The 54,135-nt window shown below is 63.6% G+C and carries 60 protein-coding genes, 1 tRNA gene and 2 pseudogenes (1 of these 63 cut by a window edge); 34 read left to right on the forward strand and 29 right to left on the reverse strand.

Translation table 11 applies throughout. From position 1 onward, the window contains the following. Positions 1-285 precede the first annotated feature (285 nt). Together NKI31_RS21730 and NKI31_RS21735 are read left to right on the forward strand one after the other, a co-directional pair. A complete protein-coding gene (locus NKI31_RS21730) occupies positions 286-654 on the forward strand; it encodes a hypothetical protein (RefSeq protein ID WP_352652511.1) in 369 nt (122 codons plus the stop codon). A gap of 95 nt (positions 655-749) precedes the next feature. After that, positions 750-1,121 (forward strand): endonuclease domain-containing protein, encoded by a 372-nt coding sequence (locus NKI31_RS21735; protein WP_352652512.1) that lies wholly within the window; start codon positions 750-752, stop codon positions 1,119-1,121. 110 nt (positions 1,122-1,231) lie between these two features. On the opposite strand, the gene NKI31_RS21740 is transcribed toward NKI31_RS21735, so the two are convergent. Beyond that, positions 1,232-1,552: a hypothetical protein gene (locus tag NKI31_RS21740; protein ID WP_031209595.1), complete on the reverse strand. Its 321-nt coding sequence runs from the start codon at positions 1,550-1,552 to the stop codon at positions 1,232-1,234. 164 nt (positions 1,553-1,716) lie between these two features. Between NKI31_RS21740 and mbfA the strand changes: the two genes are divergently transcribed. Continuing rightward, positions 1,717-2,700: an iron exporter MbfA gene (gene mbfA / locus NKI31_RS21745; protein WP_023681248.1), complete on the forward strand. Its 984-nt coding sequence runs from the start codon at positions 1,717-1,719 to the stop codon at positions 2,698-2,700. Positions 2,701-2,860: 160 nt separating this feature from the next. On the opposite strand, the gene NKI31_RS21750 is transcribed toward mbfA, so the two are convergent. The 3 genes from NKI31_RS21750 to NKI31_RS21760 form a co-directional block, all read right to left on the reverse strand. Further along, positions 2,861-3,205: an antibiotic biosynthesis monooxygenase family protein gene (locus tag NKI31_RS21750; RefSeq protein WP_023673249.1), complete on the reverse strand. Its 345-nt coding sequence runs from the start codon at positions 3,203-3,205 to the stop codon at positions 2,861-2,863. Then, positions 3,202-3,558 carry an NIPSNAP family protein gene (locus NKI31_RS21755; protein ID WP_023673248.1) on the reverse strand — a complete coding sequence of 119 codons (357 nt, stop codon included), beginning with the start codon at positions 3,556-3,558 and terminating at the stop codon, positions 3,202-3,204. Before NKI31_RS21755 ends, NKI31_RS21750 begins: the two co-directional genes overlap by 4 nt. Before the next feature lie 85 nt (positions 3,559-3,643). Beyond that, positions 3,644-3,847 (reverse strand): DUF1127 domain-containing protein, encoded by a 204-nt coding sequence (locus tag NKI31_RS21760; RefSeq protein ID WP_023687540.1) that lies wholly within the window; start codon positions 3,845-3,847, stop codon positions 3,644-3,646. A 69-nt stretch (positions 3,848-3,916) separates the two neighbouring features. On the opposite strand from NKI31_RS21760, the gene NKI31_RS21765 reads away from it, so the two are divergent. Then, positions 3,917-4,591, forward strand: coding sequence for an ArsR/SmtB family transcription factor (locus NKI31_RS21765; protein WP_023687541.1), 675 nt, complete (start codon positions 3,917-3,919; stop codon positions 4,589-4,591). 219 nt (positions 4,592-4,810) lie between these two features. On the opposite strand, the gene ligD is transcribed toward NKI31_RS21765, so the two are convergent. Next, positions 4,811-7,321, reverse strand: coding sequence for a DNA ligase D (gene ligD, locus NKI31_RS21770; protein WP_023825848.1), 2,511 nt, complete (start codon positions 7,319-7,321; stop codon positions 4,811-4,813). An 11-nt stretch (positions 7,322-7,332) separates the two neighbouring features. After that, the gene (ku, locus tag NKI31_RS21775) at positions 7,333-8,199 is read right to left on the reverse strand and encodes a non-homologous end joining protein Ku (RefSeq protein ID WP_023681243.1); all 867 of its coding nucleotides are present in this window, start codon (positions 8,197-8,199) and stop codon (positions 7,333-7,335) included. A gap of 345 nt (positions 8,200-8,544) precedes the next feature. Between ku and NKI31_RS21780 the strand changes: the two genes are divergently transcribed. The 3 genes and pseudogenes from NKI31_RS21780 to NKI31_RS21790 all read left to right on the forward strand — a co-directional run. After that, a complete protein-coding gene (locus NKI31_RS21780; protein WP_196813601.1) occupies positions 8,545-8,694 on the forward strand; it encodes a hypothetical protein in 150 nt (49 codons plus the stop codon). 179 nt (positions 8,695-8,873) lie between these two features. Then, complete coding sequence (locus tag NKI31_RS21785; RefSeq protein WP_352652513.1) at positions 8,874-9,299, forward strand: thiol-disulfide oxidoreductase DCC family protein; 426 nt, start codon at positions 8,874-8,876, stop codon at positions 9,297-9,299. A 61-nt stretch (positions 9,300-9,360) separates the two neighbouring features. Then, a pseudogene (locus NKI31_RS21790) lies at positions 9,361-9,555 on the forward strand (saccharopine dehydrogenase); the annotation flags it as partial. 22 nt (positions 9,556-9,577) lie between these two features. Here NKI31_RS21790 and NKI31_RS21795 read toward each other — a convergent pair. Further along, positions 9,578-10,039 carry a RidA family protein gene (locus NKI31_RS21795; RefSeq protein ID WP_023687546.1) on the reverse strand — a complete coding sequence of 154 codons (462 nt, stop codon included), beginning with the start codon at positions 10,037-10,039 and terminating at the stop codon, positions 9,578-9,580. A gap of 235 nt (positions 10,040-10,274) precedes the next feature. Here NKI31_RS21795 and NKI31_RS21800 point away from each other — a divergent pair, with 235 nt between their 5' ends. Together NKI31_RS21800 and NKI31_RS21805 are read left to right on the forward strand one after the other, a co-directional pair. Beyond that, on the forward strand, positions 10,275-10,643 hold the full coding sequence (locus tag NKI31_RS21800; protein ID WP_023681239.1) for a YciI family protein: 369 nt from the start codon (positions 10,275-10,277) through the stop codon (positions 10,641-10,643). A 7-nt stretch (positions 10,644-10,650) separates the two neighbouring features. Then, on the forward strand, positions 10,651-11,895 hold the full coding sequence (locus NKI31_RS21805; RefSeq protein ID WP_352652514.1) for an RNA polymerase sigma factor: 1,245 nt from the start codon (positions 10,651-10,653) through the stop codon (positions 11,893-11,895). Between the two features lie 9 nt (positions 11,896-11,904). Here the strand turns inward: NKI31_RS21805 and NKI31_RS21810 are convergent, their stop codons facing one another. The 3 genes from NKI31_RS21810 to NKI31_RS21820 form a co-directional block, all read right to left on the reverse strand. After that, positions 11,905-12,531 carry a glutathione S-transferase family protein gene (locus NKI31_RS21810; RefSeq protein WP_352652515.1) on the reverse strand — a complete coding sequence of 209 codons (627 nt, stop codon included), beginning with the start codon at positions 12,529-12,531 and terminating at the stop codon, positions 11,905-11,907. 200 nt (positions 12,532-12,731) lie between these two features. Beyond that, a complete protein-coding gene (gene cysK, locus NKI31_RS21815) occupies positions 12,732-13,706 on the reverse strand; it encodes a cysteine synthase A (protein WP_023692952.1) in 975 nt (324 codons plus the stop codon). Positions 13,707-13,885: 179 nt separating this feature from the next. Further along, positions 13,886-14,503 carry a LysE family translocator gene (locus NKI31_RS21820; RefSeq protein ID WP_352652516.1) on the reverse strand — a complete coding sequence of 206 codons (618 nt, stop codon included), beginning with the start codon at positions 14,501-14,503 and terminating at the stop codon, positions 13,886-13,888. Between the two features lie 178 nt (positions 14,504-14,681). Here NKI31_RS21820 and NKI31_RS21825 point away from each other — a divergent pair, with 178 nt between their 5' ends. Then, the gene (locus NKI31_RS21825; protein ID WP_352652517.1) at positions 14,682-15,587 is read left to right on the forward strand and encodes a hypothetical protein; all 906 of its coding nucleotides are present in this window, start codon (positions 14,682-14,684) and stop codon (positions 15,585-15,587) included. Positions 15,588-15,611: 24 nt separating this feature from the next. Here the strand turns inward: NKI31_RS21825 and NKI31_RS21830 are convergent, their stop codons facing one another. The 3 genes from NKI31_RS21830 to hrcA all read right to left on the reverse strand — a co-directional run bounded on the left by NKI31_RS21830 (position 15,612) and on the right by hrcA (position 18,393). Continuing rightward, complete coding sequence (locus NKI31_RS21830; protein ID WP_352652518.1) at positions 15,612-16,961, reverse strand: PQQ-dependent sugar dehydrogenase; 1,350 nt, start codon at positions 16,959-16,961, stop codon at positions 15,612-15,614. Positions 16,962-17,070: 109 nt separating this feature from the next. Then, positions 17,071-17,271 carry a hypothetical protein gene (locus NKI31_RS21835; protein ID WP_023672050.1) on the reverse strand — a complete coding sequence of 67 codons (201 nt, stop codon included), beginning with the start codon at positions 17,269-17,271 and terminating at the stop codon, positions 17,071-17,073. Positions 17,272-17,307: 36 nt separating this feature from the next. Then, positions 17,308-18,393 carry a heat-inducible transcriptional repressor HrcA gene (hrcA, locus tag NKI31_RS21840; RefSeq protein ID WP_023681233.1) on the reverse strand — a complete coding sequence of 362 codons (1,086 nt, stop codon included), beginning with the start codon at positions 18,391-18,393 and terminating at the stop codon, positions 17,308-17,310. Between the two features lie 172 nt (positions 18,394-18,565). On the opposite strand from hrcA, the gene rph reads away from it, so the two are divergent. The 4 genes from rph to hemW all read left to right on the forward strand — a co-directional run bounded on the left by rph (position 18,566) and on the right by hemW (position 21,687). Then, positions 18,566-19,282, forward strand: a complete 717-nt coding sequence (gene rph, locus NKI31_RS21845) for a ribonuclease PH (RefSeq protein ID WP_352652519.1) — start codon at positions 18,566-18,568, stop codon at positions 19,280-19,282. A gap of 190 nt (positions 19,283-19,472) precedes the next feature. Further along, positions 19,473-19,883: a VOC family protein gene (locus NKI31_RS21850; protein WP_023824065.1), complete on the forward strand. Its 411-nt coding sequence runs from the start codon at positions 19,473-19,475 to the stop codon at positions 19,881-19,883. After that, positions 19,883-20,530 carry an RdgB/HAM1 family non-canonical purine NTP pyrophosphatase gene (gene rdgB / locus NKI31_RS21855; protein ID WP_023692946.1) on the forward strand — a complete coding sequence of 216 codons (648 nt, stop codon included), beginning with the start codon at positions 19,883-19,885 and terminating at the stop codon, positions 20,528-20,530. The genes NKI31_RS21850 and rdgB overlap by 1 nt, the downstream gene beginning before the upstream one ends. Beyond that, positions 20,530-21,687, forward strand: a complete 1,158-nt coding sequence (gene hemW, locus NKI31_RS21860) for a radical SAM family heme chaperone HemW (protein WP_023710342.1) — start codon at positions 20,530-20,532, stop codon at positions 21,685-21,687. Before rdgB ends, hemW begins: the two co-directional genes overlap by 1 nt. A 24-nt stretch (positions 21,688-21,711) precedes the next feature. On the opposite strand, the gene NKI31_RS21865 is transcribed toward hemW, so the two are convergent. Continuing rightward, positions 21,712-21,900 (reverse strand): hypothetical protein, encoded by a 189-nt coding sequence (locus NKI31_RS21865; RefSeq protein WP_023672058.1) that lies wholly within the window; start codon positions 21,898-21,900, stop codon positions 21,712-21,714. Between the two features lie 7 nt (positions 21,901-21,907). Further along, positions 21,908-22,093 carry a hypothetical protein gene (locus NKI31_RS21870; protein ID WP_023687558.1) on the reverse strand — a complete coding sequence of 62 codons (186 nt, stop codon included), beginning with the start codon at positions 22,091-22,093 and terminating at the stop codon, positions 21,908-21,910. A 173-nt stretch (positions 22,094-22,266) separates the two neighbouring features. On the opposite strand from NKI31_RS21870, the gene rsmI reads away from it, so the two are divergent. Next, positions 22,267-23,175: a 16S rRNA (cytidine(1402)-2'-O)-methyltransferase gene (rsmI, locus tag NKI31_RS21875; RefSeq protein WP_352652520.1), complete on the forward strand. Its 909-nt coding sequence runs from the start codon at positions 22,267-22,269 to the stop codon at positions 23,173-23,175. Then, complete coding sequence (locus NKI31_RS21880) at positions 23,168-23,545, forward strand: YraN family protein (RefSeq protein ID WP_023745884.1); 378 nt, start codon at positions 23,168-23,170, stop codon at positions 23,543-23,545. Before rsmI ends, NKI31_RS21880 begins: the two co-directional genes overlap by 8 nt. A gap of 175 nt (positions 23,546-23,720) precedes the next feature. Here the strand turns inward: NKI31_RS21880 and NKI31_RS21885 are convergent, their stop codons facing one another. Further along, entirely contained in the window at positions 23,721-24,527 is an 807-nt protein-coding gene (locus tag NKI31_RS21885) for an undecaprenyl-diphosphate phosphatase (RefSeq protein ID WP_023745885.1), read from the reverse strand. Between the two features lie 169 nt (positions 24,528-24,696). Between NKI31_RS21885 and NKI31_RS21890 the strand changes: the two genes are divergently transcribed. The 9 genes from NKI31_RS21890 (at position 24,697) to NKI31_RS21930 (ending at position 33,738) form a co-directional block, all read left to right on the forward strand. Beyond that, on the forward strand, positions 24,697-25,389 hold the full coding sequence (locus NKI31_RS21890) for a glutathione S-transferase family protein (RefSeq protein ID WP_023672063.1): 693 nt from the start codon (positions 24,697-24,699) through the stop codon (positions 25,387-25,389). Beyond that, positions 25,370-26,524 (forward strand): tRNA epoxyqueuosine(34) reductase QueG, encoded by a 1,155-nt coding sequence (queG, locus tag NKI31_RS21895; protein WP_023710341.1) that lies wholly within the window; start codon positions 25,370-25,372, stop codon positions 26,522-26,524. The genes NKI31_RS21890 and queG overlap by 20 nt, the downstream gene beginning before the upstream one ends. Beyond that, positions 26,521-27,450: an SDR family oxidoreductase gene (locus NKI31_RS21900; RefSeq protein WP_023710340.1), complete on the forward strand. Its 930-nt coding sequence runs from the start codon at positions 26,521-26,523 to the stop codon at positions 27,448-27,450. The genes queG and NKI31_RS21900 overlap by 4 nt, the downstream gene beginning before the upstream one ends. A 46-nt stretch (positions 27,451-27,496) precedes the next feature. Continuing rightward, positions 27,497-28,579 carry a penicillin-insensitive murein endopeptidase gene (gene mepA, locus NKI31_RS21905; protein ID WP_502899173.1) on the forward strand — a complete coding sequence of 361 codons (1,083 nt, stop codon included), beginning with the start codon at positions 27,497-27,499 and terminating at the stop codon, positions 28,577-28,579. A gap of 151 nt (positions 28,580-28,730) precedes the next feature. Next, complete coding sequence (locus tag NKI31_RS21910; protein WP_023710339.1) at positions 28,731-29,750, forward strand: glucokinase; 1,020 nt, start codon at positions 28,731-28,733, stop codon at positions 29,748-29,750. 278 nt (positions 29,751-30,028) lie between these two features. Continuing rightward, positions 30,029-31,888, forward strand: a complete 1,860-nt coding sequence (locus NKI31_RS21915) for an ABC transporter ATP-binding protein (protein WP_023681221.1) — start codon at positions 30,029-30,031, stop codon at positions 31,886-31,888. After that, positions 31,885-32,706, forward strand: coding sequence for a 4-hydroxy-tetrahydrodipicolinate reductase (gene dapB / locus NKI31_RS21920; protein WP_023747442.1), 822 nt, complete (start codon positions 31,885-31,887; stop codon positions 32,704-32,706). Before NKI31_RS21915 ends, dapB begins: the two co-directional genes overlap by 4 nt. A 27-nt stretch (positions 32,707-32,733) precedes the next feature. Next, the gene (locus NKI31_RS21925; protein ID WP_023672068.1) at positions 32,734-33,354 is read left to right on the forward strand and encodes a 2,3-bisphosphoglycerate-dependent phosphoglycerate mutase; all 621 of its coding nucleotides are present in this window, start codon (positions 32,734-32,736) and stop codon (positions 33,352-33,354) included. Between the two features lie 299 nt (positions 33,355-33,653). After that, positions 33,654-33,738 (forward strand) — tRNA-Leu (locus NKI31_RS21930). A gap of 101 nt (positions 33,739-33,839) precedes the next feature. On the opposite strand, the gene NKI31_RS21935 is transcribed toward NKI31_RS21930, so the two are convergent. From NKI31_RS21935 to NKI31_RS21945, 3 genes are all read right to left on the reverse strand, one after another. Then, positions 33,840-34,184, reverse strand: a complete 345-nt coding sequence (locus NKI31_RS21935; protein WP_023672069.1) for a low affinity iron permease family protein — start codon at positions 34,182-34,184, stop codon at positions 33,840-33,842. Positions 34,185-34,384: 200 nt separating this feature from the next. After that, the gene (locus tag NKI31_RS21940) at positions 34,385-34,693 is read right to left on the reverse strand and encodes a DUF1236 domain-containing protein (RefSeq protein ID WP_352652522.1); all 309 of its coding nucleotides are present in this window, start codon (positions 34,691-34,693) and stop codon (positions 34,385-34,387) included. Positions 34,694-34,741: 48 nt separating this feature from the next. After that, on the reverse strand, positions 34,742-34,972 hold the full coding sequence (locus tag NKI31_RS21945; RefSeq protein ID WP_033001362.1) for a hypothetical protein: 231 nt from the start codon (positions 34,970-34,972) through the stop codon (positions 34,742-34,744). Between the two features lie 206 nt (positions 34,973-35,178). Between NKI31_RS21945 and NKI31_RS21950 the strand changes: the two genes are divergently transcribed. Beyond that, on the forward strand, positions 35,179-35,478 hold the full coding sequence (locus NKI31_RS21950) for a DUF1236 domain-containing protein (RefSeq protein WP_023681215.1): 300 nt from the start codon (positions 35,179-35,181) through the stop codon (positions 35,476-35,478). A gap of 47 nt (positions 35,479-35,525) precedes the next feature. On the opposite strand, the gene NKI31_RS21955 is transcribed toward NKI31_RS21950, so the two are convergent. Further along, positions 35,526-36,260: a hypothetical protein gene (locus NKI31_RS21955; RefSeq protein ID WP_196814851.1), complete on the reverse strand. Its 735-nt coding sequence runs from the start codon at positions 36,258-36,260 to the stop codon at positions 35,526-35,528. Positions 36,261-36,645: 385 nt separating this feature from the next. Between NKI31_RS21955 and NKI31_RS21960 the strand changes: the two genes are divergently transcribed. From NKI31_RS21960 to NKI31_RS21970, 3 genes are all read left to right on the forward strand, one after another. Next, complete coding sequence (locus tag NKI31_RS21960) at positions 36,646-39,837, forward strand: amino acid permease (protein ID WP_352652523.1); 3,192 nt, start codon at positions 36,646-36,648, stop codon at positions 39,835-39,837. Between the two features lie 234 nt (positions 39,838-40,071). After that, positions 40,072-41,739 (forward strand): FAD-dependent oxidoreductase, encoded by a 1,668-nt coding sequence (locus NKI31_RS21965; RefSeq protein ID WP_352652524.1) that lies wholly within the window; start codon positions 40,072-40,074, stop codon positions 41,737-41,739. Next, positions 41,739-42,044, forward strand: a complete 306-nt coding sequence (locus NKI31_RS21970) for a UBP-type zinc finger domain-containing protein (RefSeq protein ID WP_352652525.1) — start codon at positions 41,739-41,741, stop codon at positions 42,042-42,044. Before NKI31_RS21965 ends, NKI31_RS21970 begins: the two co-directional genes overlap by 1 nt. A 29-nt stretch (positions 42,045-42,073) precedes the next feature. On the opposite strand, the gene NKI31_RS21975 is transcribed toward NKI31_RS21970, so the two are convergent. From NKI31_RS21975 to NKI31_RS22010, 8 genes are all read right to left on the reverse strand, one after another. Then, positions 42,074-42,247 (reverse strand): hypothetical protein, encoded by a 174-nt coding sequence (locus NKI31_RS21975; RefSeq protein ID WP_352652526.1) that lies wholly within the window; start codon positions 42,245-42,247, stop codon positions 42,074-42,076. Between the two features lie 93 nt (positions 42,248-42,340). Beyond that, the gene (locus tag NKI31_RS21980) at positions 42,341-42,751 is read right to left on the reverse strand and encodes a HigA family addiction module antitoxin (protein WP_352652527.1); all 411 of its coding nucleotides are present in this window, start codon (positions 42,749-42,751) and stop codon (positions 42,341-42,343) included. Further along, the gene (locus NKI31_RS21985) at positions 42,720-43,001 is read right to left on the reverse strand and encodes a hypothetical protein (protein ID WP_352652528.1); all 282 of its coding nucleotides are present in this window, start codon (positions 42,999-43,001) and stop codon (positions 42,720-42,722) included. Before NKI31_RS21985 ends, NKI31_RS21980 begins: the two co-directional genes overlap by 32 nt. Positions 43,002-43,898: 897 nt before the next feature. Continuing rightward, positions 43,899-45,080 (reverse strand): trans-sulfuration enzyme family protein, encoded by a 1,182-nt coding sequence (locus NKI31_RS21990; protein ID WP_023706950.1) that lies wholly within the window; start codon positions 45,078-45,080, stop codon positions 43,899-43,901. Beyond that, positions 45,077-46,510, reverse strand: a complete 1,434-nt coding sequence (locus tag NKI31_RS21995; RefSeq protein ID WP_023710333.1) for a pyridoxal-phosphate dependent enzyme — start codon at positions 46,508-46,510, stop codon at positions 45,077-45,079. The genes NKI31_RS21990 and NKI31_RS21995 overlap by 4 nt, the downstream gene beginning before the upstream one ends. Before the next feature lie 227 nt (positions 46,511-46,737). Beyond that, positions 46,738-48,105: an FAD/NAD(P)-binding protein gene (locus NKI31_RS22000; RefSeq protein WP_352544568.1), complete on the reverse strand. Its 1,368-nt coding sequence runs from the start codon at positions 48,103-48,105 to the stop codon at positions 46,738-46,740. A gap of 16 nt (positions 48,106-48,121) precedes the next feature. Further along, complete coding sequence (locus tag NKI31_RS22005) at positions 48,122-48,598, reverse strand: RrF2 family transcriptional regulator (protein ID WP_023672084.1); 477 nt, start codon at positions 48,596-48,598, stop codon at positions 48,122-48,124. 415 nt (positions 48,599-49,013) lie between these two features. Further along, on the reverse strand, positions 49,014-49,175 hold the full coding sequence (locus NKI31_RS22010) for a hypothetical protein (RefSeq protein ID WP_023681206.1): 162 nt from the start codon (positions 49,173-49,175) through the stop codon (positions 49,014-49,016). 231 nt (positions 49,176-49,406) lie between these two features. Between NKI31_RS22010 and tauA the strand changes: the two are divergent. From tauA to NKI31_RS22030, 4 genes and pseudogenes are all read left to right on the forward strand, one after another. Then, positions 49,407-50,420 (forward strand): annotated as a pseudogene (gene tauA, locus NKI31_RS22015) (taurine ABC transporter substrate-binding protein). Between the two features lie 152 nt (positions 50,421-50,572). Beyond that, positions 50,573-51,364, forward strand: coding sequence for a taurine ABC transporter ATP-binding protein (locus tag NKI31_RS22020; RefSeq protein ID WP_352652529.1), 792 nt, complete (start codon positions 50,573-50,575; stop codon positions 51,362-51,364). Then, positions 51,361-52,221 carry an ABC transporter permease subunit gene (locus NKI31_RS22025; RefSeq protein WP_023702434.1) on the forward strand — a complete coding sequence of 287 codons (861 nt, stop codon included), beginning with the start codon at positions 51,361-51,363 and terminating at the stop codon, positions 52,219-52,221. The genes NKI31_RS22020 and NKI31_RS22025 overlap by 4 nt, the downstream gene beginning before the upstream one ends. An 80-nt stretch (positions 52,222-52,301) precedes the next feature. Continuing rightward, on the forward strand, positions 52,302-52,484 hold the full coding sequence (locus NKI31_RS22030; protein ID WP_023672089.1) for a hypothetical protein: 183 nt from the start codon (positions 52,302-52,304) through the stop codon (positions 52,482-52,484). Positions 52,485-52,620: 136 nt separating this feature from the next. Here the strand turns inward: NKI31_RS22030 and NKI31_RS22035 are convergent, their stop codons facing one another. Beyond that, positions 52,621-52,908, reverse strand: coding sequence for a GIY-YIG nuclease family protein (locus NKI31_RS22035; RefSeq protein ID WP_023710330.1), 288 nt, complete (start codon positions 52,906-52,908; stop codon positions 52,621-52,623). 286 nt (positions 52,909-53,194) lie between these two features. Between NKI31_RS22035 and NKI31_RS22040 the strand changes: the two genes are divergently transcribed. Next, positions 53,195-54,135, forward strand: the 5' portion of a protein-coding gene (locus tag NKI31_RS22040) for a sulfonate ABC transporter substrate-binding protein (protein ID WP_023710329.1). Its footprint extends 13 nt past the window's final position; only the first 941 of its 954 coding nucleotides appear in the window; its start codon is at positions 53,195-53,197; its stop codon lies beyond the right edge, outside the window.

Here is a 54,135-nt window from a genome sequence, read left to right on the forward strand (position 1 = left end):
TCGTGGGGGAGATGTCCGGCAGGACAGAGGGGGGCGCGAAGGATCGCCAGCGTATGGATCAGCAAGCCTAAAATTGAAATGGCGCGGCTGCAGGAATGAGAGGTCGGCGGGACAGCGCCCCCCTCTGCCTTGCCAGGCATCTCCCCCACGAGGGGGGAGATCAGCAGCTCCACCAACCTCTCCCAATCCCCCCAAAATCAGTCACGCCCCGCCCTTCAATGTCAGCCGCCATCATGCGATGCTGATTCCCTCGGCCGGGGGGCCGATTTGCCTCGGGGGAACACCATGTCTTTCACTTGTCTGCGCCGCGTCGTCGCGCTCTCGCTGGCCGCGCTGTTTGCGCCGGCCGCGCACGCCGCCGACATCACCTTCGCCGTCAAGAACAGCCATCCCAACGCCATGCGCCTCGAGCTCTACAGCCAGGACCGCGACTATGTCTGGCCGGGCAATGACAAGGATTTTTATCTCGACGATGGCGAGACCAAACAGATCCCGGTCTCGTGCGACGAAGGCGAGTCCATCTGCTACGGCGCCTGGGTCGACGGCGACGAGGGAACCTATTGGGGCGTCGGCCCCAACAACAAGGAAAGATGCGAGGATTGCTGCTACACCTGCAATGGCGGCGAGACGGAGGAAATTGAACTGACGCCGTAGGAAGTACAACCAATCTCCCCCCAAGTGGGGGAGATGTCCGGCAGGACAGAGGGGGGCGCCATAGAGCGCAAGCCTCCGCACCACCGAGCATCGTAATGCCGCACACGCCTCTACCGCCTCGACATCGCGCAAACGCCAGATCGATGCGCAAAGTCCTGACCCCAGCCGAACTCAAGCTCTGGAACGAACTTCGTGCCCACCGGCTGATGGGGCTTGGCTTCCGGCGACAATTTCCGATTGCCGCCTACATCGTCGATTTCGCTTGCCCGGAGAAGAAGCTGGTCATCGAAGTCGATGGCTCCCAGCATGCGGACGCCGGCGCGGCTCCCGGTGATGAAACGCGGACATCGCACCTCGAACAAGATGGCTGGACCGTCCTGCGGTTCTGGAATGACGACGTCATCCGCGACGTCGACAATGTCTGCCAGCATATTGTGATTGCGGCTGGGCTTGGAGGCGCATCCTGAACCGTGCCGGTGCTGGGCTTTAGGCAGGGAAAGGTCGGCGGGACAGCCCTGGCCTGCCGGCCATCTCCCCCACGAGGGGGGAGATGGGGTTCCGCCTTGGCTTTCGCCAATTATCCCAGCAACGCCCTTTGACGCTTCGGGCCGCCCGCCTTGCGCCAGGAATTGAACCGGTGCGTCGCGGCGGCAAACGAGATCTTCATCTGCTGGGCGACCGAGTAGCGCGACTTGCCTTCGTCGAACAGGCGGTAGCAGCATTCGACGCCCTCCTCGGTCAGTTTGCCGTCGGGCGCCTTGTTGTGCGGATTGGCGGGGTCGAATTTTTCGACCTGCTGTTCGACCAGGCCTTTCAGCCGTTGCAAATCGGCCTCGATGCTGGCGATCAGATCGAGGATGGGTTTCGGATCGAAGTGGTCGTGCGGCTTTGCCGTCATCTTGCTCATGCCTTTCGCTTGCGTATCGCGACCGATATAGGCGAACATTTGCTGATAATGAAGGGCGCGTTGCAATCCGGCGCTTCAACATTTCTTGACTGGTGATTGACCGCGGAGACTGCAGCGCCTAGTTTAGAATTGTTCTAAACTGGGGTGAATTTCTCATGCTTTCCCGTGTCTTCGGTTTCGGCCGCCGTCCTTTCGAAACGCTGTCGGAACAGGAGATCCTGGCCCTGGCAATTTCATCCGAAGAGGATGACGGGCGCATCTACCGCGCCTATGCCGACGGGCTGGCGGACAGTTTTCCGCAATCGGCGAAAGTGTTCGAGGCGATGGCGGAGGAGGAGGACGGCCATCGCGATTCCCTGATCGAGCTCTACCGCAAGCGTTTCGGCGAGCGCATTCCGTTGCTGCGCCGCGAGCACGTGAAAGGCTATTACGAGCGCAAGCCCGACTGGCTGGTGCGGCCGCTCGGCATCGAGCATGTGCGGCGCCAAGCCGAAGAGATGGAGCGGCAGGCCTATCGCTTCTATGTCGAGGCGGCCAAGCGCACCGGCGATGCCTCGACCCGGAAACTGCTCGGCGACCTGGCCGCGGCCGAGCAAAGCCATGAGAATTCGGCGCATCGGCTGGAGCAGAAACTTGTGCCGGGCGAGGTGAAGGACGAGGAAGCCAGCGCCGAGCAACGCCAGTTCATCCTGACCTATGTGCAGCCCGGGCTTGCCGGGCTGATGGACGGCTCGGTGTCGACGCTGGCGCCGATCTTTGCCGCAGCGTTTGCCACGCACGACACCTGGCAGACGCTGCTGGTCGGCCTCGCCGCCTCGATCGGCGCCGGCATCTCGATGGGCTTTACGGAGGTCGCTTCCGACGATGGCAAGCTGTCGGGGCGTGGCTCGCCGATCAAGCGCGGCCTCACCGTCGGCATCATGACGACGCTGGGTGGTCTCGGTCACGCGCTGCCTTACATCATCCCGCATTTCTGGACGGCGACGGCGGTGGCGGCCGTCGTGGTGTTCTTCGAATTGTGGGCGATCGCCTTCGTGCAGAACCGCTACATGCAAACCCCGTTCCTGCGCGCGGCGTTTCAGGTGGTGCTGGGCGGGGCGCTGGTGTTTGCGGCCGGGGTGCTGATCGGGAATGCATGAGCGCCAAGCGCCCCCTCACCCAGCCTCCGCTTCGCTCGGCTGACCTCTCCCCGAGGGGAGAGGAGGTTTTCGACGCCTGCGCCAGTCTCTTCTCCCCAGCGGCGAGAAGGTGGCCGCGAAGCGGCCGGATGAGGGGGCCTGGCGCGACGCCGATACCTAGTCACCCATTCACCGCCCGGCTGTCGGCCGGCGCTTCATCCCTCTCCGTCAGCCCATAGTCCCGCAGCACATGCGCAATGCGCAGCCGGTAGCCGGCAAAGATTCCGCCACGGCCGGCCTTTTGCGCCTGCCGGTGCTCTTCCGTGTTGCGCCAGGCTTTCACCGCTTCCTCGTCGCGCCAGAAGGACAGCGACAGCACGCGGTTCGGGTCGACCAAGCTCTGAAACCGCTCGATCGAGATGAAACCGTCTATGCCGTCGAGCAGCGGCCTGAGTTCCGCGGCGATACCGAGATAGGCATCGCGCTTTCCCTCAGCCGGTTGCACCTCGAAGATGACAGCGATCATATCTCCTCCTTGACCGCGGTCTGGAACAGCTGCCGCGGTCCATGCGGCCCCGACACCAGCTTCAGGAAGATGCGGTCCTCTTTCAAGATGAACTTTTCGCGGCGGGCGAATTCGTAATTGGCCTTGCCCGCCGGATCTGCGGCGAGACGGGCGCGATATGCTTCGTAGGCGGCGAGGCTGTCGATGTTGTAGGCGGCGTAGGCGGTGGTGGCCGAGCCCTCATGCGGGGCGTAGTAGCCGATCAGATCGGCGCCGCAGCGCGGGATCGCCTGGCCCCAGGCCTTGGCATATTGCTCGAAGGCCGGCTTGCCGAACGGGTCGATCTCATAGCGGATGAAGCAAGTGATGGTCATCGTGATCTCCTTGGGTTTCGCGTGGATAGTTCGAGCGGCGTCGAAACGTTGTGCCGCAGGGTCTGCTAAGCAAAAGCGCTGGCTGTCAGGCCTGCCAGAAGGATTTTGCGCATTCGCGGCGCACATCCTCACGGGTCAGGCCGAGATCGCGCAGCAGATGGTCGTCGATCTCCGCGAGGCCGAGCCGCTGCAGGTGGCGGTCGTACCAGCGGGCGAGCAGCCGCCGTTGCAGCCAGGTGACGAATGGAAAAGGCCGGCGGCTGGCGAGTGGGGCGGAAGCGGTTGGCATCGGCGTTCTCCTTGATCCCGCCCGACAATAATGCTTATCTGACGAGAATGCTTCGATGGAGACCTAACTATGCGTGAAGGACCCGACATTGCCCGCATCGCCAGCCTGGTCGGCGATCCGGCGCGGGCAAACATGCTGAATGCGCTGATGGGCGGCACGGCTTTGACGGCCAGCGAACTGGCGCTGGAGGCCGGCGTGTCGCTGCCCACCGCGTCCTCGCATCTGTCGAAACTGATGGAGGGCGGGCTTTTAACTTTGGCCAGCCAGGGACGGCATCGCTATTACGGCCTCGCAGGGCCGCAGGTGGCCGGCATGATCGAGGCGATCACCGGGGTGGCCGAAGCGGTCGGCCCCAAGCGGGTGCGGCCCGGCCCGCGCGACGGCGCCATGCGCGTCGCCCGTGTCTGCTACGACCACCTCGCCGGCGAACATGCGGTGGCGATGCTCGACCGCCTCGTCGCGCGCGGCATCCTGTTGCGCGACGACAATGAGATGAGGCTGGGGCCAGCAGCAGCCTCGCATTTTTCGGCCATCGGCATCGACGTCGGCGCCAAGCCGCGCCGGCCGGTCTGCCGCGCCTGCCTCGACTGGAGCGTGCGCCGCTCGCACCTTGCGGGAACGCTGGGCGCGGCTATTCTGGACAAGATCCTGGCGGAGAAATGGGCAAGGCGGGAGAAGGACAGCCGCGCGGTGGTGTTTTCACCGCCGGGGAAGCAGGCGTTCGAGCGGGTGTTTTTGGCGTAGAGGTTCGGCAGCGCTAATTGGGCGACGCTGGCGGGAACAGCACCCCCCCTCTGGCCTGCCGGCCATCTCCCCCTCAAGGGGGGAGATTACGCGCTCAACAGCTTTCGCCAATCTCGAACATCGTAAAGGTGAGCTGCGCCTCGAAGCTGCCAATCTCCCCCCTTGAGGACAGAGGGGGGTGTGACGGAACGCTTGCGTAGCAGGTGAGGCGCGCGACGCTCACCCCCGCTTCAGCACCTTCGCCTGCTCGAAGAAATCCGCCCACGGATCGGCCTTCTCCAATTCCTTCAGCGTCGTCTTGTCGCCGATCGGGAAGGAATTCGGCGCTAGCCCCTTCTCAACCTCCGCCCACGTCACCGGTACCGAGACCGTCGCGCCCTTCTTGGCGCGGGAAGAGTAGGGCGCGACGGTGGTCGAGCCCCTGCCATTGCGCAGATAGTCGACGAAGATTTTTCCGGTGCGCGCCTTTTTCGACAGCGTCGCCGTGTAGCGGTCGGGCGCGGCCTGCTCCAGCGCCTTGGCGAAATCATGCGAGAAGGTTTTGACCGCCTCCCAATCCGCCGACGGCTTCAGCGGCACCAGCACGTGATAGCCCTTGCCGCCTGACGGCTTGACGAAATTCGGCAGCGACAGATCGTCGAGCTTGCCTCTGATGTCGAGCGCGGCCTCGCGCACCGCCTTGACGTCGACGCCTTCGTCGGGATCGAGATCGAAGATGATCTGATCCGGCTTTTCCAGCTCATCGATCTTGCAGCCCCAGATGTGGACCTCGACCACGCCGTACTGGACCAGAGCGGCAAGGCCGTCGAAATCGCGGATGAACAGGATTTCCTCGCCATCGGTCGGGTCCTTCATGCGGGCAATCTTGTCGCTCATGCCGGCCGAAGCATGTTTCTGGAAGAAGCGCGGACCGCCGATGCCATCCGGCGCCCTGACCAGGCTGAGCGGCCGGTTGACGATGAACTGCTCCATGCGCGGCCAGACCAGCGCGTAGTGTTCGAGCAAGTCCTGCTTGGATATTTTTTCCTCGGGCCACAGCAGCTTGTCAGGATGGGATAGTTTTACGCTGGTCGTGATCGTCGCGGGCGCCTTAGCCCCGGCGGCCTTGCCGGCGCCGCCTGCCGCCGGCTTTGCCTTGTTTGCCGCCTTCGATGGCTTTTCCTGCACGACTTCCTCCGCCGGCTTGTCCTCGCGCAGTCCCTGGAACGACGCGTGGCGTATTATACGGTCCGAGGTCCAGCTGCGGAACTCCACTTCGCCGACAAGTTCGGGCCTGACCCAGACCAAACCCTTGCCCTTTGGCACCGCGGCGGCAAACGGCGAGGCGTCTGCCTTCAGCGCATCGAGTTTTTTCTTCAAATCGGTGGCGCTCCTGGCTGTGAAGCCCGTGCCGACGCGGCCGGCATAGTGGAGCTTGCCGCCCTCGTGGTAGCCGACCAGCAGCGAACGCAGGCCGCGGCCGGTCTTGTCCGAGGGCAGATACCCGCCGATGACGAATTCCTGGCGGGCCGTGCATTTCGACTTCACCCAGCTTGGGCCACGGCCGCTGCGGTAGGGCGCATCGGCGCGCTTGGAGACGATGCCTTCAAGGCCCATGCGGCAGGCGTGCTGCAGCATGATCTTGCCGGGCTCGGCGAAATGGTCGCTGAAGCGGACGGGGGCATTTTCGGCCGTCTCGCCGAGCAGCTCCTGCAGCGCCTGCTTGCGCTCGACCAGCGGCTCGCGGCGCAAATCGTTGCCGTCAAGCCGCATAAGGTCGAACACATAGTAGGTGAAGCGGTCGGTTCGATTGGCGGAGAGATCCTGCTGAAGCAGCGAGAAAGACGAAACGCCGCTGTCGGCGAGCACGACGATCTCGCCGTCGATGATGGCGTCGCTGCATTTCAGCTGGGCCAGTTCCGCGACGATCTCAGGGCCGAATTTCTCCGTCCAGTCGAGGCCGGTGCGGGTCAGCAGCCGCACCTCCGTGCCGGCGATCTGCGCCTGCATGCGGTAGCCGTCGAATTTGACCTCATGCAGCCAGTCCTCGCCGGGCGGCGCCTCGCGCTCCAGCGTCGCCAGTTGCGGCTCGACGAAGTCGAGGCGCTTGCCGGCTTTCGCCTTGCTGGATGCCGCAGGCTTGTTGGAGTGCCAGACCTTCGGCTTCTTGCCGTCGGCGGTCTTGCCTTCCGCGACCTCTTCGATGGTCAGGCCGGACTTCACCGATTTCGGTGCGTCCTTCAGGATATCCTCGCCGGGGCGGGCGGCGGCATCGTCGGATTTGATCAGCAGCCAGTTGTCGCGCTTTTCGCCAGGGCGGGGTCTTAACCTGACCAGATGCCACCGCCCATTCAGCTTCTGGCCGTTGAGTTCGAAGTCGATATGGCCCTTCTTCATCGCCTTGGCGGGGTCGATCTCTGGCGTCCATGTGCCTTCGTCCCAGACGATGACGGTGCCGCCGCCATACTCGCCCTTGGGAATGGTGCCCTCGAAGCCGGCATAGTCGATCGGGTGGTCCTCGACATGCACGGCCAGCCGCTTTTCGTGCGGGTCGAGGCTCGGGCCTCGCGTCACCGCCCAGCTCCACAACACGCCCTCATGCTCGAGGCGGAAATCATAGTGCAGCCTGGTCGCGTCGTGCTTCTGGACGACGAAGATGCCGCCGGGCTGCTTGCCGCGCGCGACCTTGCCCGCCGGCTCGGCCGTCTTCTTGAAATCGCGCTTGGACTGATATTGTTCGAGGCTGGCCACGGCGCCGACCCTCAAGCCGACTTGCGCTTGGGCGCAGAAGCTTTCGCCTTGCCGCTTTTTGCCGCCGGCTTGGCCTTCTTCGCCGGGCCTTCCGCCTGGCCGCCATCGGACAGGCTCTTCTTCAGCGCGTCGAACAGATTGACGACATTGGACGGCTTGGGCGCGGCCTGCGCTTTCGGAGCCTTCTTGCCGGCCTTCTTGGCGCGGATCAGTTCGAGCAGCGCGTCCTCATACTTGTCCTCGAATGTCGACGGATCGAACTTCCCCTTCTTCTTGTCGATGATGCGTTCGGCCATATCGGTCATCTCCTGGTCGGTCTTCACCGCCTTGATGTCGCCGAAGATGCTCTCCGGCTCCCGCACCGTGTTGCCGTACCGCAAGGTGGTCAGCACCATGCCTTTGCCGCGCGGCTCGATCACCACGGGCCGCTCGCGGCTATAGAGCACGACGCGCGCCAGCCCGGCCATCTTCTTGTCCGCCATGGCATCGCGGATGACGGCAAAGGCCTCCTCCGACACCTTGTCGGCGGGCGTGACATAATAGGGCGTGTCGAGATAGATCTGCTCTATCGAGGCTTTGTCGACGAAGCCATCCAGCGCCATCGTGTGCGAGGACTCGATCTGCACCGCTTCGATCTCTTCGTCCTCGATATGGACGAACTCACCGGGGCTCACCTCATAGCCCCTGATCTCGTCGCCATCGCCCAGCGGCTTGCCGGTTTCAGAATCGACATAGATGCGCTTGACCGTGTTGCCGGTCTTGCGGTTGAGCACCCGGAACGAAACTTTTTCGGCGTGGGTGACGACGTTGGTCAGTTCGACAGCGCAGGTGACCAGCGACAGTTTCAGATAGCCCTTCCAGGCCGGGCGAGGTGCCATGGCGAACTCCTGCGCGATGCGGTTCAAGCGAGAACGGGCAAGGCCCGTTCCGGTTCCGGGCGCGCAACCAGGGGCATTTCGGCAGCGAGCATGGAAATTTCGAGAGGCTCGCCAAATCTGAAACAGAACCGCGCCCAAGCGACATCCAGACGAAACATATGTGATGCAAAAGTCACAATGCCGGAAATGGCGACGAACCACACCGAAAGACCCCCAAACAGCCGCATTCCGGCCACGAAGCATGGGGTTTTCGACCAAAGATTAACATCGTGTTCACCGACTATTCACGCCTCGACACTATGATCCCCGCAATCGGACGGGACATCCGAAAATCGGGACAGGGACTTGAGTAAAATGAAATTCTGGGGCCACATCGCCGGCTATGCCGCCGCCATCCGCGAGTTCATCGCGCCGACCTATCGGCCGGAGCGCTACTACATGCGCGGCCCGGGTCCGGCCTGCGCCCGTCGCGGCAGCTCGCTCGGCGCGCATTGATCATGACATTCGAAACGCGTCACGACAGCCGGATCTGCAGACCGGAGGCCGATCCCCGCGCAACCACCTATCGCGCCGAGCGCCCCGCGCTGGCCGCGAGAAGCCGTGCGACAACGCCGCGACTTTGATCCCGCTGCCGGCGGGCTTAGTGTCTGAAGACACAAGCTGCCGGACGTCCCGTGACTTCTTCTCCTGAACCCTTCGATGCCAGCCAGCCATTGATCGTTTTCGACGGCGTCTGCGTGCTGTGCTCGGGCTTCGTACGCACGGTGGTCGGGCTCGACCGCAAAAACCGCTTCCGCTTCGCCACGGCGCAGTCGCCCTTCGGCGAGGAGCTGTTCCAGAGATACGGGCTGCGCACCGACAGCTACGAGACCAATCTGGTCCTTGTCGGCGGCGCTCCCTTCATCCGGCTGGACAGTTTCATCGCGGTGATGGCCGAACTCGGCTGGCCGTGGCGGGCGGCGAAGGCGCTGCTGCTCATCCCGCGCCCCTTGCGTGACTGGCTCTACGAACGCATCGCCAAAAACCGATACGCCATGTTCGGCCGCAAGGACAGTTGCGAGATCCCGTCCGCCGCGATACGTGCGCGCGTGATCGGCTAGTCGCATGTCACCCAAAAGTGACCTCGGTTCTGGGAAAACGACATACGCAAAAAGAGCGGCGATGAGGCTTCTGGTCGTTGGCGGCTATGGCATTTTCGGCGGCCGCATCGTGCAATTGCTGGAGAGCGAGCCCCGCCTGATCCTGCTCGTCGCCGGGCGCTCACTGGCCAAAGCCGAGGCCTTGTGCAACGCCCGCACCGGCGCGGCGGCGCAGCTCGTGCCGGCGCGCTTCGATCGCAACGGCGACCTCGCGCAAGGCCGGCCTGTTCGTTCGCGCCTCAGTCCGGCAGCGCCGCGACGGCGACGATCTCGATGACGATGTCTGCCTGGGCAAGCGCTGCGACGCCGATTACCTCCGAAGGCGGCGGATTGTTGTCGCTGCAATGCTTCGGACAATGCTCGGCGAAAAACGCGTCCAGCACGTCGAGACGAAAATTAGGCGAGCTGAGGACGCCGCCGTCGGGAAATGGCCCTTTGACGAAAAAGGTCAGCCTGATGAGATGGTCGAGCCCGCTGCCAAGTTCTTCCAGATCCGATTTGATGTTGCCGAGAACTTCCCGCCACTGCGCCGCGGCATCGCCGGCGAAGCCGCCACCCTTCTTGCCGGCCGGATCGTAGTCAGCCGATGTCGCGGTGTTGCCGCAGAGATAGACGGTGCCTTTCGCACCGCTGACGACCGTGCCTTTGCCCCATGGCATCAACCGGCCGTTCTTGAATTTCTTGTGGGTCACGAGTTCCATTCTCTTCTCCCATGCCTCGTGTGACGTGCCCGCCAACGACAGAGGATAGTGCTGTGCGGAGCCACGGCCAGTCCGCTGCCGGTCATCCGCCAGCAGACGGAGGAACATCTGGTCCTTGCGAAATCTCCTGGCGGAGGCGAAAGTTTTTTCTGAAGCCTGTCGAAATCGGCCGCCGCCGCGCGACATACGTCTGGCCCCGCTAGGACGCGGCCTTCGAAACCACGGGAGAAGACCCATGCGATACATGCTTTTGATCAACAGCGACGAAGCCGCGCAGGCGAACACGCCAATCGAGAAGGCTCAGCAGATGAGCGCAGCATATGCCGCCTATACCGAAGCGTTGAAGAAATCCGGCGCATGGCTCGCCGGCGAACGGTTGCGCCCGACCCAGGCGACCACCTCGGTGCGGATCACAGACGGCAAGACCAACGTGATCGACGGCCCCTATGCCGACACCAAGGAGCAGCTTGCCGGCTTCTACATGATCGAGGCGGCCGATATCGATACCGCCATCGACTGGGCGGCGCGCTGTCCGGCGGCGAGCGCCGGCACGGTCGAGTTGCGGCCGATCTGGGAAATGGCCGACTACATGCCCAAGAAATGAAACCGTGATGGACAATCGCCCGGAGATCGCGCGGGCGGCGGCCGAAGCGGCCGCCCGGCAGAGTTACGGCAAGCTGGTCGCCTGGCTAGCGGCGCGCACCCGCGACGTGGCCGGCGCCGAGGACGCGCTGGCCGAGGCCTTTGCCGCGGCGCTTGAGCGCTGGCCACAGACCGGCGTGCCTCAGAAGCCTGAGGCATGGCTGCTGGCCGTCGCGCGCCGCCGTGGCGTCGATGCGGTGCGCCGTCGGCTGACCAGCGAGGCGAGCCGCGACCATCTCAAGCTGATGGCCGAGGAGATGGAGGCGAGCATGGAAGACGAAGACCTTCCCGACGAACGTCTCAGGCTGATGTTTGCCTGTGCGCATCCGGCGATCGAAGCCAGCGTGCGGGCGCCGCTGATCCTGCAGACGGTTCTGGGTTTCGACGCGGCGACGATCGCCTCGGCCTTCCTGGTTTCGCCGGCGACGATGGGCCAGCGTCTGGTGCGTGCCAAGAGCCGCATCCGCGAGATCGGCATTCCGTTCCGCGTGCCGGATCGGGCCGAACTCGGCGAGCGGCTGGAAACGGTGCTGGAAGCGATCTACGCGGCTTTCGCCGAAGGCTGGACCGACCCGGCAGGGACCGAGACGAGAGCGCGCAATCTGGCGACCGAAGGCATCTGGCTCGGGCGGCTGGTGGCGTCACTGATGCCGGACGAACCGGAAGCGCTCGGCCTGCTGGCGCTGATGCTGTTTGCCGAGGCGCGGCGCCCGGCGCGGCGCGATGTGGCTGGAGATTATGTGCCGCTCGCCGACCAGGATTGCCGTCTTTGGGATCACGCGCTGATCGACGAAGCCGAGGCGCTGCTGGGCCGCGCCGCCGACATGGGCGTCATCGGCCGCTATCAGCTCGAAGCGGCGGTACAATCGGTGCATGCGACGCGGCGACGGACCGGCCAAACCGATTGGGCGGCGATCCGTAACTTCTACGATGCGCTGTCGGCGATATCAGGCTCGCCGGTGATTTCGATCAACCGCGCCGTGGCGATTGCCGAGGGCGAAGGGGCGGCGGCAGGACTGGCGGCGCTCTACGTGCTGGGCGACGACAAGCGGCTCAACGACTACCAGCCCTACTGGGCCGCCCGCGCCGGCCTGCTGGCCAGGCTCGGCAATGCGGCGCAAGCGGTCGAGGCCTATGACCGGGCGATCGGCCTTGAACGCGACCCGGCCGTGCGCCGCTTCCTGCAGGCGAAACGGGCGATCCTGCGAAATTGAAGCGTTCGTTCAGGCCGGCCACATCTCATGCGTGGTGTTGAGCCGTTTCATCAGCGGATGCGCGCGCAGCGCCGACCATAAGCGTTCGATGTTCGGCCAGTCGGCTCGCGCCTTGTCCATGTCGGGGTGCCAGGCCACCAGCATGACGAGGTAGATGTCGGCCAGCGACATCGCGTCGCCGGCCAGCCAGCCGCGCCCCTCCAGGGCTGCATCGACAATGGCGAAGCCGCGGTCCATCTCGGCAATGGCTGCCTGCCTGACGGCTTTCTTGCCGTCGGCATCGGTGGTGTAGCGATGGGCATAGTAGAGGCGCAGGATGGCGGGGTAGAGCGCCGACGACATGAACGCCATCCAGCGCAGGAAACCGGCGCGATCCGGCGATCCGGCGGCCGGCGCCAGACCCGCCTCCGGATGGCGCTCGGCAAGCAGGATGCAGATCGCCGCCGATTCGGTTATCGATTGACCGTTGGGCAAGGTCAGCACCGGAACCTGGTTCAACGGGCTGATGTCGAGGAAAGCCGGGTCCGGCGGATCCTTCTTCGGCACATCGATCTGGTCGAATTGCGCGTTTGCCAGCGCCAATGCGGCCTCGACGACAAAACCGCCGCTGCCTGGGCGCGTGTAAAGCTTGTACATTTGATTCTCCCCCTGCCCGCGCGAAGCAGGCCGGGGCGATTTGACCCTGAAGCCGCCTCCCGCTCAAGCCGGTGGCGGACGCCACGGCCGGGTTTTCTGCGGTCCAGCCATGAGACTTCCGATGTCGGAGGGACAGCACCCCCCGATGCCCGGCAGGGCAGAGGGGGGTGCGAAGGATCGCCGCCTATCCCGTTGAGACGTTAAGCGCCCAGCCCGTCGAACAGGATCGTCGACAGATAGCGCTCGGCGAAGGACGGGATGATCACCACCAGGTTCTTGCCCTTGTTCTCCGGCCGCGACCCGACGACGATGGCGGCCTGCAGGGCAGCGCCCGACGAGATGCCGACCGGCACGCCTTCAAGGCGGGCGACGAGGCGGGCGTTGGCGACCGAATCCTCGTTGGAGACCTTGACGATCTCGTCATAGATCGAGGTGTCGAGGATCTTGGGCGCAAAGCCGGCGCCGATGCCCTGGATCTTGTGCGGGCCGGGCTGGCCGCCCGACAGCACCGGCGAGGCCTCCGGCTCGACGGCGACGACATGCACCGAGGGCTTGCGTTGCTTCAGCACCTGGCCGACGCCGGTGATCGTGCCGCCGGTACCGATGCCGGCGACGAAGATGTCGACCCCGCCATCGGTGTCGTTCCAGATCTCCTCGGCGGTGGTGCGGCGGTGGATCTCCGGGTTGGCCGGGTTTTCGAACTGCTGCGGGATGACGGCGTCAGGCAGGGTGGCGGCCAATTCGTCAGCCTTGGCGATGGCGCCCTTCATGCCTTTCGGCCCTTCCGTCAGCACCAGTTCGGCGCCGAGCAGCGCCAGCATCTTGCGGCGCTCCACCGACATGGTTTCGGGCATGGTCAGGATCAGCTTGTAGCCCTTGGCGGCGGCGGCGAAGGCGAGCGCGATACCGGTATTCCCCGAGGTCGGCTCGATCAGCGTCGTCTTGCCGGGTTTGATCCGGCCCGACGCTTCCAGCGCCTCGATCATGGAAACGCCGATGCGGTCCTTGACCGAGGCGATCGGATTGAAGAATTCGAGCTTGGCAAGAAGGTTGGCAACGACGCCCTTCTCCTTGGCGAACTTGTCGAGCCGCACCAGCGGCGTGTCGCCGATCGTCTCGGTGATCGAGTTGTAGACACGGCCGCGGCCGGGCACGCGCGCGGAAGGCTTGTTCATTGGTTTCGCTCCCAAATCAGATCAGGCAATTGGCGTCGGCGGACAGAATAGGGCTTTCGCCCGCGCAAGATAGGCTGCCGGCCGAAAATATCGAGTGGGCCGCTTGCTGAAAACGCTTGTCTCCTCAAGCCGCATTTTCCGGATGGACCGATCGGCGGAATGGATGGGCCTGAACCGATCTACTGACGTGCGGCAATGGCAGCGGCCGCGCCCACCATGAAGCCGGCGGCGGTGCGGTTCAGCGCCTTCAGCGCGCGTGGCGATTTCAGGAACCAGCGCGCCTTGGCGGCCAGCGCAAGATAGGGCACCAGCACCACAAAGAGCACGATAACGGTGAGCGCGACCAGGATGCCGTAGTCGGCGAGCGTGATGGTCTTCAGGTCGACGATGGTCGGCGTGATGGCGAGGTAGAAGATCATCGTTTTCGGGTTGCCCAGCGTGACGGTGAGGCCGGCAAGGAAGCTCGATACCAGGCCGCCCTTGCCTTTCCTGGCCTCGACAGTCTCGGGCGTGGTCCCGGCCGTCCAGAAACGCCAGCCGAGGAAGGCGAGATAGGAGACGCCCAGCCATTTGATGGCGAGAAACACCATGCCGAAGCTTTGCGCGACAAAGGCAAGGCCGAGCACCACCGCGGTGAGATAAATGAGGTCGCCGAGCATCAGGCCGAACGACATCGCCAGCGATGAGCGGAAGCCGGATCCGAGCGCCCGCGCCACAAGCGCGGTGACGCCGGGCCCGGGAATGGCGGCGGCGATGCCCAGCGCAGCACTATAGGCAAGGAAGCCGGTGAGGGTCATGACGGTCGCACCTCGTGAAACGACTCTGATGCCATGAAAGCCTGCAACGGCAAAACGGATTCGATTGCGCCAAGCAGGACATGAAAGCCGGTCATCCTCGCCTGAAAGCGAGAGATGGTTCACTTACGCCCCGAAGGCGGTCGGCTATCTCGCATGGCTCCGAACGGCAGGAGCACCCATGTTAGCCAAAAGACTTCACATCCAGCTCATGAAGTGGATGCCCAACAACTATTCCGAAGCACGCGGTCACGTCCACGAGCTGGAATGGTATCTGTGGTTCGAGGGGCGTCAGGCTTTCAGCCTGTTCGACAAGGGCGATAGCGATGTCGTTCCGCAGACTGGATATTTTACCGACAGCCGGAACCCTGGCGCCTACCCCGTTCGTCCGATGATCTATCCGCTGGTCGTCAACAACCGCTTCAAGGTGCGGCTGGTGGCGATCGAGCGTGACGGACCGCAAAAGATAGACCCCGACGACACCGCCAAAGGCGAATTCTACATCGACCTCGACACCAAATATCCGCCGGTCTCGGACTGGCGCATCATTGCTGCCGATCCGCGCAATACCGACCTCAACGTGGAAGCGTCGTTCCAGCTGCAATGGCTGGACTATGTCGATACCGCCGAGATTGCCGAGGATGGCCCGCCACGCATCATCGACAAGTCCAACTATCCCTATCCCTGGGGCGCCAATGTGATGGTGTTCGAGCACTGGCTCGGGCTCGGCCGCAAGGCGCCGCTCAAACTCATCGACCCGAACCGCGCATCGCGCCGCGAATACTGGATGATCAATGGCAATGCGGCCCGGCGCATGGTGCAGGACCTCTATCGCTTCAACGTCAACCAGCTTAGCGTCGCCAACGACACCATCAGCAGTGTTTACGTGCCGAAGCTCAATGCCGGCCACGTCACGGTGACGCTTTACGAACACGATTTCAGCGACGGCCGCTTCGCGCAAGGGGCGAAGAAGTCCTTCGGCTCAGTCGGGCTCTTCAATCTCAGGGATACCGGTTTCGATGACCGTGTCTCATCGGCCGAGGTGATCCATACCTATCCCAAGGTGATCCATCGGGACGTACATTAGGGCCGGATTGCGCTGTTCGCCGGCTCAGGATGGGCCATCGACATGGGTGATGCGCCAGATGGTGCCGTTGCCATCCTCGGTGACGATAAGCGCGCCGTCCTTGGCCACCGCGACGCCGACCGGCCGGCCCCAGACGGCGTCGTCGGAGAGGACGAAGCCGGTTATGAAATCCTGGTACTCGCCGGTCGGCTTGCCGTGGCTGAATCTCAGCCGCACCACCTTGTAGCCGGTCCTCATACCACGGTTCCAGGAGCCGTGCAGGGCGACGAAGGCGTCACCCTTGTACTCTGCCGGGAAATTGCCGCCGTCATAGAAGGCGATGTTGAGCGGCGCCGAATGCGCCTGCATCAGCACGTCGGGCACGGTGACCGAGCCGGCGAGGTCTGGGCGCGCGCCCTCGTGACGCGGGTCCTCGTTGGCGCCGATATAATACCAGGGCCAGCCATAGAAGGCGCCGTCCTTGACTGAGGTGGCATATTCGAACGGCACATCGTCGCCGAGACCGTCGCGCTCGTTGACGACACACCACAGCGCGCCGGTGGCCGGTTGCACGGTCATGCCCGAACAATTGCGCAGGCCAGTAGCGAGGATGCGGCCATTCTTGCCGTCGGGGCCGAAGGCAAGCACGTCGGCACGGCCATCCTCGGAACCCCAGGTGGCGCCGAGTGGCTGTGATTTTGCCCAGGCGTCAAGGCCGCTATTCGGTGCCTTCCCCATGCCCTCCGCGACGTTAGAACCGGAGCCGACCGAGAGATACAGCGTCTTCCCGTCCGGCGAGAAGGCGATATCGCGGGTCCAGTGGCCGCCGGTAGGGATGTCGGAGACAATCGTCTCCGGTTCGCCGGACGCTTTAAGGTCGCCGTCGCGATAGGCGTAGCGGACCACGCTGTCGTTGTTGGCGACGTAGACCCATTGCGGCTTGTCGCCAGGCGGGAAGAAGGCAATGCCATAGGGCTGGTTGAGATTGTCGGCAAAAATGCCCTCTTCGGCCGGCTTCGCGCTACCTTTGGCCAGCCGATAGACGCGGATCTGGTTGGCGTCGCTGTCGGCGACGAACAGGTCGCCGTTCGGCGCCACGCGCACGACCCGCGGATTGGAAATGCCGGAAGCAACCAGTTCGGCCGAAAACCCAGGCAGCAGGACGGGCTTCGCGCCCTCGGGCCGATCGCCAAGGCCGGCGCTGTTGGAGGCGGATTCGGTGATGTTGGGCTTTTGCAGATCATCCGGCTTGATCAGCCGGCGCACACCTGGCTTGTCGGCCGTCCAGTCGCCGAAAGCGTCTTTGCCGGTCAGCAGCGGTTGATCGGCCTCCTGGGCGAAGGCGCTGGTGGCCAGAAGCAGGGCAAGGCCTGCCAAGCCGGCAATCCGGATCATGCTGTTCTCCTCGAACTCGCGCCGGTCGGCGCGTCATGCACAAGGGAGATATTGTGCGGCCGCCGCAAAAGAGAAGCGTGCGCGCGCGCAGATTCGACGAGAGAACCGCTCAACTTTCCTCTTCGACGTCGAGATCGTCGTCGAGACGCTTTTCCAATGCGACGAGATCTTCCGGCAGCGGCAAGCCCATGGCGCGCATTTCGCGCAGTTTTTCGCGCAGCTGCTCCTGGATTTCGTGCTCGTCCTCCGGCTGGTTGACCATTTCTTCGAGCAGCATGCTGATCTGGGCCTTGAACGATTCAAGCGCCATTCTGCGCCCTCCTTTACGGTGATCCCGGCTTCGGAATTATCTTAACATCCGGGTAATCAATTGCGCAGTGTAGTCGACCATAGGCACGATGCGGGCATAATTCAGCCTGGTCGGGCCGATGACGCCGAGCGCGCCGACGACGCGGGCGTCCTTATCGCGGTAAGGCGCCACGACCAGCGACGAGCCGGAGAGCGAGAACAGCTTGTTTTCCGAGCCGATGAAGATCCGCACGCCGGGGCCGTCCTCGGCTAGGTCGAGCAGCTGGATCAGCCCGTCCTGCGTCTCCAGATCCTCGAACAGGTGGCGCAGCAATTCGATATCGGCCTGGGCGGTGACGTTTTCGAGCAAATTGGCGCGGCCGCGCACGATAAGGCGCGCCGGCAGGCCGCTATCGGCGCCGGCCCACACCGCCAGGCCTTTCTCGACCAGATCCTGCGACAGCGTGTCCAGCGCTGCCCTGGTCTCGTCCTTGATGCGGGCGATCTCGATGCGCGCCTCGGCGAGCGTGCGGCCCCTGATATGGGCGTTGAGGAAGTTGGAGGCCTCGTGCAGCTGCGAGACGGTGATGCCGGCCGGCAGGTCGACGACGCGGTTCTCGACATCGCCATTCTGCGACACCATCACCGCCAGCGCCTTGGTCGGCTCGAGCTGGATGAACTCGATGTGCTTCAGCGCCACCTCGTTCTTGGTGGCGAGCACCAGGCCGGCGCCGCGCGACATGCCCGACAGCATCTGGCTGGCCTCGGTCAGCATGTGTTCCAGCGTCGCGCCCGAGCCGGAGGCGCGCACCTGCGCCTCGATGACCCGGCGTTCCTCGTCGGAGAGATCGCCAAGCTCCATGAAGGCATCGACGAAGAAGCGCAGGCCGGTCTGGGTCGGCAGGCGCCCGGCCGAGATGTGCGGGGCATAGATCAGGCCGAGATGTTCGAGGTCGCTCATCACATTGCGGATGGTGGCCGGCGACAGCGACGACGGCAGGATGCGCGACAGGCTGCGCGATCCCACAGGCTCACCGTCCTTCAGATAGGATTCGACGATGCGCCTAAAAATGTCGCGCGAACGCATGTCGAGCGATTGCAGCGCGGGCGCCAGCAGACTGGGTTCGGTGACTGCCTTGGTCATTCGAGCCAAAAACCTCCGGCCCAAGGATATAGACTTCCCTCGCCCCCGCGCAACCCGGCGTCGCACTTGCGATCGCCCCAGCGTCTGTGCCGGGGCCTTTTCCTTTGCGCCATGGGCTGCATGCGTCTACAAGCCGCCGACGCAACCGTAAAAAGAACAGAAAGAGGCCTCGATGCGCCCTTCCAAACGCCAAGCCGACGAAATGCGCGCCATCTCCTTCGAGCGCGGCGTCTCCAAACACGCCGAAGGCTCGTGCCTGGTGAAATTCGGCGACACGCATGTGTTGTGCACGGCAAGCCTGGAGGAAAAGGTGCCAGGCTGGATGCGCAATTCCGGCAAGGGCTGGGTGACGGCGGAATACGGCATGCTGCCGCGTTCGACCGGCGAGCGCATGCGCCGTGAAGCCTCGGCCGGCAGGCAAGGCGGCCGCACGCTGGAAATCCAGCGGCTGATCGGCCGCTCCTTGCGCGCCGTTGTCGACCTGCAGGCACTGGGCGAACAGCAGATCACCGTCGACTGCGACGTCATCCAGGCCGATGGCGGCACCCGCACGGCCTCGATCACCGGCGGCTGGGTGGCGCTCTACGATTGCCTGCGCTGGATGGAAGCGCGGCAGATGGCCAGTGTTGCCAAGGTGCTGAAGGACCATGTCGCGGCAATTTCCTGCGGCATCCATGACGGCCAGCCGGTCATCGACCTCGACTACATCGAGGATTCATCTGCCGGCACCGACGCCAATTTCGTCATGACCGGCAAGGGCGGCATCGTCGAGATCCAGGGCACCGCCGAGGGCGAGCCGTTCTCGGAAGGGCAGTTCGCGGAGTTGATGGGCCTGGCCAAGAAGGGCATTCAGCGGCTGGTGAGCTTGCAGCAGATGGCTGTGGCCTGATTGAATTTAACGTGATGACGTCGGCGATCCTTGACACCCCCCTCTGGCCTGCCGGCCATCTCCCCCGCAAGGGGGGAGATCAGAGGTCGCTACCGTTTTCGCCAACCATCAACGTTGAGACGCCGCCAGCGGAACTGCCAATCTCCCCCCTTGCGGGGGAGATGCCCGGCAGGGCAGAGGGGGGTGCCTGATGCAACCCTCCGCTATTCTTGAGTCAGCGCTTTACGTCACGGATCTCGCCGCTGCCGAGACCTTCTACTCCGATGTCCTCGGCCTCCCTCTCCTCGGCAAGGTCGACGGCCGCCATCTCTTCTTCCGCTGCGGCCCGGGCGTGCTGCTCATCTTCAACGCCGAAGCCACCAAAATCCCGCCGGCGCCCGATGCGCGGCTGAAAGTGCCGCCACATGGCACGGTCGGCGAGGGCCATCTCTGCTTTGCCGCAAGTGAGGATGAACTCGCACAGTGGAAGGCGCAACTTGAGGCGAAAAACATCGCCATCGAAAGCGAATTCGAATGGCCGCAGGGCGGGCGCTCGATCTACATACGCGACCCCTCGGGCAATTCGATCGAATTCGCCGAGCCAAGGATCTGGGGCCTTTGATGCATTCTCTCGATGGAAAGAAGATCGTCGTTGCCAGCCACAATGAAGGCAAGCTGCGCGAATTCGCCGATTTGATGGGTCCGTTCGGCTTCGAGGCGAAGTCGGCCAAGGACTACGGCCTGCCGGAACCGGAGGAGACCGGCACCACCTTCGAGGAAAACGCCTACATCAAGGCCTTCGCCGCGGCTAAGGCGACCGGCCTGCCGGCGCTGTCGGACGATTCGGGCCTGTGCGTCGACGCGCTCGACGGCGCCCCCGGCGTCTACACCGCCAATTGGGCCGAAGCTCCCGATGGCAGCCGCGACTTCGGCATGGCCATGCAGCGCACCGAAGTGGCCTTGCAGGAGGTCGGCGCCGCCAAGCCAGCGCAGCGCAAGGGGCGGTTCGTCGCCGTCATCTGCCTGGCCTTCCCCAATGGCGAGGCTGAATATTATCGCGGCGAGGCTGAGGGAACGCTGGTGTGGCCGCCGCGCGGCGAACTCGGCTTCGGCTACGACCCGGTGTTTTTGCCCGACGGTTTCGACAAGACGTTCGGCGAGATGAGCGCTGAGGAAAAACACGGCTGGAAGCCCGGTCAGCCGACGGCGCTGTCGCACCGCGCCCGCGCCTTCCAGAAATTCGCCCGCGCCAGGTTAGGCTCAGCTTAATGTCGCTGGACCGCAGCCCGGGCTTCGGCGTCTACATCCATTGGCCGTTCTGCGCGGCCAAATGCCCGTATTGCGACTTCAACAGCCATGTCCGTCACCAGCCGGTCGACCAGGAGCGCTTTGCCCGCGCCTTCGAGACCGAGCTGAAGACGATGCGCGAGCGGACCGGGGCGCGCGAGGTGACCAGTATCTTTCTCGGCGGCGGCACACCGTCGCTGATGCAGCCGCAGACGGTGGCGGCGGTGCTGGACGCCGTGGCGAAGAACTGGACGGTGCCCGACGGCATCGAGGTGACGCTGGAGGCCAATCCATCCTCGGTCGAGGCCGAGCGCTTTCGCGGCTACCGCGCCGCCGGCGTCAACCGCGTCTCGCTCGGCGTGCAGGCGTTGAACGACAAGGATCTGCGCTTTCTCGGCCGACTGCACAATGTCGACGAGGCGCTGCATGCCATCGGGCTGGCACGCGAAATCTTTCCGCGCCTCTCCTTCGACCTGATCTACGCCCGCCCCGGCCAGACGCTGGACGACTGGCAGGCGGAGCTCGAACAGGCGATCGGCCATGCCGCCGACCATCTGTCGCTCTACCAGCTGACCATCGAGGAAGGCACGCCGTTCCATGCGCTGCATGCGGCGCACAAGTTTACCATTCCCGACAATGACCGGGCCGCCGATCTCTATGCGCTGACTCAGGAGGTCACCGCGGCGCATGGCCTGCCGGCCTATGAGATTTCCAACCACGCCAGGCCGGGCGCCGAGAGCCGGCACAATCTGACCTATTGGCGGTATGGCGAATATGTCGGCGTCGGACCGGGCGCGCATGGCCGCTTTATCGAGAACGGCCACCGTGTTGTGACGATCGCCGAGCGGATGCCGGAGACCTGGGCCAATCTGGTGGAGGCCAGGGGCCATGGCGTCACCGGCGGCGAGATCCTGACGCGCTCCGAAGAGGCCGACGAGTTCCTGCTGATGGGGCTGAGGTTGGCCGAAGGCATCGACCTTTCCCGCTACGAGGCGTTTTCCGGGCGCGGCCTGTCGAGCGCCCGGCTGACCGTGCTGCAGGATGAGGGGCTGGTGGCGCCGATCGGCAATGCCAGGCTACGCGCCACGCCAGCCGGCATGATCGTGCTCGATGCCGTGGTGGCGGATTTGGCGCGATAACGCCTTTGAAAAACGTGCTCTTCGTCAAGCGTCGTGCTTGAAGCGGCGCTTGCCGCGGTGTTTCTCGGCATGCGCCTCTCCGGTCCGGGCCGGCTTGGCGTCGCTCTTGTCCCGGCGGACGCTGTTCTGGTCGTTCATCGGATGCGGCGGCGCGCCTTCGCGGGCGCTCTTCGTTTCAAGACGGGTGATGAAGATATCGAAACGATTGGGCATCGTACGGTCAGTGCTCCGTCGTGCTGTCCGGTTTGTTGTCCGAAAGCCTGACATTCGTCGGCAAGGCGGTGGCCGCCCGACTGGCCAGGCCGGTGTCGCTTTCGGCGAGCGCACGCTTGCCCTTTCGCGCAGTGAAGCGCTTGCGCTCGGCATAATAGGGCTCGAAAACGTCCTGCAATTCCAGGCTGTCCATCCTGTCCTCCTCCTCAAGAGACTCAGGTATTCAATCCGCCAGCCACGCTTTCGTTCCCCACTGTGGCAAAGACATGGCCGCCGGGTTACATCGGCGTCAGGTTTGGCTCGATGTTCGGGAGTTTTGCAACCCGGCGCGCGCCGTGCCAAACAGGGCGAAATGGAGAGACCCCGGTGACCGGCGAGAAGCGCAGCTATGTGATCGGGCAGACCGAGATCGCGGTCCGGTCGCTGGCGCCGGCGCTGTATCTGGTGGCGACGCCGATCGGCAACCTCTCCGACATCACGCTGCGCGCGCTGGAGACGCTCGCCGCCGCCGACATCGTCGCCTGCGAGGACACTCGCGTCTCGCGCGTGTTGCTCGATCGCTACGGCATCCGGCGGCGCACCACCGCTTATCACGAGCACAACGCCGGCGAGGCCGGGCCGAAGCTGATCGCGGCACTCGAGGCCGGGCAGAGCGTGGCGCTGATTTCGGATGCCGGCACGCCGCTGATCTCCGACCCAGGCTACCGGCTGGTCGGCGAAGCGCTGGAGCACGGCCTGCGCGTGGTGCCGATCCCCGGCCCATCGGCGCCGCTGGCGGCGCTGACTGCGTCGGGCCTGCCGTCCGACGCCTTCCTGTTTGCGGGGTTTTTGCCGGTGAAATCTGGGCAGCGGCTGACCAGGCTGGAGACCTTCAAGACGGTGCCGGCAACGCTGATCTTCTTCGAGTCGCCACGCCGGCTGGCCGATACGCTGCTTGCGATGGTCGAGGCGCTGGGTGGTGGGCGCAAGGCCGCCATCGGCCGCGAGCTGACCAAGACTTTTGAAGAGATGCGGACGGGAACGCTGCAGGCGCTGGCCGACCACTATGCGGCGGCTGACACGCCGAAGGGCGAGATCGTCATCTGCGTCGGGCCCGCCGAGATCAAGGCCGACCAACCCGCCGACATCGACAGGCTGCTGCTGTCGCTGGCCGCCGAAATGCCGGCGTCCAAGGCGGCGGCGGAAGCGGCGAAGATGACAGGCGGGCAGAAGCAGTCGCTCTACCGCCGGCTGCTGGAACTCAGGGATGCGGTTGGAGAAGGCGAAGGTGGCTGAGCGCCCGGCCGCCAGCCGCCAAAAAGCCTATCGGCGCGGCCATCGCGGCGAGTGGCTGGCGGCGGCGGCGCTGATGCTGAAAGGTTATCGCATCCTCGCCCGCCGGCATCGCACCCGCTTCGGCGAGATCGACCTGATCGCCAGGCGCGGCGACCTGGTGCTGTTCGTCGAGGTCAAGGCGCGGCGCACGCTGATGGAAGCGATGGAGGCGATTGGCCACGAATCGGAGCGCCGCATCGAGGGCGCGGCCGACATCTGGCTGTCGCGCCAACCGGATTATGGCAGATTGTCGATGCGCTTCGACATGATCGCGGTGCTGCCCTGGCGCTGGCCTGTGCATGTCGAGAACGCGTTTTATGGGAGGAGTTAGCGGCCTTTACCCTCCCCCTTGTGGGGAGGGTCGGTGAGCAAGCGACGCGTCGTTGGCGAAACGGGGCGGGGGTGTGGCGCCGACCCCCACCCCGATCCGCTTTGCGGATCGACTGACCGGGGCGAGCCGCCTGTCTCGCCCGTCCTTCGGACCCCCACAAGGGGGAGGGTAAAGCTCACCCCCAGATCATCAGCGCCACCAACCCCACAGTGCCCACCACCAGGCGCCACCAGCCGAAGAGCGAGTAGCCGTTGCGCGAGACGTAATCGAGCAGGAAGCGCACGACGATCAGCGCGGTAACGAAGGCGGCGACGAAGCCGATGGCGATGATCGGCAGATCGGCGCTGCTCAGCACGTTGCGGTTCTTGAACAGATCGAAGGCGAAGGCGCCGACCATGGTCGGTATGGCGAGGAAGAAGGAGAATTCCGCCGCCGCGCGCTTGTCGACGCCCAGCAGCAGCGCGCCGACGATGGTCGAACCGGAGCGCGACGTCCCGGGGATCAGCGACAGGCACTGGAACAGGCCGATTTGCAAATAAAGCCTTGTCGGGAAGCGCTCGACGTCGCGGTAGACCGGCTGCAGCTTCATGCGGTCGACGACCAGCAGCACGACGCCGCCGATGATCAGCATGATGCAGATCAGCCTTGGCGATTCGAACAGCACCGTCTTGATGAAATCATGCGCCAGCGCGCCGATGATGGCGGCCGGCAGGAAGGCAATCAGGATGCCGATGACGAAATGCCGCGTCAGCCGATCATGCGGCAGGTCGAGCAGCATCTGCCACAGACGGCGGAAATAGACGCTGAGGATCGCCAGGATGGCGCCGAGCTGGATCAGGATCTCGAACGCCTTGCCGGTGGAATGGAAGCCGAGGAAATGGCCGGCGAGCAGGATATGGCCGGTCGAGGAGACCGGGATGAACTCGGTCAGCCCCTCCAGCAGGCCGAGCAGCAGGGCTTCGACGATGGTGTGGCTATCCATGGCAACCTCGGCATTCAAGGGACGGAAGGAAACGGCTGGCAAAAGGGCTTGCTTGTCACGGCGCGGAAGTCCCCCTATAGGTCGCAGCACCGTGACGGCCGCATGACGGGCCGCCAAGACTTACCGGTGCGGACGGCGATTCGCCAGTGCGCCTTAATATCGCGGAATCATGCTGACGCTTTTCCATCACCCGATGTTCGCCACCTGCCGCTTCGTGCGCCTCGCCTTCGGCGAATATGGCGAGGAGCTGGCGCTGATCGAGGAAAAACCGTGGACGCGGCGCAAGGAGTTTTTGGCGCTGAACCCCGCCGGCACCTTGCCTATCCTGCTGGCCGAAGGCGACGTGCCGATCGTCGGCGCCATGGTGATCGCTGAATATCTCGACGAAACACGTGGTGTCCTGAAGCGCGACAAGCGCCTGTTTGCGGAAGACCCGATGCAGCGCGCCGAAATCCGCCGCCTGACCGACTGGTATCTCAACAAGGCCGAGAGCGAAGTGACCCGGCATCTGGTGCGCGAGCGCGTGCTGAAGCCGGTGATGCCGGAAACGGCGGGCGGCGGTTCCCCCGATTCGGCGGCGATCCGCGCGGCGCGCGCCAACATTCGCCAGCACATGAAGTACACCAACTGGCTGGCCGGCACCCGTCATTGGCTGGCCGGCAGCAAGGTCACCTATGCCGACCTGGCGGCAGCGGCGACGCTGTCGGTGCTGGATTATCTCGGCGAGATCGATTGGCGCGAGCATGCCGCGGCGCGCGAATGGTACACGCGGGTGAAATCGCGGCCGTCGTTCCGGCCGCTGCTCTCCGACCGGGTTCGCGGCCTGTCGCCGGTTTCGCATTATGCGGACCTCGACTTCTAGAAGCCAAACCCTGCGCGCGCTGATCGACGCCGAGGCGCGGCGCGCCGGCTTCGATGCGGTTGCCGTCACCACGCCTGACGCGATCCCGCTGGCGCCGGCCAGATTGGCAGAATTCGTCGCCGATGGTTTTCACGGTTCGATGGCTTGGATTGCGGAGACGCTCCAACGCCGCAGCGAGCCTTCGACGCTGTGGCCCGAGGTGCGCTCGATCATCGTGCTGGCAATGAATTACGGCCCCGACCACGATCCGCGTGCGCTGCAGGCAAGGCGCGATCGCGGCGCGATCTCGGTCTATGCGCAAAACCGCGACTATCACGAAGTGATGAAGGGCCGGCTGAAGGAGATCGCCGGCAAGATCGTCGCGCGGGCCGGCGGCGACGTGAAGGTTTTCGTCGATACGGCCCCGGTTATGGAAAAGCCGCTGGCTGAGGCCGCCGGGCTCGGCTGGCAAGGCAAGCACACCAATCTGGTCAGCCGCGAGCACGGCTCCTGGCTGTTTCTCGGCACCATCTTCACCACGGCGGAGCTCACGCCAGATGCGACCGAGGTAGACCATTGCGGTTCCTGCCGCGCCTGCCTCGACGCCTGCCCGACCGATGCCTTTCCGGCGCCCTACCGGCTCGATGCCAGGCGCTGCATCTCCTACCTGACCATCGAGAACAAGGGGCCGATCCCGCAAGAATTCCGCGAAAAGATCGGCAACCGCATCTATGGCTGCGACGATTGCCTTGCCGCCTGCCCGTGGAACAAGTTTGCCCGCGCCGCTTCGGAAGCCAAGCTTGCTGCCCGCGACGAACTGCGCGAGCCGCCGCTGGGCGAGCTGTTGCAGCTAGACGACACGGCGTTCCGGACCTTTTTCTCCGGCTCGCCGATCAAGCGCATCGGCCGCGACCGCTTTGTCCGCAATGTGCTGGTTGCCGCCGGCAATTCCGGCGATGTTTCGCTGGCCGGCCCGGTGCGCGATCTGCTTGGCGATGCCTCGCCGCTGGTGCGCGGCGCGGCGATCTGGGCGCTGTCGCGGCTGGTGCCGGCCGCCGAATTCAACAGGCAGGCGGCGATCTACTCGAACACTGAAACCGACACGACAGTGCGGGGCGAATGGCTGTCCGTATTGCCAATTGAGGCGCACGCATGAGCGAAAAACAGGTTTTTATCTTCGGCGCCGGCTATTCGGGCAAAGCCTTTGCACGGGCCAATGCGGAGGCGATTACGATCTTCGGCACCACGCGCTCGGCCGAGAAATTCGAGGCATTGCGTCAGGCCGGCATCGCGCCGCTGCTGTTTCACGGCGCCCTGACACCTGAAATCGGCGAAACGCTGGAGACCACCACCCATCTTGTCATCTCCGTAGCCCCGGAGGAGGCCGGCGACCCTGTGCTTCTCGCCGCGCGCAAGGCGATCGAGGCGATGCCGGCGCTTCGCTGGATCGGCTATCTCTCGACCGTCGGCGTCTATGGCAATTATGACGGTGCCTGGGTCGATGAAACGGCCGAATGCCGGCCGGTGTCGAAACGCTCGTCGATGCGAGTGGCGGCCGAGCGGGGCTGGCTGCAGCTTGGACTCGAGACCGGCAAGCCGGTGGCCATCCTGCGGCTTTCCGGCATTTACGGGCCGGGTCGCAACGCGCTGGTCAATCTGGAAAACGGCACGGCCAGGCGGCTGGTCAAGCCCGACCAGGTGTTCAACCGCATCCATTGCGACGACATCGCCGGCGCGCTCTGGCACCTCATCGGTGGCAATAGAGGCGGCATTTTCAACATCACCGATGACGAGCCGGCGCCGCCGCAGGATGTCGTCACCTATGCCGCTTCGCTGATGGGCGTCGAGCCGCCGCCGGAGATTCCTTTCGAGACCGCCCAACTTTCGCCCATGGCGCGGTCCTTCTATGGCGAGAACAAGCGCGTCGCCAACGCCGCGATCAAGGCAGCGGGCTACCGGTTCCGCTATCCGGACTACCGCCAGGCGTTCGATCGGATGTGGGCCGACGGCAGCTGGCGCGACGGCGAGCCGCGCAGCCCGATGAAGGTAGATAATCGAAACGCGAGCCCGAGGGTGATATGATTCGATTGTGTTGCGGACTTTTGCAGTGGGGTTCATGACGATTTCGATGCGATCCTTGACCGGCAGACGGCCGTTCCTGTCGGCGGCGCTGGCGATCGTGGCGCTGGCCGGGCTGGTGGCGGGCGCAATCACGGCCGAGCCACGGGCAAAAGACCTGTTCGGCGCCAAGAAGCTGCCGGCGGTGGCTGCGGCGCAATCCTTCGGCTTCTATTCAAAGGGCTGCTTCACTGGCGGCGTCGCCATTCCGATGGACGGCCAGAACTGGGAGGTGATGCGTCCCTCGCGCAACCGGCGCTGGGGTCATCCAACGATGATTGCGCTGATCGAGAAACTGTCGCGCGATGCCGCCGCCGACGGCTGGCCGGGGCTTCTGATCGGCGACATTTCGCAGCCGCGCGGCGGGCCGATGCTGACCGGGCACGCCTCGCACCAGATCGGCCTCGACGCCGACATCTGGCTGACGCCAATGCCCGACCGCAAGCTCACCACCCAGGAGCGCGAAAACATCAGCGCCACGCTGATGGTCGACGACAAGACGCATCTGGTGAAGGACAGGCTGTGGAAGCCGATGCATACCAAGCTGTTGAAGCGCGCGGCGAGCTATCCGGAAGTCGAGCGCATCCTGGTCAATCCTGGGATCAAGAAGAAGCTGTGCGACACCGTCACCGGCGACCGTACCTGGCTGAGAAAAATCCGGCCGTTCTGGGGCCATGACTATCATTTCCACATCCGCATCGGCTGCCAGCCGGGTTCGCCCAACTGCAAGGGACAGGAAGCGACGCCCGACGATGACGGCTGCGGCAAGCCGCTGGCCTGGTGGTTTACCGAGGAGCCGTGGCGCCCCAACAAGAACCCGGATGCGCCCAAGGCGCGCGACCTGATGACGATGGCGAACCTGCCGAAACAATGCCAGTTCGTGCTTGACCAGCCCGACGCGGACTCGGCCGAAGCCGTCACCTATCGCGGCGGCGGCGTGCCGATCGCCGCCAGGGCGCCGGAACCCGACGCGCCTCCGCCTATTGCGGGCAATGCGGGCGGCTTGCCAAACGCAGCCAACGCCTTCACCGCCACGCCGGAGATCGGCATTCCCCTGCCAAGGCGACGGCCGCCGGCAAACGTCGGACAGTGATGGCGAACTGACGCTTTCCCTTTCCGGGGCCATGCGCTAGTCAATCGATTGAACACCGGGCGATTGAACACCGGGCGATTGAACACCGGGCGATTGAAAACCGGGCGATTGAAACGGTCGCAACGGCGCCGCAAAGGGGACGAGCAAGAGCATGTCAGGCGACGACGACACCGCGTTGCGGTTTCCAGTGCTGATCGGCGACATCGGCGGCACCAATGCGCGCTTTTCGATCGTGCTCGACGCAAATTCGGAAGCCGGTGAGCCGCATATCGTGCAAACCGCCAATTTCGCCACCATAGACGAGGCGATCCAGGCGGCGGTGCTCGACCGGTCGTCCATCCGGCCGAATTCGGCAGTGCTGGCCATCGCCGGACCAGTCGATGGCGACGAGATCCCGCTTACCAATTGTCCCTGGGTGGTGAAGCCGAAGCAGATGTTTGCCAATCTGGGCCTGGGCGACATCGTCGTGCTCAACGATTTCGAGGCGCAGGCGCTGGCCGTCGTGGCGCTCGGCGAAGAGCACATGGAAAAGATCGGCGGCGGCACGCCGGAGGAGAATGCCGGGCGTGTCGTGCTCGGTCCCGGCACCGGCCTCGGCGTCGCTGGGTTGGTTCATGCCCTCCACCACTGGATACCGGTGCCTGGCGAAGGCGGCCACATGGATATCGGTCCGCGGACGCCGCGCGATTTCGAGGTGTTCCCGCATATCGAAAAGCTGGACGGCCGCATTTCGGGCGAGCAGATCCTGTGCGGGCGCGGTCTGGTCAATGTCTACCGGGCGGTCGCCAAGGCCGACGGCAAGCCGGCGCCGTTCACCACGCCGGCCGAAATCACCGGGGCGGCCCTGGCCAAGACCGATGCGGTCGCCGAGGAAGCGCTGGCGCTGTTCGTCACCTGCCTCGGCCGCACCGCCGGCGACCTCGCGCTGGTGTTCATGAGCCGCGGCGGCGTGTTCTTGACCGGCGGCATCGCGCAAAAGATCGTGCCCGCGCTGAAGGAAGGCAATTTCCGCGCCGCCTTCGAGGACAAGGCGCCGCACAGCGCGCTGATGGCCTCGATGCCGGTCTATGTCATCACCCACCCGCTGGCGGCACTTCTGGGCCTTGCCGCCTATGCCCGCAACCCTTCGCTGTTCGGCGTCCAGACCGCGGGGCGGCGCTGGCGGGCATGATCCATTTCGTCCCGAAAACGGGTATTTTCTTGGAAATGGCTGCCGCTTTCGTGACCCCAACCTCGGGCCGCGACGAAGTTTCGCCATAGGCAAGCCGTAGCCGGGGCGCTAAGAGGGGCCGAATTCCAGCCTGCATCCCTAGGGCCTGATGATTTCGGATCGAATCGACCTGAAATCTGAATCCGGCTCTAAATCAAAGAGATAGAGCATGATGTCGTCCGAAAACCGCTTCACACTTTTCGGCATCATGCTCTAGCAAACCACGAAGCGCCCGCGATTTGACCGCTCAAAGTCCACTCAAACTGAAAGTCCAGCCAGCTGAGGTCACTGCGGTGCTGCGCCGCATCCTGGCCGAAAACGGCAGTGAATATCGCTGGACCTATGTCGTTGCCGTCGGCTGCCTGCTGATTGTTTCCGCCACCACCGCCTTCACGGCGTGGATCATGGCCCCGATGATCAACGAGATCTTCTACGAACGACGCGGCGACATGATCGTCTGGATCTGCGCCGGGTTCATGGCCGCCTCCGTGCTGCGCGGCTTCGCCGGTTACGGCCAGGCGGTCGCGTTGGCCAAGATCGGCAACAATCTGGTCGCCCGCTACCAGAAGCGCAGCTTCGACCACCTGATGAAGCTCGGCGTCGACTTCTTCAACGATACGCGTTCCGGTCGGCTGGCGGCACAGGTCAACGAGAATGTCGGCGGCGTTCGCGATCTGCTGTCGCTGACGCTGACCTCCATCAGCCGCGACGCGGTCTCGCTGATCGCCCTCGTCGGCGTCATGATCTACCAGGATCCGGTGTTGTCGCTCAGCTCGCTGCTGATCGGGCCGCCGCTGATCTGGGCCGTCGTCTACATCACCCGCCGATTGCGGCGCATCAACCGGGAATCGGTGCTGATCAACTCGCGGCTGAACGGGTCCGTACAGGAGGCCACGCAAGGCATCGCCATCGTCAAGGCCTTCACCCTGGAAGCCGAGCTGGCGCGCCGGATCGGCATCATGGCCGATACGGCCGAGCAGCGTAACAACAAGATCGCCCGGGTCGCGGAGCGGCTGTCGCCGATTTCCGAGATTTTGGGCGGTCTCGCCATTACCTCCGTCCTTGCCTATTCCGGCTACCGGGCGCTGGTGCTCGGACAACCACCAGGCGCTGTGTTTTCCTTCATCACCGCGCTGATCATGGCCTACGATCCGGCACGGCGCCTGGCTCGTACGCAGGTCGGTATGGAACGTGCCCTGGTCAACGCCCGGATGATTTACGAGCTGCTCGACCTGGAGCCTAAACAGGGCGATGCGCCCGACGCGGTCGAAGCCAGGATCACCACCGGCGAGGTTCGCTTCGACAATGTGACGTTCGGCTACAGCGCCGACATGCCGGTGATCAGGAACCTGAGTTTCACCGCCGCGGCCGGCAAGGTTACGGCGGTGGTCGGGGCCTCGGGTGCCGGCAAGACGACGCTCGTGGCGCTGCTGCAGCGCTTCTACGATGTCGACAAGGGTTCGATCGAGATCGATGGCCAGGACATTTCCAAAGTCACCAAGCACTCGCTGCGCGGCTCGATCGCCTATGTCTCGCAGGCGCCCTATCTGTTCGAAGGCAGCATACGCGACAACATCCGTTTTGGCCGACTTTCGGCGACCGACGCCGAGATCGAGCGGGCGGCGGTGCTGGCGGCGGCCGACGAGTTCATCCGTCAGCAGCCGCAGGGCTACGACACGCCCGTCGGCGAGGGCGGCTCGACCCTTTCCGGCGGCCAGCGCCAGCGCGTCTCGATTGCGCGGGCGATCGTGCGCAACGCGCCGATCCTTTTGCTCGACGAAGCGACCTCGGCGCTCGACAACGAGGCCGAGGCGCGCGTCCAGGAGGCCCTGACCCACGTGATGGAAGGGCGCACCACCATCGTGATAGCGCATCGCCTGTCGACGGTCGTCAACGCCGACCACATTATCGTGCTTGAAGAGGGGCGCCTGGTCGAGGAAGGCACCCATGCCGCACTGATGGCCGATCCAAACAGTGTCTACGCCCGCTTCCACCGCATTCAAGGCAAGAACGGACTGGGGCTTGTCGACGACTCGAAGCCCGTCCAAACTCCGGTCCGGCGCAGCCGCGCCAAGAAGGCGGTGGGGAGAACAGCATGAGCGAATCCAGCGAAATGGGCCTGGTGGTGGTGGGGGCGGCCGGCCGCATGGGCCAGACGCTGATCCGCGCCATCCATTCGATCCCCGGCGCCCGCGTCGTCGGCGCGGTCGAACGAACCGGATCGCCCTATCTCGGCAGGGATGCGGGCGAGCTTGCCGGCATCGGCATCATCAATGTGACGATCGGCGACGATCCGCTGCCGGTGTTCGCCAAGGCCGACGGCGTGCTCGATTTCACCATGCCGGCAGCCACCGTCGAATTCGCAGGCTATGCCGCGCAGGCACGCATTGCCCATGTCATCGGCACCACCGGCTGCTCGGCGGAAGACGACGCCAGGATCGAGGCCGCGGCGCGCCACGCGACGATCGTCAAATCCGGCAATATGAGCCTCGGCGTCAATCTTCTGGCGGTGCTGGTCGGGCAGGCCGCGCGCGCGCTCGGTCCAGAGGATTTCGACATCGAGATCCTCGAAATGCATCACAAGCACAAGGTCGACGCGCCCTCGGGCACCGCCTTGCTGCTCGGCGAAGCGGCGGCGGCGGGACGCGGCATTTCCCTTGCCGGCAACGATGTGCGGTCACGCGACGGCCATACCGGCGTGCGCAAGCCAGGAACGATCGGCTTTGCCAGCTTGCGCGGTGGCTCGGTGGTCGGCGACCACAGCGTCATCCTGGCCGGGACCGGCGAGCGCATCACGCTGTCGCACCATGCCGAGGACCGCGCCATCTTTGCCCGCGGCGCGGTCAAGGCCGCGCTCTGGGCGCGCGGTAAAAAGCCCGGACTTTATTCCATGCGGGACGTGCTCGGCTTGAGCTAAACCATCCATAATTTTGAAGGAGCAAACATGTCGGGAACTCTCGTGCTCGTGCGCCACGGCCAGAGCGAATGGAACCTGAAGAACCTGTTCACCGGCTGGCGCGATGTCGACCTTACCGAGCAGGGCCACAAGGAGGCCAAGGAAGCCGGCCAGAAGCTCAAGGCACGCGGCTTGAAATTCGACATTGCCTTCACCTCGGCGCTGATCCGGGCGCAGAAGACCTGCCAGCACATTCTCGACGCGGTCGGCCAGAGCGATTTGAAGACGATCCGCGACCAGGCGCTGAACGAGCGCGACTATGGCGATCTCTCCGGCCTCAACAAGGACGACGCGCGCCAGAAGTGGGGCGAGGAGCAGGTGCACATCTGGCGCCGCTCCTACGACGTGCCGCCGCCCGGCGGCGAAAGCCTGAAGGACACCGGCGCCCGCGTCTGGCCCTATTACCTGCACGACATGCAGTCGCATGTTCTGAAAGGCGGCACCGTGCTGGTCGCCGCGCATGGCAATTCGCTGCGCGCGCTGATCATGGCGCTGGACGGCAAGAGCGGCGAGGAGATCGTCAAGCTCGAGCTCGGCACCGGCGTGCCGGTGATCTACAAGCTCAACGCCGATTCCACCGTGGCGTCGAAGGACGTGCTGGAGGGGTGAGGTTTTCGGCCAGCGCATTCGCCAAGTCGGCGCTGCCCCTCATTGCCCTGCCGGGCAGTTCTCCCGGTATAGTGACGGGGAGAAAGGGCTGGCCGCAGCCTCGGCGCTCTTCTTGTGACGCAGGTGACCGGCGAAAATCATCGATGAGAGCGCCCCTCTCCCCGTCACTGTACGGGGAGAGGATGCCGGCAGGCAGGTGAGGGGCGGCGCTGACCCCCGGGAAACTAAGCCGGCAGGCAGAGGCCCTCGAAAAAGCGCGTTGACACATATCGTTTGCCCGCTTACATGAGCCCGCACCAGCCCAGATGGCGGAATTGGTAGACGCGCACGGTTCAGGTCCGTGTTCCGCAAGGAGTGGAGGTTCGAGTCCTCTTCTGGGCACCAAATTCCCGTTTCGGATAAGTCCGAAATGATTTAGACGCGAAGCAAAAAAGCCCGGTTCCCGGGCTTTTTTGCTGATGGATGACAGATTGTCCAGCGGAGGGTCAATGCGGCGGGCGAACCGCTTTCATTGCTTCTTCTTCGAGTGTCTGGAGCTTCTCCCGAATCTCCTCCGGCTCGGCATGCTCCAAGCCGACGACATCGTTTCTGGTCTCATTCAGCGAAACGATAATCTCATCAAGCTTGGCGTGAATGGCGGCCGTGTCGCGGTAACCCTGGATCAGCACAACGCCGGTGATCACGATGGCCGCTACCGACAATGCGTAGGTGACCACATTCGTCAGGCCGAATGGCACCAACGCAGTACAGAGCAGCATGGCTACAAGAAGGACATAGAAGCCCGGTGGCCGGGATAGAAAGTCGCCCATCACAAAGAGAAAGCGGTTCATATCCAGGCCGCGGTCAAAAATGCCACGAGTGCGGTGACGGCTACGCAAATTGGAATTGCCGCGAGTAAGGCAGCTTCCAGGACCCAAGTTTCCTTGTCGCTAAACATCAGACATCCTCCCGTTCAGAAAACGGCCGCCCATAGAGCCTTCACAGCGCAGCCAAAGCCCGCCGCTCCTGATCGGAGCGGCGGGCTCGCGCGTTACTCGATGATCTGCACGACCTTGCGCGTGTCGGGATCGACGAGAACCGCGTGATCTCCGACAACCGTATACTTGTAGCGGACATCCGGAACGTTGATTGCGTGGAGCTCGACAGTGTCGGGAAGTGCCGTGCCGACGTTGAGTTCGACGCCGAGCAAACTGACTGAGGCCAGCTTCTGCTTATGGATATATTCGGGAACGACCGTCTGTTGTTCGGGCTTGAGAACAATAACATCCTCGGCAAACGAGGTGCCGATGCCCGCCATAAGGACGAGGGCGCCGGCGGCGCTGACGAAATACCTGGTCATGGGAATTTCCTTTTCATAGGTCAGTTTGAAGGCGTGGATACGAGCAGATCAGCCGCCACTCGCAGGGGCTGGGGCAGGTGCCGCAGGCTTTGCAGGTGCAGCCGGAGCTTCCACCTTTGGCGCTTCAACCTTGACGTTGATATCCTTGCCGCCGTCGCCGCGGATATTGATGACGCCGGTAAAAATAAGCAACACTACGACCGCAATAAGTGCAAGAACAACAGCAATCGCAGTGCCGCCGCCACCCCCAGAATTAACAACAGTTGGGCCGTCTGCCATGTGTTCCTCTCCTGTTTTATTTAGTTGCATTTGGGAAACGCCTGCCCCGCTTGAACGTTCCGCCTCGGGACTTGGGTCTTAGCTGATATCCGACTTTGGTCTGGTTCGCCGCGGACTGAAGTCACAGGAACAATCTGGCTGATCTCAAGTTCGGTCCCTCGGCGAACAGGCGTGGTGCCGTCGCCGGATTACGCGAGGAGAAAACCATGAAAATCCACTTTGCAAGTGCCGCTGCAGGCTTGTTGCTTTTGGCTGGGGTCGGCGCCGCCGCAGCTCAGGATGTCGTCATCACACCGGAGCAGGATACGGTCGTCCGCGAATACGTGAAAAAGCAGCCGCTGGCTTCGGTGAAGATCCCGGGCGTGGAGCTGAACGTCGGCAGTGCCTTGCCTGATACGGTCGAGCTGCACGAAGTTCCCAACGTCAAATACCGCTACGTCGTGGTCGACAACCGCACCGTCCTGGTCGATCCCAGCACCCGGAAAATTGTGAAGGTCTACGACTGATCGAATAGCTGCCGCCCGCCGCCGGCCATGGCGGCGGGCAGCGGATTTCACATTGCGCTCCAGGATGATCGAAGATGATCGATGACGTCGAGACATCGCCAGCCCTTGATACCCGCTTGGGTTCTCTCAGGGCGAGAATGCGCGATGCGCGCATAACAGAGGCCGACATGAAGACCTTTCAGAAAGTCGCATCCATCATGGTTGGCGGCAGTGGCCGCATCAGTGGCGATGACCTGATTGCAGCGTCGTTCGTCCTCGAGGACCAGCCGGAAGGCTTGTGAGGCGGAGTACTCACGTGTGCAGGCTCCCGCAACGCTGATCCCAAGTGTTCTGGTGCTGAACACATTCCTGCTACGGGCCGGCGTCGAAGGCGTGCCCGCTGGCGAGGTCGCGTCGTGCTCAAGCATCGTCCAGAACACCATGTCGCCGCATGTGACGATACTCGGCCATGCTAGCCGATGCGGGCGCCATAGAAAATCACCGCGGCCGGCAGAACCGGGCAGGCCGGTCCAGAGCGTCGCCACGCCTATGGTCAGAAATGTCACCGAGGCCAGTTTGGTGCAGATCGGATGATGGTAGCGAGCGATCGCCATATCGACCGTACGGGCGCCGGCCTGGGAAGGACCCACCAGCGCGCCGAGGCCGACCGCCGCGCCCAGCGTGGTCGGCGCGCTGTTTGCCCTGCAACGCAGGGCTATGGGCGTGCTCGCACAAGTTAGCTCCAGCTTGAGGCACGGCGTGAAGTCTCGGTCTTTGCCCGCGATGGCGAGGTACGAAGTCAAAAGCGGTCAATGTGATTAGCGATCTACAGTCGATTTCAGCCGCCTTCGGATGATAGCGCCGCAATCACGAGATTTGTCGATAATAATCGATATTAGGCTGTATTCGCGACTATTCGATCGCTCTTCCATAGTGGGCGATAGATAAAATTGGAAATGACATCCCAGATCTGAGGAGATCAAGGCCTTGGGGCCGGCATCAGCATGATTGAACCGCAGCCACCGCAAGTTGACAGTGATCATCAGGCGGATCTGGTTTGGTAGGAAGTCTTAATATGTCTCGCCTAAGGTCCAACTTTGACTTGGGAGCGTGACGTTCGACAGACATATCTCCGCAGGTTACATTTCCCAGTCAGACAGCGCTCCGCACTCGAATGGATGTCTCTGAATGCCGGGCCTCACGCCTTCACGACCGCACCCGAGAACCTTGGGATGGATGGGCACGACAGCGCTCGCCATGGGTGGCAGCAATCAAAGCCTGTTTCTGATTGCCGCCCTTTTTGTCGGCCAGGGGAATATTCCCGGGCAAGGAAGCGCCGCGGTTCCTTTGCTCGTTGTTGGTCTGCTTCTAAGCTGGGCCGCCGCACCGGCGTGGACCGAATTGGTTCTCATGTGGCCAAACCGCGTCGGCGGTATCTCCGCAGCGTGCGCCGAAGCCTTCCGACCTTACAGTCCCGTTCTCTCGGCTCTGACGGGCACCTGCTATTGGTGGGGTTGGGTGCCGACCTGCGGACTGACAGCGGTTCTTTCAGCGTCTGCAATCCAGCAATGGTACCTGCCGGGCCTCCCCGTGGAGGCGGTCGCCTGCGGGCTTATCGCATTCTTTACGGCGGTCAACCTGTGTGGAATCAAGTGGGTGGTCCAACTGGCGATCCCGATCGCCACGGCCTCCGCGACGCTTGCGTTTCTCTCATCCCTCGTCCCGGTCATCAGTGGCTCGGTCGACTGGCGGCAGGCGACGGATTTTGCCCTGACCAGCCCGTTTACCGGCCTGTTCGGCGACATCACGTCGGTGATGGCGGGACTGTACCTGATCGGGTTTGCCGCACCGGCATTTGAGGCTGCAGCCTGCCATGTTGGCGAAACCATCGATCCCAACCGCAACATTCCTCTGGCGATGTGGGCCAGCGCCGCAATGGCCGGCGTCTATTTCCTGGTCCTGCCGGTTGTCTGGCTGGGTGTGCTCGGGCCGGAGCCGCTCGGCACCGACCTCGCCATAGCTCTTGGGCCTACCTTTGCGCCCTTGTTGGGGAGTTTCGGCAAGGCGGCCGCCATCTGGCTCATCATGCTGAACATGTTCCATGGAACGTTGCAGCCATTGGCAGGCGCCGCGCGGACCCTTGCGCAGCTGAGCGAAGACGGCCTGCTGCCGAGCTTCCTGGCCAGGCGCACCTCAACAGATTGTCCCTGGGCGGCAACGCTGCTCACAGCTGCCGCGGCAATCGGCTTCATGCTGTGCGGGTATCCGCTCTGGATGATCGCCGCGGCCAATTTCACGTACCTGATCAGCATCTGCATGCCAAACATCGCAGTCTGGCTCTTGCGCCGTGACAGTCCCGAAGCCGAGCGACCCTTCCGGGCTCCCAGGGGAACGATCATCCTTGGCGTAGGCGCGGCTGCAATATGGCTGTTGACCGCCATACTGGGATTTCAGCAATTTGGCCTTCCTACCGTCCTGTTCGGTCTGGCTTTGGCATATTCGGGTGCTGCGCTCTACGCCTGGCGCACGATGGAGGATCGATACGCACTCGGTCTACCCTTGCTGCCACATACGCTTCACCTGAAGCTTACCGGAGCCATGCTTTTTGTGCTCGTGCTTGACGGTGCCGGCTATTTCCTGGCGATCGGCAGCGTTCCCCAAGGCGACACTTCATTGGTCGCCGCGCTGGAGGACATTTTTGTCGTTGTCGCGCTGCTGACCATCAGCGTTGGCCTGATCTTGCCGGGAATGATCACCCATTCGGCGACCGAGGTGAGCAACGCGGCAAAGCGTCTGACATCCGGAACGCTGAAGGATTTCTCTCTCGCCATGGTCGCCCTGGGGCGGGGAGACCTCGCTGCGGCGCATGCCTCCGTGAATATCATGCCGGTTACGGTAAACTCTCGTGACGAACTTGGAGAGATGGCCGAAAGCTTCAACCTGCTCCAGGACAAGGTGAGGGAAGCCGCCCACGGCCTGGACGACGCGCGCGAGAACATGAACGTAGCGCGCACCGAACTGATGGCACGGCACGAGGAAATCGCGCATCTCGCGCACCACGATCCGCTTACCGGCCTGGCGAACCGAGCCGCGCTTGCAGCACACCTGGCCACGACGCTCGAGCGCGCAAAAGCAACGCACGCCAGCTTTGCCGTCTTCAGCATCGACCTTGACCATTTTAAAGAGGCGAACGACGTTTTCGGGCACGCCGCCGGCGACGATCTGCTTTGCACCATCTCCCGGCGTCTCCAAACCGCGGCGCCTGAGGCGTTTATCGCGCGCATGGGCGGCGACGAGTTCACGGTTGTCCTGACCATGGATGACCGGTCCGCGAGTGCCAAGGATGTTGCGGACCGTCTGTTCGAATCGGCGGCAGGCAAATTCGAAATCCGGGGCCAGCACATTTCGATCGGGGTGAGCATCGGCGCCGCGATCTATCCGAAAGACGGAGAGAATGCCGCGGCGCTGATGGCAAATGCCGACGCAGCGCTCTACCGGGCCAAGGCGGACGGTCGTCGAATGGTGCAATTCTTCGATCCTGAGATGGATAGGCGGCTAAGAGAGCGCTACGCCTTGCAGCGAGATTTGCGCTCTGCGGTCGCCCATGGCGAACTTGTGCTTCATTATCAGCCGCAAGCCAGGATGGACGGCGAAATCTTTGGTTTCGAGGCACTCGCCCGATGGCACCATCCAAAGCATGGGCTCATCTCCCCAAACGCGTTTGTCTCGCTTGCCGAACAGGATGGCACGATCGTTGAGATAGGTGAATGGACGCTCAGGCAGGCGTGCAGAGACGCGGCCTCCTGGCCCTCACCGCTGCAGATCGCCGTCAACCTCTCTCCCGTGCAATTCCGTTTCGGGGACCTGGTAGGCCTCGTTCATTCTATCCTCTACGAGACCGGCCTTGCTCCGGGGCGGCTGGAACTGGAAATCACGGAAGGGGTTCTCATCCGCGACCGGGCAACTGCCTTGTCGGTTTTGCGGAGGTTGAAGGCGTTGGGCGTCAGGGTCTCGATGGATGATTTTGGCACCGGGTATGCCTCACTGTCCTCGCTGCAGGCGTTTCCATTCGACAAGATCAAGATCGATCGCAGTTTTGTTTCGGGTGTTGGTTCGAATGTCCAATCGGCCGCCATCGTGCGCACGATACTCAGCCTGGGGAATGCGCTGGCCTTGCCTGTCATCGCGGAGGGTGTCGAAACAGAGGACGAGCGTGCCTTCCTGATGAGGGAAGGATGTCCCGAAATCCAAGGATATCTGGTGGGGCGCCCGCATCCGATAGCGCTCTACAAAGATGTGACGAATGGGCTTTCGCCGGGATCTGCCTTCGGGGAGCCCGAGGATACCACCGCACCCCAGGCGCTTGGCGTAACGCGATAGCCGCGGCGCCGTTCGTCGGCGCGCTGCTCCTGCAACACACCGGTGAGCGAGGACTGCCGACGGTACTGCTCGGGCTCGCCCTTATAAAGGTCGCACTGGTCGGCGCGCTGTTTGCCTTGCAGCGCGGGGCCATGCGAAGCATCCGAACCAGTTGGCGCGGGAGCCACCTCCCCTTCCGGCCAGTCCTCCAACAAACCACTTCAAACCCGGCCGTCTCGGCGCTACGTTCTACCTATGGCCCCACCCACCCAGCCGATCACCGTCACCCGCCGCGACCAGATGTTTCCCATCCTGGGCGACGCCGATATCGAGCGCATGCGCCGGTTCGGCGAGGCGAGTTCCTATGCCGCCGGCGAGCACATCGTCACCGCCGGCACTGTGGCGCCGGGGCTGATCGTCATCCTGTCGGGCACGGCCGATATCACCCAGGATGTCAGGCCCGGCCGGCGCGAGACCATCGTCACCCATGGCCCAGGCAATTTCATCGGCGAGCTGGCGCAGCTTTCCAGCCGGCCGTCGCTGGTCAATGCGGAGGCGGCCGAGCCGGTCGAGGCCTTCGTCATCCCCTCGCAGCGGCTGCGCGACCTGATGGTGCAGGAGGCAAGCCTTGGCGAGCGGATCATGCGGGCGCTGATCCTGCGCCGCGTCGGGCTCCTGGAAAGTGGCAGCAGCGGACCGATCGTCGTAGGCCCGGCCGGCAATGGCGACACGCTGCGGCTGCAGGGGTTTCTGCGCCGCAGCGGCCAGCCGCACCGCGCGCTCGATTCCGACAGCGACCCGTGCGCCAAGACGCTGATTGAGCATTTTCATGTCGACCCGCACCATCTGCCGATCGTGCTCTGCCCCAACGGCAAGCTGATGCACAATCCCGGCGAAACCGAACTTGCCCGCTGCATCGGCCTGCTGCGGCCGATCGATCCCGACATGGTCTATGACGTCGCCATTGTCGGCGCCGGGCCGGCGGGGCTGGCGGCCGCGGTCTATGCGGCATCCGAAGGGCTGTCGACCATCGTGCTCGATTGCCGCGCCTTCGGCGGCCAGGCCGGCGCCTCCGCGCGCATCGAGAACTATCTGGGTTTCCCCACCGGCATTTCCGGCATGGCGCTGATGGCGCGCGCCTACAACCAGGCGCAGAAATTCGGCGTTGAAATACTCATCCCCGACGAGGCCAAGCTGCTCGGTGCAGCAGGCGAGGGCTACACGCTCGCCGTCGGCGACGGTGAAAGCCTGCGCGCGCGCACGGTGGTGATCGCCAGCGGCGCCCGCTACCGCCGCCTCGACATCGCCAAGCTGGCCGAGTTCGAGGGCACGTCGGTGCATTACTGGGCCTCGCCGATCGAAGCGCGGCTATGCATAGGGCAAGAAGTGGCGCTGGTCGGCGCCGGCAATTCGGCGGGGCAGGCGGCCGTCTATCTCGCCAGCCAGGTGCGCAAGGTGACGATGCTGGCGCGCCGCGGCGGCCTCAGGGAAACCATGTCGCGCTATCTGGTCGAGCGTATCGAGGCGCAACCCAACATCGAGGTGCTTGGCGAGACCGAGATCGAGGCGCTGGAAGGCGAAGGCGGCAATCTCACCCAGTTGCGCTGGCGCAACCCCGGCGGCGTCGAGATGCGGCCGATCCAGCATCTCTTCCTGTTCATCGGCGCCGACCCCAACACCGATTGGCTGGCTGGGTGCGATATCGCGCTCGACGCCAGGGGTTTCGTGCGCACCGGCGCCGACATAGGGGCGGGCCAGATGGAGACCAGCCGCAGCGGCGTGTTCGCCATCGGCGACGTGCGCGCAGGCTCGGTCAAGCGGGTCGCCGCCGCCGTCGGCGAAGGCGCCCAGGTGGTGGCTGCCTTGCACGCCTATCTCGCGCGACCCGACGCAGCAGCGCCCGAACTGGCCAGGAGAGCATAATGGATGAATGCAAACACACGCGCGACATCAAGACGGTGGCGCCGAGCGCGCTCGGCTGCGAGGAGTGCCTGAAGAGCGGCTCCATGTGGGTGCATCTCAGGCTCTGCCGCACCTGCGGCCATGTCGGCTGCTGCGACGACTCGCCCAACCGCCACGCCACCAAGCATTTCCACGCCACCAAGCACCCTATCATCGAAGGCTACGACCCGCCGGAAGGCTGGGCCTGGTGCTTTGTCGACGAGGCGTTCATCGACCTGGAAGGCGACGTGACGCCGCAGAACGGCCCGATCCCGAAGTTTTTCTGAGGCGGCCGACTGTCGGCCGACCGCTGCCCCTATTTCACCGAGCCAGTAACCGTGCGGTCGAGGGCGTCGGGACTGTGGTCGTTGCCGGCAAGTGCGGCAATGATCAGAAGACTGGCGACGACCGGGACGAACAGGATGGCCACGCGGGCCTGCACATAAAAAATGGCGCGCCATTCGCTGCGCTTTTCCGGGTTGTTGTCCATCACACTCACTCTCGCCATGCCTCCCCGGGGCGGGACATAGCGGCGAAGAGTTAAGCAACCCCCTCCGATTGTGTTAACGAGCAAGCTCAAAGCTTAGCGATCAAGTCGCCATACAGCGTCCGAGCCCTTACCCTCCGGCTCCTCGTCGACAAACAGAGACGCTTCATCAAGTGGACGACGCAATACCTTAAGCTTGCTAGTCGTATCGCCAAGCTCTGCCCTAGCCTGACATAGATCGAGTTCCATCTGTAGATTGAGCCAAAATTGGGGGGAAGTGCTGGTCACGGCTGAGAGACGTATTGCCATCTCGGCTGTTATCGACCGGCGGCCATTCACAATTTGGTTGACTGAATACCGAGACACGCCCATCGCGTCCGCAAGTTGCTCTTGGGTAATGTTCGACCCGGCGAGAATTTTATCTCGCAAAACCCTGCCGGGCCGAAGTGCTTCAGCAGCCGTTCGAAAACGACTATTATTCAGATGAATGCCGACGTTCGATGCCAATTTCATACGCTCCAAAATCATCGCTCCACTTGAAGGTGACAAACCACCTACGCTGAATGCAGAGCCCGAATTTGCCAGGATAATTCGCCCAGCGTGAGATTTTGCCAATGACTCCAACGTCTTGAAGAGAGGTTGCTGCCATCAGCAGGCGGATAGTTTCGTGAGCTTCCGTACGAATTTCTTCTGGGAAAACTTCGCAAAACCTTGAATGGGAAACCTCTTCGGTCCCCGGATCTTTGAAACGGCGCATTTGAACTTCCTCTGCGACCCTCTTGTTCTGATTGCACATGCTGCGACGCAAGGCACAGAGACGGTGGCGGGGTGCCGGTGCAGAGAATATGGCGTAGAACGAAATCTCTTGTGGATGAAACGCTGTAAGCGATAGGCTGAGGTCGGAATCTAATAACGATGGCTACCAGTGCAATAATTTCTGAGAACCGTTCCGAGACTTGCTGTAGAAATGCTTCAGCCGGCGTAAAATTATCGTCACACATAGAGGACGACGCAAATATCTCATCGAAAAGCGCTCGGACACGCCGGGTTGACAGAGAAATATGGCTGTCAGCCCCTCCAAAATCATAGAAAGATACGCTGTCTGACTGAGCCGCGCGATCTATGGAAGGAACCGATAACTTAAAGCTCCGGTCCGGCAGCCATTTTGGACCTCTGAATTTGCCCTCAGCCGCCTGAACTTTGGTCAGAAAGTCATATAGCGGGCGAGCGCTTCCTTTTCGGCAGAGATACTCCCCCAAGCGGGCGAAGACATCCTGCTGATCGGCAATAGCGCTAAGAACGTTGAGCGAGGCAGCCGCTGTCCATGTTTCACGCAAGGCGCTTTCAGTAGGCTTGGTGGACAGGGCAGCCGCAGGCAGCAGGTGTTCGACTTGGACTGCCAAATCAGAACGAAAATGCCATTGCGTAATCTGGGGCTGAAGCTTCTCGAGAGAGTCGGACACATAAATGCCCCCTCCCTGTTTCTCGAATCGTCGCCACGAAAATTCGGAAAAAGTGCGTATGCTCCGAAGGGATCGGTTCACCTCCGGACTCACAAGAATCAAATTTTCGACCGATATTTGCATTGTGCTGATGTAGTGCACATCACTACACAGTTCAATACCTCGATTGAAAAATTGGTCCGCCCCGCACCCTACCCCCTTAGCGCCTGGTCCAGGTCGGCGATCAGATCATCGCCATCCTCTATCCCCGCCGACAACCGCACCAGCGAATCCGAAATGCCGATTTCCGCGCGCTTTTCGGCCGGGATCGAGCCGTGCGTCATCAGCGCCGGATGTTCGATCAGGCTTTCGACGCCGCCGAGGCTTTCAGCCAGCGTGAACAATTGCGTCCGTTCGAGGAAGCGTTTGGTGCCGGCGAGGTCGCGGTCGAGGTCGACCGAGATCATGCCGCCGAAGGCATGCATCTGTTGGACGGCGATGGCGTGCTGCGGATGGCTGGCCAGGCCGGGATAGACGACGCGGCGCACATCTTTTCGCGCCTCCAGCCACTGCGCAATCTTCAGGCCGTTCGTGGAATGCCGCTCCATCCTGAGCGCCAGTGTCTTGATGCCGCGCAGCGCGAGAAAACTGTCGAAGGGACCGGAGATGGCGCCGATGGCGTTCTGCAGGAATTTCAGCTGGGCCGCCAAATCCTTGTTGTCGCCGACGATGGCGACGCCGCCGACCATGTCGGAATGGCCGTTGAGATATTTTGTCGTCGAGTGGACGACGATGTCGATGCCGAGTTCCAGCGGCCGCTGGATGTAGGGGCTGCAGAACGTGTTGTCGGCGACCGTCAAAACCCCTTTGCGCCTGGCGAGTGCCGCAACGCCTTCGAGGTCGACGATACGCAGCAGCGGATTGGTCGGAGTTTCGACCCAGAGCAGTTTTGTCTCCGGGCGAATCGCTGCTTCCACCGCCGCCAGATCGGTGAAGTCCACAAAACTCACCTGCAGATTGGCCGAGCGCTTGCGCACCCGCTCCATCAGCCGGAACGAGCCGCCATAGATGTCGTCGGTTGCAACGATATGGGCGCCGCTGTCGAGCAGCTCGAGCACGGTCGAGATCGCCGCCAGGCCGGAAGCAAAGGCAAAGGCGGCCGAGCCGCTCTCGAGATCGGCCACCGCGCGCTCGAAGGCAAAGCGGGTCGGGTTTTGGCTGCGGGCGTACTCAAACCCCTTGTGCACGCCGGGCGACTGCTGGCCATAGGTCGAGGTCGCGTAGATCGGCACCATCACCGCGCCGGTCAGCGGGTCATGGCTCTGGCCGCCATGGATGGTGCGCGTGGAAAAAGCCAGGCGGTTCTTGCCCGATGGGGATGTTTCAGCAGTCATCGTGCGCGCCTCAAATGGTTGATCAGGTCGATACGGGTTATCAGGCCGACGAACTCGTCGCCATCGAAGATGATGGCGACCTCGTTGCGGTCGAACACCGGCAGCAGCGCATCCAGCGTCTGGCTGGCCTGCAGCGTGTGCAGATTGGAGGTCATGGCGGTGCGCACCGGAGCGTTGAAGCGGTCCCAGCGGCCTTCATAGGGGCCGTCGACCTTGGCCAATATATCGCCCTCATCGATAATGCCGACCAGCTTGCCGTTGTCCAGCACCGGCAGCTGCGAGACATCGGAGCGGCGCATGCGGCCATAGGCGTTGAGCAGGCTTTCGTCGGGGCCGACATAAACGGTGTCGCCGGTGCGGTGCGAGCGCATGACGAGGTCGCGCAGATCGCCATGCTGTTCCTGTTCGGCCAGCCCCTGCTCGGCCAGCCAGAAATCGTCGAACACCTTGGACAGATATTTGTTGCCGCTGTCGCAGACGAAGGTGACGACGCGTTTTGCTGTCGTCTGCTCGCGGCAATAGCGAAGCGCGGCCGACAGCAGCGTGCCGGAAGACGAGCCGGCGAGAATGCCTTCCTTCGAAAGCAGGTCCCGCACGGCCAGCATGCTCTGCTTGTCTGGGATGGAATAGGCTTTCCTGACCAGCGACAGATCGGCATTGGGCGGCACAAAATCCTCGCCGATGCCTTCGACGGTCCAGCTGCCGGCCTCTTCCATCTTGCCGGTCTTGATCAGCGGCGCCAGCACCGATCCGACGGGATCGGCCAGCACCATTTCGGTCTTCGGCGATGTTCTGGCGAAGTAGCGGCCAAGCCCGGTCAGCGTACCGCCGGAGCCGACGCCGACGACCACGGCGTCGAGGTCGCCATCGAGCTGGGCAAGGATTTCCGGTCCGGTGGTGGTCTCATGCGCCTCGGGGTTGGCCGGGTTGGCGAACTGGTTGGCGTAGAAGGCGCCGGGCGTTTCCGATGCGATCTTCTCGGCCATGTCCTGGTAATATTCGGCATGGCCCTTGCCGACATCGGAGCGCGTCATGCGCACTTCGGCGCCGAGCGCGCGCAGATGCTGGATCTTTTCGCGCGACATCTTGTCGGGCACGACGAGGATGATGCGGTAGCCCTTGGGGATGCCGACCTGGGCGAGGCCGAGGCCGGTATTCCCGGCGGTCGCCTCGACGATGGTGCCGCCGCGCTTGAGCTTGCCTTCCTTCTCGGCCGCGGAAATCATAGACAGCGCAATGCGGTCCTTGATCGAGCCGCCTGGATTCTGGCTTTCGAGCTTGATGAACAGCCGGCACTTGCCGGTGTCGAATTTGGTCAGTTCGACCACCGGCGTCTGGCCGATGAGGTCGAGCACCGAGGCGTAGGGCGGACGCAGGCGGGATAACGCGCCGTCCGAACTGCCTGGCGCAGCTTTTCCGTGCTCGCTCATATCGATGTGCTCCCTTGAACAAGCGACCGCCTCGGGGGCAGAGCGGCAGCGTAGCTTCTTTTCCGGCCGTTTGCAGTCGGAAAGAAGGTAGATCGTGCCAATCAACCGGCGAGAGGGGGAATGGAATTCCAGTTTTAGGCCGGCTTTGGACTCAAGCCCAACACCCTCCGTAGCGATCCTTCCCACCCCCCTCTGAGGGGCGTGCTATCCCACCGACGTCAACAGCTTTACCCCAGCAGCTGCTTGCTCAGCCGCGCACACTGGACTCGGATATCGGGGATGGCGTCGATCTCGAAGAAGGTGCCGCGGGTCAGCGGCCCGACGGCGAGGATCTTGGCCGATGCGGTGCCGTCGCCGGCGATGATTTCGCATTTGGCTGTGACATCGAGACCAAGCCGCAGCGGGTCGGGCCGCGCCAGGCCGCGGTCGACCAGCGAGCGCACGACGCTGTTCGACGTCGTCGAGATATCGCGGGCGATGCCGGTGCAATCATAGATGCGGGCGACCTGCAGCGTTTCCAGCGCCTTTGTGTGGCGGGACTGGATGCCGACGGTGAATCCATCGCCGGCCTCGATGCCGACGACACGGCCGGCGACCGGGCGGATGCGGCCGGTGCGCACCGCCTCGGTGACGCGGGCATGCACCTCGGGCGCCAGCCGATGGCGATGGATGTCCCACCAGGCCTTGGTGTGCTCGACGAAGCGGCGCTTGGCCGAGGACGGCCAGTTCTGCCAGATCTTCTGGTTGAAGGGTCGCAGCCCATCGACGACGTCGCGCCAGTCGATGCCGGCCTTCTGGTTTTCTCGGATTAGGTCGCGGAACCAGCCGACGAAATAGGAGAGCTGCGTGCCGAGCGGAATGTCGGCGACGTCGAGCTTGATCGGGTTGCCCTTGCGGTGCGGCGCCGGCAGCAGGCCGCGCCGCGACACGGCGACGATCTCGCCGCGATGGCCGCGCTGCTCGAGCGACAGGAAGGCATCGACCATGCTGAGCCCGGTGCCCAGCACCAGCACGCGGGCTTCAGGATCGAGCGCTGTGTCGGCCTCGGTGCCCATGCGGATGGCATGACCTTGGCCGGCGCCGGGCTGCTCGTCGTGGCCGGTGGCAAGCACCGCCAGATGCGCGACGACGCTGGTGCCGTTGGCCAGCACCACTTCGACACCGGACGATGTCGGCGAGATCGACAGGCTTTCCTCGCGAATCAGCCTGAGACGGCCGGTTTCCTTTTCGCGCGCTTCGAGTTCGTCGAGCACTTCCTTGAGGTAGCGGGCATAGACGCTGCGCGGTGCATAGAAGGGTGTCTGCGGCGTCTGTTCCTGGCTTATCAGGCCGCGCCCCTGCAACCAACGCCAGAAATTCAGGGGATCGTCGGCATAGGCGCTCATCCCCGCGGCGCTGACATTCAGCACGTGCGCCGATAAGAGCGTCGAATAGGCGATGCCCTGGCCGAAATGCGGACGCTTTTCGATCAGCGTGACGCGAAGGTCCGGGTTGGGCGACTTCAGCAGATGCGCGGCAAGCACGACGCCGCTGGCGCCGCCGCCGACGATGATGATCGAGCTGCGGATGATCGAATTGGCGCGCGCGACGCTCATGCGAGCACGCTCAGGATCAGGCGGGGACCTTTTGCGCCGGCGCAAGCTCGTCGATGTCCCTCGCGACCGGAAGGTCGTCGAGGACGATGTCGCGCATCTCGGCCAGCGTGCGCTGGTCGAGCACCTCGGCGATCGCCTGCCGGACCTCGAGCATCAGATGTCGGACTTGGCATGTCGCCTCATTGCAGTCTTCACAGCGCTGATACTGGGTGCGGCTGGCGCAGGGGATGGGCGCCAGCGGTCCGTCGAGGACGCGCACGACATGGCCGACCTTGATCTCGTCGGCCGGGCGCGCCAGGCGATAGCCGCCATCCTTGCCCTTGCGGCTCTGGACGAAACCGGCATTGCGCAATTCGCCCAGAATGGCGTCGAGGAATTTCTTCGGGATGTTGTTGCCGCTGGCGATGTCGCCGACGAAGGCGAGCTGTCCCACCGGCAGATGCGCCAGATGGACCAGCGCCTTGAGGCCGTACTTGCCTTTTTTGGTGAGCATAGACCGAATGTTTCTCTGTCAGGCGATGGCCCAAACCATCGGTTGCGAAACGCCTGACGTGCCTCCCCGCCGCGTGCAAGCTGCTTCGACACATAAATTCTACTGACATGATATACAAGCCGAGAAACCTTGATTTTGCTTCGTTTTCACGCCGCAGGGGCCACTTTAGCAAGGCTTTGTGCCGTTAAGGTCACAGCCAGCCGCGAGCGATTGCGGCGATGAGCGGCGGCTCCTGCTCCCAATGTCGATAAGATTACTATACTTACCCTCGAACACGCGGAACGTGTTTTCAAATCAACCGTCTTTTACAGCATGGATTTGCGCCATTTGGGGCTTTGCCGGGAATTTTGGGTCGCAGCCCGCGGATCGGCGAAACATGACTCCCGACAACTCGGGCGCCGCCCTGCGCCCGATATCAGGACGCCGCCTTGCCGCTCTGAGGCCGGGCGGCCTTGGCGGCCACCGGCACGCCGCTTGACCGCAGCATCCAGCGGTGGCCGTCGCTGCGGAAGTCGGTGAGGCTCAACGGCTCGACATCGATCCTGCGGCAGGCCGCAAGCGGCGCGCCGAGCACCAAATCAGGCCTCTTCCGTAGGAGGGTTGGCAGGACCACCAACTCTTCAGCACCTTGGGGGCGCCGTTTGCGTTTGCGCACGGTTCGGCACGGGCCGGTCACCGCGCCCGCATCAGCCGGTGGTTTTTTTCTAACAAGTGCTTCTTGCTTGGAAGGATTTAACTCTACAAGAATGATAGAATTAGCTGACTATGAACAGGCATCCGGTTTTTCTCATTTTTCATGGAGCCTTTCATGTCCAGCATTTCGCGACGCATTGTCCTCCTGTCGTCGGCAGCTTTGGCGGGTGCGGCCTTCCTCGGCCCGGCCCAGGCGCAGGACCTCAACATCACCATCGGCTACCAGACGGTGGTCGAACCTTCCAAAGTAGCGCAGGCCGACGGCGCCTATGAAAAGGCGACCAAGGCCACGATCGACTGGCGCAAATTCGATTCCGGCGCCGATGTCATCGCCGCCGTCGCATCCGGTTCGGTCGATATCGGCTATGTCGGCTCGAGTCCGCTGGCCGCGGCCGCCAGCCGCGAACTGCCGATCCAGACCATCTTTGTCGTCGGCCTGATCGGCCAGTCCGAGGCGCTGGTCGCCCGCAATGGATCCGGCATCGAGAAGATCGCCGACCTCGCCGGCAAGTAGGTGGCGGTGCCGTTCGTGTCGACCACGCATTACAGCCTGCTTGCCGCGCTGAAGCACGAAAACGTCGACCCGAAGTCGGTCGAAATCCTTAATCTCAGGCCACCGGAAATAGCCGCCGCGTTCGCTCGCGGCGACATAGACGCGGCCTATGTCTGGGATCCGGCGCTCGGCCAGATCAAGACGACAGGCAAGGTGGTGCTGGATTCCTCGCAGGTTGCCGCCTGGGGCGCGCCGACCTTTGACGCCTGGATCGTGCGCACCGACTTCGCCGAAAAGAACCCGGACGCCGTGCGCGATTTCGTCAAGGTGACCGGCGAATCCTATGCCCAGTTCCTGGCCAAGCCCGAGGCATGGTCGGTTTCGTCGCCGGAAGCGGCCAAGATCGCCAAGATCACCGGCGCCAAACTGGAAGAGGTGCCGCAGCTCCTCAAGGGTTACGTCTTCCCGACATTGGAAGAGCAGGCTTCCGACAAATTCCTCGGCGGCGGCACGGTCAAGGCGATCGAGGCAGCCTCGGCCTTCCTCAAGGAGCAGGGCAAGATCGACGCCGTGCTGCCCGACTATTCGAAATACGTGTCGTCGAAATACGTGACCGAGGCTCTGGCCTCGAACTGACAGCTGAGTTTTAGAGCGTCCTTTTCGTGCCCCAGCGGCACGCGGCGCTCTAGTGCCACGCGCGGTTCTTCTTCCCTGACGCCGCGTGCTGCCTGTCCCGGATCCGCTTAACCGGGCCGGGGCAGGCTGATTTTCTTCCGGAGCCCCTTTTCATGCCGCATCTCGTACTCGACCCGCATCTCGTACTCGACAAGGTCTCGGTTCACTATGACGGCCAAGCAGCGCCGGCGGTCGACCGAGTTTCCATCGATGTCGCCAAGGGTGATTTCGTCGTGCTGGTCGGCCGCTCCGGCTGCGGCAAGACCTCGCTGCTCAATGTCGCCGCCGGCCTGGTCGAACCCGCGCGCGGGGTCGCCACGATCGGCGGCAGGCCGATCACCGGCCCAGGCTCCGACCGGGCGATCGTGTTCCAGAACGATGCGCTGTTTCCCTGGCTGACGGCTCGTGAAAACGTCGCCTTTGCGCTCAGGCTACGCGGCGTGCCGCAAGCCGAGCGGGCGCGCCGCGCCGACCAGTTGCTGGCGCTGGTCAAGCTCGACAGCGTCGGCGACAAACGCATCTGGGAATTGTCCGGCGGCATGCGCCAGCGCGTCGGCCTCGCCCGTGCGCTTGCCGCCGAACCGGAATTCCTGCTGCTCGACGAACCGCTCGGCGCGCTCGATGCGCTGACGCGCGAGCGCATGCAGACGACGCTGCTCGACCTGTGGACCGCAAGCCGGGTTGGCGTGCTGATGGTCACGCATGGCATCGAGGAGGCGCTGGTGCTGGCCACAAGCATCGTCGTGCTCGCGCCGGGACCTGGCCATGTGGTGCGGACATTCGAAACCGGCTTCAGCCGGCGCTATGCCGCAGGCGAGCCGATCCGCGCCATCAAGGCCGATCCAGCCTTTGCCGCGGCGCGCGGCGAGCTGACCGATGCGATCTTCGAAGGAGAGGCGGCATGAGCGTAACCTCCTACAGCGAGCGGCCGGCCACCGGGACCGGCGAGGCCGATGCCATTTCGGTGCCGTGGTCGCGGCCGGTGCGGAAGCGGCGCGGGGTTTCCTCGCGGGCGATCAGCGCCGTCACCATCCTGGCCGTGCTGGCGGCATGGGCGCTGTCTGCGCGCCTGCAACTGGTGTCGCCGGTGTTCCTGCCGTCGCCCGCCGCCGTGTGGACCAAGTTCATCGTGGTGATCAAGGACGGCTTCGTCGACGCGACTTTGCTCCAGCACATCGTCGCCAGCCTCGGCCGCGTGTTCGCGGCGCTGGTCGCGGCCATCATCGTCGGCGTGCCCGTCGGTCTCGCCATAGGCATCAGCACCATTGGGCGCGGCATCTTCGATCCGCTGCTCGAATTTTTGCGCCCGATCCCGCCGCTCGCCTATCTGCCGCTGGTCATCATCTGGTTCGGCATCGGCGAGCCGTCAAAGATCCTGGTGATCGCAATCGCCATGCTGGCGCCGGTGGCGCTGTCGACGGCCTCGGGCGTGCGCGGTGTCTCAAAGGAGCGCATCGATGCGGCCCGTTCGCTTGGTGCGACGCAGCGCCAAGTGGTGCGCCATGTCATCCTGCCCAGCGCGCTGCCGTCGATCCTCACCGGCCTGCGCATCGCGCTCGGCGCCGGCTGGTCGACGCTGGTTGCAGCCGAGCTGGTGGCGGCAACGCGCGGCCTCGGCTTCATGATCCAGTCGGCCGCCCAGTTCCTGGTCACCGATGTCGTGGTGATGGGAATAGTGGTGATCGCGACAATAGCCTTCGTGCTGGAATTCATTATCCGCCGAATCGAGCGTCAGCTGGTTCCGTGGGCGGGAAAGGAATGACAACAAGTTCTGCCGGTTTGACCGGCTGCTTCCCTTCGCAGCACGGCGACCGCCGACCCCGGAACAGAAGGAGTGATGTCATGACCCAGTCCACCGCGGTGCTGTTCGCCCATCTCGGCAACTGGCTGCTCGCCTGGCGGGAGAACTCGTCGTCGCAGCCGCAACCGAAATCGCCGGCCCCGGTGCAACTCGACGCCGAACGCGACCGCCTGCCGCCACGCGACGAGGGATTTTACTGGGCCTGGCAGTATTGGTCGCAGTGAGGTGATGGTGATTAGCGCCAGCCTTCGCGATTTCGTCATCCTAGGGCGAAGCAAGGAGCGAAGCGACGCGGCGCAGACCCTAGGATCCATGCCGAGACGCTGATGCTACGCTCCAGGGGAGCAACAAACCGGGCGCCTACCACCCGGTTCCGCGAAACAGCTCAAACCACTCCGGATTGGCCTTCTCTATCAGTTCGATCTTCCACTGTCTCGGCCATCGCTTCAGCGACTTCTCGCGTTGAATGGCATCGGTGATGTCGAAGAATTCCTCATACCAGACCAGCCGTTGAACACCGTAGCGGCTGGTGAAGCCTGCGCCCTGGCCGGATTTGTGTTCAGGCATGCGGCGGGCGAGATCGTTGGTGACGCCGATGTAGATCGTGCCGCGTTTTTGGCTTGCAGTCATGTAGACGTAGCCGGTCATGGTTTTTTCAGGGTATCGAGCCTCGGTCCGCGCACAAGCGACATTCTGATCCGTTCCACTCTACGGCAAACGTCACGGCATGGATCCTAGGGTCTGCGCCGCGTCGCTTCGCTCCTTGCTTCGCCCTAGGATGACGAGCGCTGGGTTCTGAAGAAAATATTTCCACGTCAAGCAGCCAACTCGCAAAATCGTTTCTCTACTAAATTTATAGACCTACCTAGCCTTGTCTCTCATCCACGGCAGGGAGCCCTTCCCGGCGCCGGTTCGCAGCGAAGGAAGACGGATCATGTTCAGCCTGACCAGACGCGTTTTCGGCATCGGCCTGTTGGCGGCGGGCATTTCCGCCTCGCTCAGTGCCTCGGCGCAGGAGTTGAAGCAGCTCAACATCGGCTATCAGAAGACCGGCCTGCCGGTCATCGCCCGGCAGCAGCAGGTGATCGAGAAGGCGCTGAGCGACAAGGGTGTCGTGGTGAAATGGGTCGAATTCACCGCCGGCCCGCCGCTGGTCGAGGCGCTCAATGTCGGCGCCATCGATGTCGGCTGGACCGGCGACGCACCGCCGATCTTCGGCCAGTCGGCCGGCGCCAACATCGTCTATGCGGCGGCACTGCCAGCCAATGGCGACGGCGAAGCGATCTTCGTCAAGCCGGCATCGCCGATCCAGTCGCTCGCTGACCTCAAGGGAAAGCGCATCGGCGTCGGCAAAGGCACCAGCGCGCACAATCTGCTGGTCGCGGCACTCGAAAAAGCAAACATCCCCTTCGACCAGATCACCCCGGTCTATCTCAGCCCGGCTGATGCCTCGGCGGCTTTCGCCAGCGACCAGATCGATGCCTGGGCGGTCTGGGATCCGTTCTACGCCATCGCCGAGACACGCTACCAGCCGCGCGTGCTGGCGCGCTCCAGCGAGGTGCTCAAGGTGAACACCTATTTCCTCGCCAACAAGGATTTCGCCAAGGCGCATCCGGAGACGATCACCACGACGATAGCGGCGCTCGGCGTGGCGGCGAAATGGGCGGACGCGAACCGCGACAAGGTTGCCGCGGCGCTGCATGAGGTGACCGGCGTGCCGCTCGATGCACAGACGATCGCGGCCAACCGCACCAAATTCGGCATCTTCCCGATCACCGACGAGATCATCGCCGGCCAGCAGGCGACAGCCGATCGCTTCTACAAGCTCAAGCTGATCCCGAACGCGGTGCGCATCTCCGACGCCGTGTGGACCGC

This window comes from Mesorhizobium sp. M0659, assembly GCF_040320605.1.
Lineage (GTDB): Bacteria > Pseudomonadota > Alphaproteobacteria > Rhizobiales > Rhizobiaceae > Mesorhizobium.

Coding starts and splice junctions, on each gene's coding strand:
- NKI31_RS21730 (WP_352652511.1), top strand. CDS start 286: ATGTCTTTCACTTGTCTGCGCCGCGTCGTCGCGCTCTCGCTGGCCGCG.
- NKI31_RS21735 (WP_352652512.1), top strand. CDS start 750: ATGCCGCACACGCCTCTACCGCCTCGACATCGCGCAAACGCCAGATCG.
- NKI31_RS21740 (WP_031209595.1), bottom strand. CDS start 1,552: ATGACGGCAAAGCCGCACGACCACTTCGATCCGAAACCCATCCTCGAT.
- mbfA (WP_023681248.1), top strand. CDS start 1,717: ATGCTTTCCCGTGTCTTCGGTTTCGGCCGCCGTCCTTTCGAAACGCTG.
- NKI31_RS21750 (WP_023673249.1), bottom strand. CDS start 3,205: ATGATCGCTGTCATCTTCGAGGTGCAACCGGCTGAGGGAAAGCGCGAT.
- NKI31_RS21755 (WP_023673248.1), bottom strand. CDS start 3,558: ATGACCATCACTTGCTTCATCCGCTATGAGATCGACCCGTTCGGCAAG.
- NKI31_RS21760 (WP_023687540.1), bottom strand. CDS start 3,847: ATGCCAACCGCTTCCGCCCCACTCGCCAGCCGCCGGCCTTTTCCATTC.
- NKI31_RS21765 (WP_023687541.1), top strand. CDS start 3,917: ATGCGTGAAGGACCCGACATTGCCCGCATCGCCAGCCTGGTCGGCGAT.
- ku (WP_023681243.1), bottom strand. CDS start 8,199: ATGGCACCTCGCCCGGCCTGGAAGGGCTATCTGAAACTGTCGCTGGTC.
- NKI31_RS21795 (WP_023687546.1), bottom strand. CDS start 10,039: ATGGAACTCGTGACCCACAAGAAATTCAAGAACGGCCGGTTGATGCCA.
- NKI31_RS21800 (WP_023681239.1), top strand. CDS start 10,275: ATGCGATACATGCTTTTGATCAACAGCGACGAAGCCGCGCAGGCGAAC.
- NKI31_RS21805 (WP_352652514.1), top strand. CDS start 10,651: ATGGACAATCGCCCGGAGATCGCGCGGGCGGCGGCCGAAGCGGCCGCC.
- NKI31_RS21810 (WP_352652515.1), bottom strand. CDS start 12,531: ATGTACAAGCTTTACACGCGCCCAGGCAGCGGCGGTTTTGTCGTCGAG.
- cysK (WP_023692952.1), bottom strand. CDS start 13,706: ATGAACAAGCCTTCCGCGCGCGTGCCCGGCCGCGGCCGTGTCTACAAC.
- NKI31_RS21820 (WP_352652516.1), bottom strand. CDS start 14,503: ATGACCCTCACCGGCTTCCTTGCCTATAGTGCTGCGCTGGGCATCGCC.
- NKI31_RS21825 (WP_352652517.1), top strand. CDS start 14,682: ATGTTAGCCAAAAGACTTCACATCCAGCTCATGAAGTGGATGCCCAAC.
- NKI31_RS21830 (WP_352652518.1), bottom strand. CDS start 16,961: ATGATCCGGATTGCCGGCTTGGCAGGCCTTGCCCTGCTTCTGGCCACC.
- NKI31_RS21835 (WP_023672050.1), bottom strand. CDS start 17,271: ATGGCGCTTGAATCGTTCAAGGCCCAGATCAGCATGCTGCTCGAAGAA.
- hrcA (WP_023681233.1), bottom strand. CDS start 18,393: ATGACCAAGGCAGTCACCGAACCCAGTCTGCTGGCGCCCGCGCTGCAA.
- rph (WP_352652519.1), top strand. CDS start 18,566: ATGCGCCCTTCCAAACGCCAAGCCGACGAAATGCGCGCCATCTCCTTC.
- NKI31_RS21850 (WP_023824065.1), top strand. CDS start 19,473: ATGCAACCCTCCGCTATTCTTGAGTCAGCGCTTTACGTCACGGATCTC.
- rdgB (WP_023692946.1), top strand. CDS start 19,883: ATGCATTCTCTCGATGGAAAGAAGATCGTCGTTGCCAGCCACAATGAA.
- hemW (WP_023710342.1), top strand. CDS start 20,530: ATGTCGCTGGACCGCAGCCCGGGCTTCGGCGTCTACATCCATTGGCCG.
- NKI31_RS21865 (WP_023672058.1), bottom strand. CDS start 21,900: ATGCCCAATCGTTTCGATATCTTCATCACCCGTCTTGAAACGAAGAGC.
- NKI31_RS21870 (WP_023687558.1), bottom strand. CDS start 22,093: ATGGACAGCCTGGAATTGCAGGACGTTTTCGAGCCCTATTATGCCGAG.
- NKI31_RS21885 (WP_023745885.1), bottom strand. CDS start 24,527: ATGGATAGCCACACCATCGTCGAAGCCCTGCTGCTCGGCCTGCTGGAG.
- NKI31_RS21890 (WP_023672063.1), top strand. CDS start 24,697: ATGCTGACGCTTTTCCATCACCCGATGTTCGCCACCTGCCGCTTCGTG.
- queG (WP_023710341.1), top strand. CDS start 25,370: ATGCGGACCTCGACTTCTAGAAGCCAAACCCTGCGCGCGCTGATCGAC.
- NKI31_RS21900 (WP_023710340.1), top strand. CDS start 26,521: ATGAGCGAAAAACAGGTTTTTATCTTCGGCGCCGGCTATTCGGGCAAA.
- mepA (WP_502899173.1), top strand. CDS start 27,497: ATGCGATCCTTGACCGGCAGACGGCCGTTCCTGTCGGCGGCGCTGGCG.
- NKI31_RS21910 (WP_023710339.1), top strand. CDS start 28,731: ATGTCAGGCGACGACGACACCGCGTTGCGGTTTCCAGTGCTGATCGGC.
- dapB (WP_023747442.1), top strand. CDS start 31,885: ATGAGCGAATCCAGCGAAATGGGCCTGGTGGTGGTGGGGGCGGCCGGC.
- NKI31_RS21925 (WP_023672068.1), top strand. CDS start 32,734: ATGTCGGGAACTCTCGTGCTCGTGCGCCACGGCCAGAGCGAATGGAAC.
- NKI31_RS21935 (WP_023672069.1), bottom strand. CDS start 34,184: ATGAACCGCTTTCTCTTTGTGATGGGCGACTTTCTATCCCGGCCACCG.
- NKI31_RS21940 (WP_352652522.1), bottom strand. CDS start 34,693: ATGACCAGGTATTTCGTCAGCGCCGCCGGCGCCCTCGTCCTTATGGCG.
- NKI31_RS21945 (WP_033001362.1), bottom strand. CDS start 34,972: ATGGCAGACGGCCCAACTGTTGTTAATTCTGGGGGTGGCGGCGGCACT.
- NKI31_RS21950 (WP_023681215.1), top strand. CDS start 35,179: ATGAAAATCCACTTTGCAAGTGCCGCTGCAGGCTTGTTGCTTTTGGCT.
- NKI31_RS21960 (WP_352652523.1), top strand. CDS start 36,646: ATGCCGGGCCTCACGCCTTCACGACCGCACCCGAGAACCTTGGGATGG.
- NKI31_RS21965 (WP_352652524.1), top strand. CDS start 40,072: ATGGCCCCACCCACCCAGCCGATCACCGTCACCCGCCGCGACCAGATG.
- NKI31_RS21970 (WP_352652525.1), top strand. CDS start 41,739: ATGGATGAATGCAAACACACGCGCGACATCAAGACGGTGGCGCCGAGC.
- NKI31_RS21975 (WP_352652526.1), bottom strand. CDS start 42,247: ATGGACAACAACCCGGAAAAGCGCAGCGAATGGCGCGCCATTTTTTAT.
- NKI31_RS21985 (WP_352652528.1), bottom strand. CDS start 43,001: ATGCGCCGTTTCAAAGATCCGGGGACCGAAGAGGTTTCCCATTCAAGG.
- NKI31_RS21990 (WP_023706950.1), bottom strand. CDS start 45,080: ATGACTGCTGAAACATCCCCATCGGGCAAGAACCGCCTGGCTTTTTCC.
- NKI31_RS21995 (WP_023710333.1), bottom strand. CDS start 46,510: ATGAGCGAGCACGGAAAAGCTGCGCCAGGCAGTTCGGACGGCGCGTTA.
- NKI31_RS22000 (WP_352544568.1), bottom strand. CDS start 48,105: ATGAGCGTCGCGCGCGCCAATTCGATCATCCGCAGCTCGATCATCATC.
- NKI31_RS22005 (WP_023672084.1), bottom strand. CDS start 48,598: ATGCTCACCAAAAAAGGCAAGTACGGCCTCAAGGCGCTGGTCCATCTG.
- NKI31_RS22020 (WP_352652529.1), top strand. CDS start 50,573: ATGCCGCATCTCGTACTCGACCCGCATCTCGTACTCGACAAGGTCTCG.
- NKI31_RS22025 (WP_023702434.1), top strand. CDS start 51,361: ATGAGCGTAACCTCCTACAGCGAGCGGCCGGCCACCGGGACCGGCGAG.
- NKI31_RS22030 (WP_023672089.1), top strand. CDS start 52,302: ATGACCCAGTCCACCGCGGTGCTGTTCGCCCATCTCGGCAACTGGCTG.
- NKI31_RS22035 (WP_023710330.1), bottom strand. CDS start 52,908: ATGACCGGCTACGTCTACATGACTGCAAGCCAAAAACGCGGCACGATC.